This is a genomic window from Microbacterium sp. (assembly GCF_031988965.1).
GTDB lineage: Bacteria > Actinomycetota > Actinomycetes > Actinomycetales > Microbacteriaceae > Microbacterium.
Map to the genome: position 1 here is coordinate 1 of NZ_DALZXX010000009.1, position 50,180 is coordinate 50,180.

General features: G+C 67.3%; 50 protein-coding genes. 25 read left to right on the plus strand and 25 right to left on the minus strand.

Annotation, left to right across the window (positions count from 1 at the left end; genetic code table 11):
- The 9 genes from RTM68_RS04440 to rpsA (RTM68_RS04400) form a co-directional block, all read right to left on the minus strand.
- On the minus strand, window positions 1–1,060 hold a 1,060-nt coding region (locus RTM68_RS04440), incomplete at its 3' end, for an MFS transporter (RefSeq protein ID WP_312168578.1).
- Entirely contained in the window at window positions 1,036–1,635 is a 600-nt protein-coding gene (gene coaE, locus RTM68_RS04435; RefSeq protein ID WP_312168580.1) for a dephospho-CoA kinase, read from the minus strand. The genes coaE (RTM68_RS04435) and RTM68_RS04440, both read right to left, overlap by 25 nt.
- Before the next feature lie 32 nt (window positions 1,636–1,667).
- The gene (locus RTM68_RS04430) at window positions 1,668–2,252 is read right to left on the minus strand and encodes a CoA-binding protein (RefSeq protein WP_312168582.1); all 585 of its coding nucleotides are present in this window, start codon (window positions 2,250–2,252) and stop codon (window positions 1,668–1,670) included.
- Window positions 2,249–3,553, minus strand: coding sequence for an O-acetylhomoserine aminocarboxypropyltransferase/cysteine synthase family protein (locus RTM68_RS04425; protein WP_312168584.1), 1,305 nt, complete (start codon window positions 3,551–3,553; stop codon window positions 2,249–2,251). The genes RTM68_RS04430 and RTM68_RS04425 overlap by 4 nt, the downstream gene beginning before the upstream one ends.
- The gene (gene acs, locus RTM68_RS04420; RefSeq protein ID WP_396654181.1) at window positions 3,550–5,562 is read right to left on the minus strand and encodes an acetate--CoA ligase; all 2,013 of its coding nucleotides are present in this window, start codon (window positions 5,560–5,562) and stop codon (window positions 3,550–3,552) included. The genes RTM68_RS04425 and acs (RTM68_RS04420) overlap by 4 nt, the downstream gene beginning before the upstream one ends.
- Window positions 5,553–6,413, minus strand: coding sequence for an ABC transporter permease (locus RTM68_RS04415; protein WP_396654182.1), 861 nt, complete (start codon window positions 6,411–6,413; stop codon window positions 5,553–5,555). The genes acs (RTM68_RS04420) and RTM68_RS04415 overlap by 10 nt, the downstream gene beginning before the upstream one ends.
- Window positions 6,410–7,453: an aliphatic sulfonate ABC transporter substrate-binding protein gene (locus RTM68_RS04410; RefSeq protein ID WP_312168588.1), complete on the minus strand. Its 1,044-nt coding sequence runs from the start codon at window positions 7,451–7,453 to the stop codon at window positions 6,410–6,412. Before RTM68_RS04410 ends, RTM68_RS04415 begins: the two co-directional genes overlap by 4 nt.
- Entirely contained in the window at window positions 7,450–8,304 is an 855-nt protein-coding gene (locus tag RTM68_RS04405) for an ABC transporter ATP-binding protein (protein WP_312168591.1), read from the minus strand. Before RTM68_RS04405 ends, RTM68_RS04410 begins: the two co-directional genes overlap by 4 nt.
- 147 nt (window positions 8,305–8,451) lie before the next feature.
- Complete coding sequence (rpsA, locus tag RTM68_RS04400; protein WP_194763411.1) at window positions 8,452–9,906, minus strand: 30S ribosomal protein S1; 1,455 nt, start codon at window positions 9,904–9,906, stop codon at window positions 8,452–8,454.
- Between the two features lie 173 nt (window positions 9,907–10,079).
- Here rpsA (RTM68_RS04400) and RTM68_RS04395 point away from each other — a divergent pair, with 173 nt between their 5' ends.
- A complete protein-coding gene (locus tag RTM68_RS04395; protein ID WP_312168595.1) occupies window positions 10,080–11,051 on the plus strand; it encodes a 5'-3' exonuclease in 972 nt (323 codons plus the stop codon).
- 31 nt (window positions 11,052–11,082) lie between these two features.
- Here RTM68_RS04395 and RTM68_RS04390 read toward each other — a convergent pair whose 3' ends face one another.
- Together RTM68_RS04390 and trpD (RTM68_RS04385) are read right to left on the minus strand one after the other, a co-directional pair.
- Window positions 11,083–12,069 carry a PHP domain-containing protein gene (locus RTM68_RS04390; RefSeq protein WP_312168596.1) on the minus strand — a complete coding sequence of 329 codons (987 nt, stop codon included), beginning with the start codon at window positions 12,067–12,069 and terminating at the stop codon, window positions 11,083–11,085.
- A gap of 7 nt (window positions 12,070–12,076) precedes the next feature.
- Window positions 12,077–13,141: an anthranilate phosphoribosyltransferase gene (trpD, locus tag RTM68_RS04385; RefSeq protein WP_194763414.1), complete on the minus strand. Its 1,065-nt coding sequence runs from the start codon at window positions 13,139–13,141 to the stop codon at window positions 12,077–12,079.
- Between the two features lie 192 nt (window positions 13,142–13,333).
- On the opposite strand from trpD (RTM68_RS04385), the gene RTM68_RS04380 reads away from it, so the two are divergent.
- From RTM68_RS04380 to RTM68_RS04350, 7 genes are all read left to right on the plus strand, one after another.
- The gene (locus RTM68_RS04380) at window positions 13,334–13,987 is read left to right on the plus strand and encodes a heme-copper oxidase subunit III (protein WP_194763415.1); all 654 of its coding nucleotides are present in this window, start codon (window positions 13,334–13,336) and stop codon (window positions 13,985–13,987) included.
- Between the two features lie 20 nt (window positions 13,988–14,007).
- The gene (locus RTM68_RS04375) at window positions 14,008–14,811 is read left to right on the plus strand and encodes a c-type cytochrome (protein ID WP_194763416.1); all 804 of its coding nucleotides are present in this window, start codon (window positions 14,008–14,010) and stop codon (window positions 14,809–14,811) included.
- Window positions 14,812–14,847: 36 nt separating this feature from the next.
- Entirely contained in the window at window positions 14,848–15,924 is a 1,077-nt protein-coding gene (locus tag RTM68_RS04370) for a Rieske 2Fe-2S domain-containing protein (protein WP_312168601.1), read from the plus strand.
- Entirely contained in the window at window positions 15,921–17,735 is a 1,815-nt protein-coding gene (locus RTM68_RS04365) for a cytochrome bc complex cytochrome b subunit (protein ID WP_312168603.1), read from the plus strand. The genes RTM68_RS04370 and RTM68_RS04365 overlap by 4 nt, the downstream gene beginning before the upstream one ends.
- Before the next feature lie 93 nt (window positions 17,736–17,828).
- Complete coding sequence (locus tag RTM68_RS04360; RefSeq protein ID WP_312168606.1) at window positions 17,829–18,266, plus strand: Rid family hydrolase; 438 nt, start codon at window positions 17,829–17,831, stop codon at window positions 18,264–18,266.
- Complete coding sequence (locus RTM68_RS04355; RefSeq protein WP_312168609.1) at window positions 18,263–18,766, plus strand: GNAT family N-acetyltransferase; 504 nt, start codon at window positions 18,263–18,265, stop codon at window positions 18,764–18,766. Before RTM68_RS04360 ends, RTM68_RS04355 begins: the two co-directional genes overlap by 4 nt.
- A 108-nt stretch (window positions 18,767–18,874) precedes the next feature.
- The gene (locus RTM68_RS04350; RefSeq protein ID WP_312168612.1) at window positions 18,875–19,294 is read left to right on the plus strand and encodes a rhodanese-like domain-containing protein; all 420 of its coding nucleotides are present in this window, start codon (window positions 18,875–18,877) and stop codon (window positions 19,292–19,294) included.
- A gap of 58 nt (window positions 19,295–19,352) precedes the next feature.
- On the opposite strand, the gene RTM68_RS04345 is transcribed toward RTM68_RS04350, so the two are convergent.
- From RTM68_RS04345 to RTM68_RS04325, 5 genes are all read right to left on the minus strand, one after another.
- Window positions 19,353–19,787, minus strand: a complete 435-nt coding sequence (locus RTM68_RS04345) for a cytochrome c oxidase subunit 4 (protein WP_194763422.1) — start codon at window positions 19,785–19,787, stop codon at window positions 19,353–19,355.
- Between the two features lie 3 nt (window positions 19,788–19,790).
- Entirely contained in the window at window positions 19,791–21,524 is a 1,734-nt protein-coding gene (gene ctaD / locus RTM68_RS04340) for a cytochrome c oxidase subunit I (RefSeq protein ID WP_194763423.1), read from the minus strand.
- A 3-nt stretch (window positions 21,525–21,527) separates the two neighbouring features.
- A complete protein-coding gene (gene coxB / locus RTM68_RS04335) occupies window positions 21,528–22,430 on the minus strand; it encodes a cytochrome c oxidase subunit II (protein WP_194763424.1) in 903 nt (300 codons plus the stop codon).
- Between the two features lie 96 nt (window positions 22,431–22,526).
- Entirely contained in the window at window positions 22,527–22,892 is a 366-nt protein-coding gene (erpA, locus tag RTM68_RS04330; protein ID WP_194763425.1) for an iron-sulfur cluster insertion protein ErpA, read from the minus strand.
- Between the two features lie 106 nt (window positions 22,893–22,998).
- A complete protein-coding gene (locus RTM68_RS04325; protein WP_312168615.1) occupies window positions 22,999–24,420 on the minus strand; it encodes a dipeptidase in 1,422 nt (473 codons plus the stop codon).
- Window positions 24,421–24,467: 47 nt separating this feature from the next.
- Here RTM68_RS04325 and RTM68_RS04320 point away from each other — a divergent pair, with 47 nt between their 5' ends.
- Window positions 24,468–25,055 carry a DUF3043 domain-containing protein gene (locus RTM68_RS04320; protein ID WP_312168617.1) on the plus strand — a complete coding sequence of 196 codons (588 nt, stop codon included), beginning with the start codon at window positions 24,468–24,470 and terminating at the stop codon, window positions 25,053–25,055.
- Between the two features lie 70 nt (window positions 25,056–25,125).
- On the opposite strand, the gene RTM68_RS04315 is transcribed toward RTM68_RS04320, so the two are convergent.
- Window positions 25,126–25,713 (minus strand): DUF3043 domain-containing protein, encoded by a 588-nt coding sequence (locus RTM68_RS04315; RefSeq protein ID WP_312168617.1) that lies wholly within the window; start codon window positions 25,711–25,713, stop codon window positions 25,126–25,128.
- A gap of 47 nt (window positions 25,714–25,760) precedes the next feature.
- Here RTM68_RS04315 and RTM68_RS04310 point away from each other — a divergent pair, with 47 nt between their 5' ends.
- The 5 genes from RTM68_RS04310 to RTM68_RS04290 all read left to right on the plus strand — a co-directional run bounded on the left by RTM68_RS04310 (window position 25,761) and on the right by RTM68_RS04290 (window position 30,828).
- Complete coding sequence (locus RTM68_RS04310) at window positions 25,761–27,182, plus strand: dipeptidase (protein WP_312168615.1); 1,422 nt, start codon at window positions 25,761–25,763, stop codon at window positions 27,180–27,182.
- A 106-nt stretch (window positions 27,183–27,288) separates the two neighbouring features.
- A complete protein-coding gene (gene erpA, locus RTM68_RS04305; RefSeq protein ID WP_194763425.1) occupies window positions 27,289–27,654 on the plus strand; it encodes an iron-sulfur cluster insertion protein ErpA in 366 nt (121 codons plus the stop codon).
- Window positions 27,655–27,750: 96 nt separating this feature from the next.
- Window positions 27,751–28,653 (plus strand): cytochrome c oxidase subunit II, encoded by a 903-nt coding sequence (gene coxB / locus RTM68_RS04300; protein WP_194763424.1) that lies wholly within the window; start codon window positions 27,751–27,753, stop codon window positions 28,651–28,653.
- Window positions 28,654–28,656: 3 nt separating this feature from the next.
- Window positions 28,657–30,390 carry a cytochrome c oxidase subunit I gene (ctaD, locus tag RTM68_RS04295; RefSeq protein ID WP_194763423.1) on the plus strand — a complete coding sequence of 578 codons (1,734 nt, stop codon included), beginning with the start codon at window positions 28,657–28,659 and terminating at the stop codon, window positions 30,388–30,390.
- Between the two features lie 3 nt (window positions 30,391–30,393).
- The gene (locus RTM68_RS04290) at window positions 30,394–30,828 is read left to right on the plus strand and encodes a cytochrome c oxidase subunit 4 (RefSeq protein WP_194763422.1); all 435 of its coding nucleotides are present in this window, start codon (window positions 30,394–30,396) and stop codon (window positions 30,826–30,828) included.
- Window positions 30,829–30,886: 58 nt separating this feature from the next.
- Here RTM68_RS04290 and RTM68_RS04285 read toward each other — a convergent pair whose 3' ends face one another.
- The 7 genes from RTM68_RS04285 to RTM68_RS04255 all read right to left on the minus strand — a co-directional run bounded on the left by RTM68_RS04285 (window position 30,887) and on the right by RTM68_RS04255 (window position 36,847).
- Window positions 30,887–31,306, minus strand: coding sequence for a rhodanese-like domain-containing protein (locus RTM68_RS04285; protein ID WP_312168612.1), 420 nt, complete (start codon window positions 31,304–31,306; stop codon window positions 30,887–30,889).
- Between the two features lie 108 nt (window positions 31,307–31,414).
- Window positions 31,415–31,918 (minus strand): GNAT family N-acetyltransferase, encoded by a 504-nt coding sequence (locus RTM68_RS04280; RefSeq protein ID WP_312168609.1) that lies wholly within the window; start codon window positions 31,916–31,918, stop codon window positions 31,415–31,417.
- Complete coding sequence (locus RTM68_RS04275; RefSeq protein ID WP_312168606.1) at window positions 31,915–32,352, minus strand: Rid family hydrolase; 438 nt, start codon at window positions 32,350–32,352, stop codon at window positions 31,915–31,917. The genes RTM68_RS04280 and RTM68_RS04275 overlap by 4 nt, the downstream gene beginning before the upstream one ends.
- A 93-nt stretch (window positions 32,353–32,445) precedes the next feature.
- The gene (locus RTM68_RS04270) at window positions 32,446–34,260 is read right to left on the minus strand and encodes a cytochrome bc complex cytochrome b subunit (protein ID WP_312168603.1); all 1,815 of its coding nucleotides are present in this window, start codon (window positions 34,258–34,260) and stop codon (window positions 32,446–32,448) included.
- The gene (locus tag RTM68_RS04265; protein ID WP_312168601.1) at window positions 34,257–35,333 is read right to left on the minus strand and encodes a Rieske 2Fe-2S domain-containing protein; all 1,077 of its coding nucleotides are present in this window, start codon (window positions 35,331–35,333) and stop codon (window positions 34,257–34,259) included. The genes RTM68_RS04270 and RTM68_RS04265 overlap by 4 nt, the downstream gene beginning before the upstream one ends.
- A 36-nt stretch (window positions 35,334–35,369) precedes the next feature.
- Window positions 35,370–36,173 carry a c-type cytochrome gene (locus RTM68_RS04260; protein ID WP_194763416.1) on the minus strand — a complete coding sequence of 268 codons (804 nt, stop codon included), beginning with the start codon at window positions 36,171–36,173 and terminating at the stop codon, window positions 35,370–35,372.
- 20 nt (window positions 36,174–36,193) lie between these two features.
- Window positions 36,194–36,847, minus strand: a complete 654-nt coding sequence (locus RTM68_RS04255) for a heme-copper oxidase subunit III (RefSeq protein ID WP_194763415.1) — start codon at window positions 36,845–36,847, stop codon at window positions 36,194–36,196.
- A gap of 192 nt (window positions 36,848–37,039) precedes the next feature.
- Here RTM68_RS04255 and trpD (RTM68_RS04250) point away from each other — a divergent pair, with 192 nt between their 5' ends.
- Both trpD (RTM68_RS04250) and RTM68_RS04245 read left to right on the plus strand, forming a co-directional pair.
- Complete coding sequence (trpD, locus tag RTM68_RS04250; protein WP_194763414.1) at window positions 37,040–38,104, plus strand: anthranilate phosphoribosyltransferase; 1,065 nt, start codon at window positions 37,040–37,042, stop codon at window positions 38,102–38,104.
- A gap of 7 nt (window positions 38,105–38,111) precedes the next feature.
- Window positions 38,112–39,098: a PHP domain-containing protein gene (locus RTM68_RS04245; protein WP_312168596.1), complete on the plus strand. Its 987-nt coding sequence runs from the start codon at window positions 38,112–38,114 to the stop codon at window positions 39,096–39,098.
- Between the two features lie 31 nt (window positions 39,099–39,129).
- Here RTM68_RS04245 and RTM68_RS04240 read toward each other — a convergent pair whose 3' ends face one another.
- On the minus strand, window positions 39,130–40,101 hold the full coding sequence (locus RTM68_RS04240; protein ID WP_312168595.1) for a 5'-3' exonuclease: 972 nt from the start codon (window positions 40,099–40,101) through the stop codon (window positions 39,130–39,132).
- Window positions 40,102–40,274: 173 nt separating this feature from the next.
- Here RTM68_RS04240 and rpsA (RTM68_RS04235) point away from each other — a divergent pair, with 173 nt between their 5' ends.
- The 9 genes from rpsA (RTM68_RS04235) to RTM68_RS04195 form a co-directional block, all read left to right on the plus strand.
- Entirely contained in the window at window positions 40,275–41,729 is a 1,455-nt protein-coding gene (gene rpsA, locus RTM68_RS04235; RefSeq protein ID WP_194763411.1) for a 30S ribosomal protein S1, read from the plus strand.
- Window positions 41,730–41,876: 147 nt separating this feature from the next.
- Window positions 41,877–42,731, plus strand: coding sequence for an ABC transporter ATP-binding protein (locus tag RTM68_RS04230; RefSeq protein ID WP_312168591.1), 855 nt, complete (start codon window positions 41,877–41,879; stop codon window positions 42,729–42,731).
- The gene (locus RTM68_RS04225; RefSeq protein ID WP_312168588.1) at window positions 42,728–43,771 is read left to right on the plus strand and encodes an aliphatic sulfonate ABC transporter substrate-binding protein; all 1,044 of its coding nucleotides are present in this window, start codon (window positions 42,728–42,730) and stop codon (window positions 43,769–43,771) included. The genes RTM68_RS04230 and RTM68_RS04225 overlap by 4 nt, the downstream gene beginning before the upstream one ends.
- Complete coding sequence (locus RTM68_RS04220) at window positions 43,768–44,628, plus strand: ABC transporter permease (RefSeq protein ID WP_396654182.1); 861 nt, start codon at window positions 43,768–43,770, stop codon at window positions 44,626–44,628. Before RTM68_RS04225 ends, RTM68_RS04220 begins: the two co-directional genes overlap by 4 nt.
- The gene (gene acs, locus RTM68_RS04215; protein ID WP_396654181.1) at window positions 44,619–46,631 is read left to right on the plus strand and encodes an acetate--CoA ligase; all 2,013 of its coding nucleotides are present in this window, start codon (window positions 44,619–44,621) and stop codon (window positions 46,629–46,631) included. The genes RTM68_RS04220 and acs (RTM68_RS04215) overlap by 10 nt, the downstream gene beginning before the upstream one ends.
- Window positions 46,628–47,932: an O-acetylhomoserine aminocarboxypropyltransferase/cysteine synthase family protein gene (locus RTM68_RS04210; RefSeq protein WP_312168584.1), complete on the plus strand. Its 1,305-nt coding sequence runs from the start codon at window positions 46,628–46,630 to the stop codon at window positions 47,930–47,932. The genes acs (RTM68_RS04215) and RTM68_RS04210 overlap by 4 nt, the downstream gene beginning before the upstream one ends.
- Complete coding sequence (locus RTM68_RS04205; RefSeq protein WP_312168582.1) at window positions 47,929–48,513, plus strand: CoA-binding protein; 585 nt, start codon at window positions 47,929–47,931, stop codon at window positions 48,511–48,513. Before RTM68_RS04210 ends, RTM68_RS04205 begins: the two co-directional genes overlap by 4 nt.
- Before the next feature lie 32 nt (window positions 48,514–48,545).
- Window positions 48,546–49,145 carry a dephospho-CoA kinase gene (coaE, locus tag RTM68_RS04200; protein ID WP_312168580.1) on the plus strand — a complete coding sequence of 200 codons (600 nt, stop codon included), beginning with the start codon at window positions 48,546–48,548 and terminating at the stop codon, window positions 49,143–49,145.
- Window positions 49,121–50,180: MFS transporter (locus RTM68_RS04195; RefSeq protein ID WP_312168578.1), on the plus strand; the 1,060-nt coding region annotated here is incomplete at its 3' end. The genes coaE (RTM68_RS04200) and RTM68_RS04195, both read left to right, overlap by 25 nt.

Below are 50,180 nucleotides of genomic sequence, written 5' to 3' on the forward strand. Positions count from 1 at the left end.
AGGAGGCCTGGGCCCGGTGATCCGGATCGGCCGCAGCCGGCACCCAGCCGGACGCCACCGCGTGCGCCCCGAAGAAGCCCCCGGTGAAGAGCAGGAGGCCGGCGAGCACCACGAGGGTCACGGGAGCGAGCATCGCCATCGCGCCCGCCGACATCACGGCGATCGATCCCAGCAGCACCGGGAATCGCCCCAGCCGAGAGGCCAGCACTCCCGCCCAGGGCGATGACACGGTCCCGGCGAGGTAGGCCAGGAACAGCAGCGTCACGAGCCAGACGGGAAGCGCGAAGGGCGGCTCGACGAGATGGAAGCCGAGATAGTTGTACACCGCCACGAACGCGCCCATGAGAAGGAAGCCCTGAGCGTAGAGCGCGAGCTGCGTGGCCGAGCGCAGCGGCGTCAGCAATCGGGTCAGCATTCCGGTTGCGGCGTGTTCGCGGTGTCTACCCGGGACGAAGCCTCGAGCCCGGGGCGCGAGCCACACGAACAGCACGGCCGCGAGGGCGCACACGGCCGCCACCGTCCACATCCCGGCACGCCAGCCGATCTGCTCACCGACGATTCCCGACACGATACGTCCGAGGAGTCCCCCCACCGTCGTGCCCGCGATGTAGCTGCCCGCCGCGGTCGCCTCGTTGCGAGCACGTATCTCCTCGCTCAGGTAGGCGAGTGCCACTGCCGGGACCGCGCCGAGGGCCATCCCCTCGAGAAGCCGCAGCGCGAGCAGCATCTCCAGGCCCGTGCTCAGCGGCGCGATGAGACCGAGCGCCGTCGCGGTGAGGATGCCGATCGCCATGGCCTGCACGCGTCCGAGGCGATCCGCGACCATAGACCACGGGATCACGGCTGCAGCGAGTCCGAGCGTCGCCGCAGACACGGCGAGTGCCGCCGACGCCGGCGCGATGCCGAGGTCGATCGACAACGCCGGCAGGACGGCCTGCGGCGAGTAGAGCTGCGCGAAGGTCGCGATGCCTGCGAAGAAGAGTCCGGCGATCAGCCGTCGGTACTCAGGAGAGCCGGGCGCGTGACCGGAGAACGTCACCGCGACGTGATCCGCTCCCACAGAGCATCCGTCTGCTCGAGCGTCTCCTCGATCGAACCGGACGTGTCGATGACCTCGTCCGCGATGGCGAGCCGCTTCTCGTCCGACACCTGGGCGTCGATCCGTCCCGCGGCTTCCGCGTCGGTCATCCCGCGCAGGTCGACGAGTCGCCGCCTCCTGATGTCGGCCGGCGCATGCGCGACGACGATCAGGTCCCAGGGGTCGTCGACCCTGGCCTCGACGAGCAGCGGCACGTCGTACACGACCACGGACTGCGGATCACGGTGCCCCGCGTCGTCGAAGCGTCGCTGCGATTCGGCGCGGACCGCCGGATGCACGATCGCGTTCAGTTGACCGAGCTTGTCCTTATCGGCGAACACGACGGCGCCGAGGGCCGCCCGATCGAGTGAGCCGTCAGGCGCGATGACCTCGGCGCCGAACGTCGAGGCGATCGCTGCGAGCACGGGCGATCCCGGAGCCTGGACATCGCGGACGATCTGATCGGCATCCACGATGGTGGCCCCGTGCTCGGCGAGTCGTCGTGCGATGGTCGACTTCCCCGACGCGATGCCGCCGGTGAGCGCGATGAGTGGCATCCCGCCAGTCTAGGCTTCCGCGATGCGGAGGCTCAGCGGCCGAGCAGCTGCCGACGCGAGCTGATCACTCCGGTGTCGAATCCGGCGAGGTGCAGTCCACCGTGGAACCGCGCATGCTCGATCTTGATGCATCGATCCATGACGACGGAGAGCCCCGCGGCCTCGGCGACGGCAGCGGCATCCTCGTTCCACGATCCGAGCTGCAGCCACAGTGCACGAGCGCCGACGTCGACGGCCTCCTGCGCGACGCCCGGCAGGTCATCGTGCCTGCGGAAGACGTCGACGATGTCGGGGACCACGGGAAGGTCCGCGAGCGACGCGTAGACCGGCTGCCCGAGGATCTCGGTCTCGCGCGGATTGACGAAGTAGACGTCGTACGACGAACTCGACAGCAGGTAGGTGCCGACGAAGTACGACGCTCGGGCCGGGTTGTTCGATGCTCCCACGATGGCGACGGAGGTGGAGCGCCGAAGCAACGCGAACCGCGACTGCTGGCCGGGGCCGATCCACGTCCGCCCCGGAACCGCCGGAGCAGCACCGGGCAGCTCGCAGGCCGCGGCCTCGGTGGGCGCAGGAATGGCGCAGGATGCCGTGGATCCCGTATCCGTCGAGCTCATCGGTTCGCTCCCGTCGCGGTCGTCAGGGCCTGGTCGAGGTCCCAGATGATGTCATCGGCGTCTTCGAGGCCGACCGAGATGCGGATCAGGTCGGGGCGAACACCGGCCGCCGCGAGCTGAGCCTCGGTGAGCTGGCGGTGGGTCGTGGATGCCGGATGGATGACGAGCGTCCTCGCGTCCCCGATGTTCGCCAGATGCGAAGCGAGCTGCAGGTTCTCGATGAGCTTCTCCCCCGCCGCGCGCCCGTCATCGGCCTTGACGCCGAAGGCGAATACTGACCCCGGACCGAGCGGCAGATACTTCGCGGCTCGCTCATGGTGAGGATGGCCTGCGAGTCCCGCCCAGGTCACGTAGTCGACGCGAGGATCGGAGTCCAACCAGTCCGCGACGATGCGGGCGTTCGCGAGATGCGCGTCGATGCGCTGCGGCAGCGTCTCGATGCCCTGCAGCAGATTGAACGCCGACTGAGGGCTCAGCGCCGGTCCGATGTCGCGCAGCTGCTCGGTACGGAGCTTGGTGAGGAACCCGTACTCGCCGAAGTTGTCCCACCACTTGATGCCGCCGTAGGACTCGACCGGCTCGGTCATCTGCGGGAACCGTCCGCTGCCCCAGTCGAACGTGCCCTTCTCGATCACGACGCCACCGAGCGTGGTGCCGTGGCCGCCGAGGAACTTCGTCACCGAGTGGATGACGATGTCGGCACCGTGTTCGAGGGGACGCGCGAGATACGGCGTGGCCAGGGTCGCGTCGACCACGAGAGGAACCCCTGCCGCGTGCGCGACCTCGGCCAGCCCCTCGATATCGGCGATCTCGCCCGACGGGTTGCCGATCATCTCGACGTAGACGACCTTGGTCTCGGGGCGGATCGCGGCTGCGTAGTCGGCAGGGTCGGTGGAGGCGACGAACGTCGTCTCGACGCCGAAGCGGCGCAGCGTCACATCGAGCTGCGTCACCGTGCCGCCGTACAGCTGGGCGGAGGCCACCACATGGTCACCCGCTCCGACGAGCGCCGCGAACGTGATGAACTCCGCGCTCATGCCCGACGCGGTGGCGACGGCACCGATCCCGCCCTCGAGCGAGGCGAGGCGCTCCTCGAGTGCGGCGACGGTGGGGTTGCCGATGCGGGAGTAGATGTTGCCGTACTTCTGCAGAGCGAAGAGGTTGCCCGCATCCGCCGCATCCTCGAAGACGAACGAGGTCGTCTGGTAGATCGGCACCGCGCGGGCGCCCGTGGCGGCATCGGGGGTACCGCCGGCGTGCAGCGCCCTCGTCCGGAATCCGAAGCGATGTTCTTCCGTCATGGTGTCCTCAGTTCAGCGTTCTCGAGCACGGCGGCGATGTCGTCGACGGCCCACGGGTTCTGCAGCGATGTCGTGTCTCCGAGCGGCGCGGGTGCGCGTCCAGCTCGTCGGTCCTGCTCAGCTTCCCAGAGCTGTGCCAGCAGCCGCCGCATGATCTTGCCCGAACGGGTCTTCGGCAGATCGGGCACCACGACGATGTGCTTCGGCTTGGCGACAGGGCCGATGGCGGTGGCGACCTGACCTCGGAGCTCGCTGGTCGAGACCTCAGAGCGTCCGGATGCGGTGACGAATGCGACCACGGCCTGCCCGGTGACCGCATCGGCCACGCCGGCGGTGCCCGCCTCGCCGACCGTGTCATGCGCCACGAGGGCGGATTCGATCTCGATCGTCGAGAGGCGGTGTCCCGACACGTTCACGACATCGTCGAGTCGACCGAGGATCCAGATGTACCCGTCGGCGTCTCGGGTCGCCCCGTCACCGGCGACGTAGTATCCGCCGTGCTCACCGCGTCCGGCATACGCCGACCAATACGCGTCGCGGTAGCGCTGCGGGTTGCCCCACACGGTCCGCGCCATCCCCGGCCACGGACGGCGCACGACGAGCGTGCCGGATCTTCCCGGCGCCACCTCATCGCCGTTCGCGTCGACGACCGTCGCGTCGATGCCCGGCAGGGGCACGGACGCCGATCCGGGCTTGAGCGTCGTGACGCCGGGAAGCGGTGCGATCATCGCCGCCCCGGTCTCGGACTGCCACCAGGTGTCGATCACCGGGAGCTCGTCGCGCCCGAAGTTCCGGCGGAACCAGATCCACGCCTCGGGGTTGATCGCCTCACCGACCGTGCCCAGCAGGCGAAGCGACGACAGGTCGTGCCCCTCCGGCAGATCGGCGCCGAACCAGGTCATGAAGGTGCGGATGAGCGTGGGCGCGGTGTAGTAGACGGTGACTCCGTAGCGCTCGATGATCTCGAGATGTCGCTCGCGGCTCGGCGTGTCCGGCGTGCCCTCGTAGATGACCTGCGTCAGCCCGTTCGAGAGCGGACCGTAGATCTCGTACGTATGGGCGGTCACCCAGGCGAGATCCGCCGTGCACCAGTGCACGTCATCGGGCTTCGCGTCGAAGTGGGCCCAGTGCGCCCAACTCGCGTGCGTGAGGTACCCGCCGGACGTGTGGACGAGCCCCTTCGGCTTCCCCGTCGTGCCCGACGTGTAGATGATGAAGAGCGGATGCTCGGCATCGAACGCCTGAGGCTCATGCTCTGAGGAGGCGGTGTCGACGACGTCGTGCCACCACACGTCGCGTCCCTCGGTCCAGGGCACGTCCTGCCCGGTGCGGCGGAGCACGAGGACGTGCTCGAGGTCGGGGAGGTCGGCGGCCGCGACATCGGCGGTGGACTTGACCTCGGTCGCGGTGCCGCGGCGGAACTGGCCGTCACTCGTGACGAGCAGCTTGGCACCGGTGTCGGCGAGCCGGAATCGCACCGCCTCGGCGGAGAACCCGCCGAACACGAGCGAGTGCACGGCGCCGATGCGCGCACAGGCGAGCGTGATGACGACCGTCTCGACCAGCACGGGGAGATAGACCACGACGCGGTCGCCCGGCCGGATGCCGAGTGCGATCAGCGCATTCGCCGCGCGCGACACCCTGTTCTGGAGGTCGGAGTAGGTCACGGCGATGCGGTCGCCCGGCTCGCCCTCGAAGTGCAGCGCGACCTTGTCACCGCGGCCGGCCTCGACGTGGCGGTCGACGCAGTTGTACGCGACATTGAGCCGTCCGCCGACGAACCATCGCGCGGCCGGAACGGCATCCCCCACGGGCGGATCCCATTCGTGAGCCGTATGCCAGGGCTCGGCCCAGTCGAGCCGCGCGGCCGCCTTCTCCCAGAAGAGGGTCGGATCGGCGGCGGCTCGCGCATAGGCCTCGGCGGTCACGTTCGCCGTCGAGGCGAACCCTGCGGGCGCCGGGTATGTGCGGGTCTCGTGCAGTCGTGCTTCACTCACCGTCACACCCACCGTCGGAGCAGATACTTCTCGACCAGCACGAGAAGGGCGTTGGTGATCGTCCCGAGGAGCGCGAGCAGGACGATCGACAGGATGATCCTGTCCACTCGTCCGCTGTTCTGCGAGTCCGTGAGCAGGAACCCGAGTCCCATCGACGAGGCGATCAGCTCAGCGGCGACGAGGAACAGCCACGCCTGCGCGAGTGCGAGTCGAAGGCCTGCGACGACCGAGGGCACGACCGCGGGCAGCTGCACGGTGCGGAACAGTGACCAGCCTCGGAGGCTGAACGAGCGTCCGGCCTCGACGAGCTGAGGATCGACGTGTCGGAGCGCCGAGGCGACCGTCGTGTAGACCGGGAAGAACGCGCCGATGGCGATCAGGGTCACCTTGGACTCCTCGCCGATCTGCATCCACAGGATCAGCAGCGGCACCCAGGCCAGCGACGGCACAGCTCGGACCGCCGAAAGCGTGGGACTGAGCAGCACGTCGCCGATCCGCGAGAGCCCGACGACACCGGCGATCGCGAGTCCGATCACGGATCCGATCGCGAAACCGAGCAGCACGCGCTGCACCGAGATCGCGATGTGCGTCCAGAGCTGCCCGCGCTCGGCCAGCTCGACACCGGCGGCGATGACGGACTCCGGAGACGGGAGGAGGTAGGGCGCGACGATTCCGGTGGTCGTCACGATCTGCCAGGCGATGACGATGAGGACGGGCAGCAGGAACCCGCCGATGACGCGCACGACCGGGCGGTCCCACGCGTGCCGAGCGCCCACCTCAGGGTGCCGACGGACGCCGCGGGCGGCGTCGAGCGCGTCCCTCGTGTCCGCGGGCACCACCACGCGCTGGTCGGGAAGGATCACTCGCCCCCGACCGCCTTCTCGGCGAACGTCGCGTTCACGATCGAGTCGAGCGCCTTGTCGACCGAATCCTTGCCGCCCTGGACATCACCGGAGTCGACGAGCACGGGCGCGATCTTCTCGAGCACGGCGATCTGATCGTCGCCCGGGATTCCGCTCACGTCGAGGTTCGAGCGCTCGGTGATCACGGTCTCCGCGACCGCGATGTCGATGCCTGCGACCTCGGCGAGCAGCGCAGCCGTCTCATCGGGGTTCTCGAGGGCCCACTCGCGCGCCTGCTCGTAGGCGTCGACGACGGCCTGAGCGAGATCGGCGTGGTTCTCGATGAAGTCCTCGGTGGCGTTCAGGAACCCGTACGTGTTGAAGTCGACGTTGCGGTAGATCAGCTGGTCGCCCGACTCCACCTCGGCCGCGGCCATGATCGGGTCGAGTCCGGCCCAGGCATCGACCGATCCGCCGTCGAGCGCAGCGCGCCCGTCGGCGTGCTGGAGGTTCTGCACCTCGACGTCGTCGACCGAGAGGCCCGCCTCCTCGAGCGACTGCAGCAGGAAGAAGTAGGGGTCCGTGCCCTTGGTCGCGGCGACCGACTTGCCCGCGAGATCCTCGACCGACGTGATGTCGCTGTCAGGACCGACGACGATCGCCGACCATTCGGGCTGCGAGAAGATGTCGATGACCTGGATCGGCGAGCCGTTCGAGCGCGCGAGAAGCGCGGCCGAACCGGCGGTCGACCCCACGTCGATCGATCCGGAGCGCAGCAGCTCGTTCGCCTTGTTGGAGCCGGCGGACTGCACCCACTCGACGTCGACGTCGTCGCCCAGGATGTCCTCGAGGATTCCCTGGTCGCGGATCACGAGGCTGAGCGGGTTGTACGTGGCGAAGTCGATCGACAGCGTGTCCGAAGACCACTCGCCGGTCGCCGCCGTGTCGTCGTTCGAGTCGGAGGCCGTGGCGTTCTCACCGGCGACGCAGCCGGTCGCGACGAGCATCATCGTCCCGGCGATGGCGATCGCAGGGACGATTCGGCGGGTGATGGTGCTCATCGGGTCTCCTCGGTGGCGGTGCTGTGATGGGTGTCGACGCCGAGTCCTTCGAGGAGCTCGGCACGGAGGTTCGCGAGACCGCGATCGGCGCGGTCACGGGGGCGGATGCCGGGCACGGTGATCGTTCGCGCGATGGATGGCGCATCCGACTCGGCGTCGCCGACCAGCGTGCGCAGCAGCAGCACGCGATCGGCCAGGTAGAGGGCCTCTTCGACGTCGTGGGTGACGAGGAGGACGGTGGTGGGCTCTGCGGCGTGGATCTTCAGGAGGAGATCGTGCATTCGCAGTCGCGTGAGGGCGTCGAGCGCGCCGAAGGGCTCGTCGAGCAGAAGGACGCCGGGGTTGCGGGCGAGCGCGCGGGCCAGGGAGGCGCGCTGCGCCATTCCCCCCGACACCTCGCGCGGGCGCTGGTCGGCCGCCTGCTCGAGTCCGACGAGAGCGAGCAGCTCGCGCACACGTTCGCGGCCCTCACGGCGCGCGGTGCCGCGGGGAAGTCCGAGCTCGACATTCTGCGCGATGGTTCGCCACGGCAGGAGCCGCGGCTCCTGGAAGGCGATCGCGGTGCGCTCGTCGACGTCGGCGACACCGGAGTCATCGATCAGGATGCGTCCGCCCGTCGGCGCATCCAGCCCGCCGACGAGGCGCAGGAGCGTCGACTTCCCGCATCCGGACGGCCCCACGATCGCCACGATCTCGCCGGCGGCGACGTCGACGTCGACACTTCGGAGGACATCGCGGCGGCTGCGCACGATCGGGAAGCTGCGTTCCACACCCTGCAGACGCACGGGCTGCGCAGTGCCGGCGACGGCCGGACCGCGCGCCGTCGAGGGCGCGGAGAGCAGAGAGGTCATGTCCCTATGCTGTCCAACCGGGCGAAATGTGACGAATGCGAACGTAATGTTCGGTCACGTACCCTTGCGCGCTCCACCGAGACGGGCGGATACGCAGAACGGGCCGCCATCCCGAAGGATGACGGCCCGTTCCAGAAAGCGTGATGCTTACGCGTTGCCGCCCGAGAGCTTCTCGCGCAGAGCCGCGAGTGCCTCGTCGTCAGCGAGCGTGCCCGCACCGGCGGATTCGCTCGAGAACGCCTGGCCGCCGAAGTCCTCGCCGGCAGCAGCCTCGGCCTCGGCCGCCTTGGTGACCTGAGCCTTGTGAGCCTCCCAGCGAGCCTGGGCTGCAGCGTACTCCTGCTCCCATGCCTCGCGCTGAGCGTCGAAGCCGTCCTTCCACGCACCGGTCTCGGCGTCGAAGCCCTCCGGGTACTTGTACTCGCCGTTCTCGTCGTACTCAGCGAGCATGCCGTAGAGAGCCGGGTCGAACTCGGTGCCGTTGGGGTCGACCGACTCGTTGGCCTGCTTCAGCGACAGCGAGATGCGGCGACGCTCGAGGTCGATGTCGATGACCTTGACGAACACCTCTTCGCCGACGGAGACGACCTGCTCGGCCAGCTCGACGTGCTTGCTGGAGAGCTCGGAGATGTGGACGAGGCCCTCGATGCCGTCTGCGACGCGCACGAACGCACCGAACGGAACGAGCTTGGTGACCTTACCCGGCGTGACCTGACCGATCGCGTGGGTACGGGCGAAGACCTGCCACGGGTCCTCCTGCGTCGCCTTCAGCGACAGGGAGACGCGCTCGCGGTCGAGGTCGACCTCGAGGATCTCGACGGTGACCTCCTGGCCCACCTCGACGACCTCGGAGGCGTGCTCGATGTGCTTCCAGGACAGCTCGGAGACGTGCACGAGGCCGTCCACGCCACCCAGGTCGACGAACGCACCGAAGTTGACGATCGACGAGACGACACCCTTGCGGACCTGACCCTTGTGCAGGTTGTTGAGGAACGTCGTGCGCGACTCGGACTGCGTCTGCTCGAGCAGAGCGCGGCGCGACAGGACCACGTTGTTGCGGTTCTTGTCGAGCTCGAGGATCTTCGCCTCGATCTCCTGGCCGAGGTACGGCGTGAGGTCGCGGACGCGGCGCAGCTCGATGAGCGAGGCCGGGAGGAAGCCACGGAGGCCGATGTCGACGATGAGGCCACCCTTGACGACCTCGATGACGGTGCCGGTGACGACGCCGTCGTTCTCCTTGATCTTCTCGACGTCTCCCCAGGCACGCTCGTACTGAGCACGCTTCTTGGAGAGGATCAGACGGCCTTCCTTGTCCTCCTTCTGGAGAACCAGGGCCTCGACCTCGTCGCCGACCTTGACGACCTCGTTGGGGTCGACGTCGTGCTTGATCGAGAGCTCGCGCGAGGGGATGACACCCTCGGTCTTGTATCCGACATCGAGCAGGACCTCGTCGCGGTCGATCTTGACGATCGTGCCTTCGATGATGTCGCCGTCGTTGAAGAACTTCAGGGTCTTCTCGACCGCGGCCAGGAAGTCCTCAGCAGATCCGATGTCGTTGATGGCGACCTGCTTGGTGGCCGGGGCGGTCGTTGCGGTAGTCATGTAGTGGGTTGTCCTTGTTGAATGGAGTCTCGGGCTGCGGGGCAACGGACGCGCACGTCCGACAGCATGCTCCACAGCGGTTGATGGGGTGTTCGATGCCACGAGGGCATGCACAGGCACGCCACGAGTGACACTTCAGGCTATCAGATGTCGGGCGCCGACGGAGGATGACGATGACGGAATCCGGCGGGCACTGCAAGACTGTGCTCATGCCTCGCGCCGACAAGCTCCTCCTGCTCGACACCGCAAGCCTCTACTTCCGCGCCTTCTACGGCGTGCCCGACAAGGTGACGGCTCCCGACGGCTCGCCGATCAACGCGGTGCGGGGCCTGCTCGACATCGTCGCGAAGCTCGTGACACTGTACGAACCGACCCACGTCGTGGCCTGCTGGGACGACGACTGGCGTCCGCAGTGGAGGGTCGATCTGATCCCGAGCTACAAGTCGCATCGCGTGCTGGAGGCCGTCCCGGCCGGACCCGACGTCGAGGAGGTGCCGGATCCGCTCGAGGCGCAGATCCCTCTGATCCGCGAGACCCTCGGGCTGCTCGGGATTCCGATCATCGGCGTCGCCGAGCACGAGGCCGACGATGTGATCGGCACCCTGGCGACGCACGCCACCATGCCGGTCGACATCGTCACGGGGGATCGCGACCTCTTCCAACTCGTCGATGATGCGCGGGACGTACGCGTCGTCTATACGGCGCGCGGCATGAGCAACCTCGAGATCATCACGGATTCGGTCGTCGTCGCCAAGTACGGAGTGCTGCCGAGCCAGTACGCCGACTTCGCCACGATGCGCGGCGACGCATCCGACGGCCTGCCCGGCGTCGCCGGGGTCGGCGAGAAGACGGCGGCCACCCTGCTGCAGGCGCACGGAGACCTCACGGGAATCCGCGCCGCCGCCGAAGCCGGTGAAGGCATGAGCGCCGGCGTGCGGGCCAAGGTGCTCGCCGCATCGGACTACCTCGATGTCGCGCCGACGGTCGTCGCCGTCGCGACCGCTCTCGAGATCACCGCCCCCGATGCCGCGCTCCGTCCGCTGGATCCGTCGGAGGTCGATGCGGCGACCGCTGTCGCGGAGAAGTGGAACCTCGGCACCTCGATGACCCGCGCGATCGCCGCCGTGGCGACGACGGGAGACTGAGCGACCTCGCCCACGCCCTCGGGCCCCGTGGTCAACCGGCCCAGGCGAGAAGACGCTCGAGCCCCCAGGTCGTGATGATGCGCGATGCGGGCACGCCGGCACGTTCCGCTCGGACGGCCCCGTGGTCGAGCAGCGACAGCTGCCCCGGAGCGTGGGCGTCGGAGTCTATGGAGAAGAGGCATCCCGCCTCGAGCGCGATCTCGATGAGCTCGTCCGGCGGATCCTGCCGCTCCGGTCGGGAGTTGATCTCGACGGCGACGCCGTTGTCCGCGCACGCGGCGAAGACCGCTTCGGCATCGAAGGCGGAAGCCGGTCGAGTTCCGCGCTCACCCTGCACGAGGCGCCCCGTGCAGTGCCCGAGAACGTTGACTCGGGGATTCGACACCGCCGCGATCATGCGCGCGGTCATCGGCCTCGCGTCCATCCGCAGCTTCGAGTGGACGGACGCCACGACGATGTCGAGCTCGCCGAGCAGCGTGTCCTCCTGGTCGAGCCCACCGTCGTCGAGGATGTCGACCTCGATGCCGGCGAGAAGAGTGAAACCCTCCCCCGACTCGGCTCGGACGAGCGGCATCTGCTCCCGCAGCCGCTCTGCAGACAGACCACGCGCCACCCTGAGCCGCGGCGAGTGATCCGTCACTGCCTGATACTGGTGCCCCAGCGCTCGCGCTGCGGCCGCCATCACGGGGATCGACGTCGTGCCGTCGGACCAGTCCGTATGCGCGTGCAGATCGCCGCGCAGCTTTCCCCTGAGCTCCGACACGATCTCCGGTTCGACCTCGCCGCGCAGCTCCACCAGATAGTCGGGGACCTCTCCCCCCTGCGCCTGCCGGATGACCGCGAACGTCGACTCGCCGATGCCCTTGGCTGCGCGGAGCCTCGTCGGGTCTGAGCGGACGTCATCCGGCAGCTGCTGCAGAGTGGCCGCCGCCTGACGGAACGCCTTAGCCCGATACCGAGACGCCCGCTCGCGCTCGAGCAGCGATGCGATCTCGAGCAGCGCGGCGACCGGGTCCATGTCCGACCTACGCCGTGGCGAGTTCCCGGCTCACGCCGATCCACTCATCGAGCTTCGCAGCGGCGCGACCGTCGTCGACGGCCGCCGCCGCACGGGCGTACCCCTCGCGCAGCCGCTCGAGAATCGGGCGCTGCACCTGATTCGCGTCCTGGGAGAGCTCGTAGGCGACGATGCCCGCGGCCGCGTTCAGCAGCACGATGTCGCGGACCGGGCCGATCTCACCCGAGAGCGTCCGGCGGAGCACCTCGGCATTGTGCTCCGGCGATCCCCCGATGAGATCGGACAGGTCTGCGAGTGGGATGCCGAGGTCACGCGGGTCGAGATCGTGCTCGTGGATGTCGCCTCGGGTGACCTCCCAGATGCGGCTGTGACCTGTCGTCGTCAGCTCGTCGAGACCGTCGTCGCCGCGGAACACCAGCGCGGTCGCGCCGCGCGTGCGGAACACGCCCGTGATCAGCGGCACCCGCTCGAGCTGTGCGACTCCGACCGCGTTCGCCTCGGCGCGCGCCGGGTTGCAGAGCGGGCCGAGCATGTTGAAGACCGTCGGCACCCCGAGCTCGGCGCGCACGGCACCGGCGTGCTTGAAGCCGGGGTGGAAGGCACCCGCCCAGGCGAACGTGATGCCGGTCCTGTCGAGGATCGATGCGACCGACGCGGGATCGAGCGTCAACTCGAGACCGAGCGCGCTGAGCACGTCGGACGACCCCGACGACGAACTCGCCGCTCGGTTGCCGTGCTTCACCACGGGCACTCCGGTCGCGCCGATGATCACCGCCGCGGTGGTCGACACGTTCACTGTTCCGACACGGTCGCCTCCGGTGCCGACGATGTCGAGCACATCGGGCGAGACGGGAAGAGGAACGGCGGCTTCGAGGATCGCGTCGCGGAAGCCGACGATCTCGTCGATGGTCTCGCCCTTGGCGCGCAGCGCCACGAGGAAGCCCGCGAGCTGTGCCTCGGTGACATCCCCGCGCATGATCTTCCGCATCGCCCACGTCGACTCCCAGACGCTGAGGTCGCGACGCTCCAGAAGAGTGGTGAGCACGTCGGACCAGGTCAGGGAATCAGCCATGTGTGCGATCCTATCGGCGCGGGGAAAACGTGCAGACTCTTCCACACGAGTGGTCCCGCTCGCGGCATCCCCCGTTTCCCGCGGATTCACCGAGGATTCGCAGTGTTTTCTTAGGGTCGCCTAAGTCGAATCCGGTCCATTTGAGGGTCGTCGGTGCGAGAATCACGCCCGGGGATCGGCCATAATGGAAGGGTGACGACCTCAGCGACGTATGCCCCGGCGGCAAGAACGATCAAGCGCCCCAACCCGGTAGCTGTCGGCACCATTGTGTGGCTCGGCAGCGAGGTGATGTTCTTCGCGGGACTCTTCGCGATCTACTTCACGCTCCGCAGCACCTCCCCCGAGCTCTGGGCCGACCGCACAGAACTGCTGAACGTTCCGTTCGCGTTCGTCAACACGGCCATCCTGGTGCTCTCCTCGTTCACGTGCCAGATGGGCGTGTTCGCAGCCGAGGATCTGCAGCCCTACCGGATCGCCAAGGGCCAGAAGAACGGCGCGGGACGCCGTCGCCTCTTCGGCTGGGGCATGGTCGAGTGGTTCTTCCTCACCTTCGCTCTCGGCTCGATCTTCGTCGCCGGTCAGGTCTGGGAGTACGCGACGCTCGTCGCTGAAGGCATGCCGATCAGCGCCGACTCGTACGCCTCGGCGTTCTACCTGACGACCGGCTTCCACGCACTGCACGTCACCGGCGGCCTCATCGCGTTCCTGCTCGTCATCGGACGTGCGTACGCCGTCAAGAATTTCCGGCACAAGGAGGCGACCTCCTCGATCGTGGTGTCCTACTACTGGCACTTCGTCGACGTCGTCTGGATCGTGCTGTTCGTCGTTATCTACTTCCTGAAATAAGAGCGGAGCTGATCCCCGAGATGGCACGAGAGAAGAAGCGCCGTTCGAACGGTCGTCGCAGCCCCCTGGCTGCGGTGGCCCTCATCGGAGCAGGACTCATGATCACCGGCGCCGTGTACGCCGGCGCATCGGCCGCGTTCGCCGCGACCGACACCACGACCGCTGCGGAGAGCACGCTCACCGTCGAGGACGGCGAGAAGCTGTTCCAGGCGAACTGCGCGACCTGTCACGGACTCGACCTGCAGGGCACCGCCAACGGCCCCAGCCTCTACGGCGTGGGTGAGCTCGCGACGGAGTTCCAGCTCTCCACGGGTCGTATGCCCCTGCAGATGCAGGGACCGCAGGCGCCGCAGAAGCAGCCGCAGTTCACCGAGGACCAGATCCTCGCGATCTCGTCGTTCGTGCAGGAGTCCGCTCCCGGCCCGACGTTCCCCGACAAGCACATCCTCGACGGGGAGGGCGATGTCGCGAACGGGGCAGAGCTGTTCCGCGTCAACTGCGCGATGTGCCACAACGTGGCCGCCGCGGGTGGCGCACTCACCGAGGGCAAGTACGCCCCGGCACTCACCGAGACCAGCGCGCTGCACATGTACGCCGCGATGGTCACCGGCCCCCAGAACATGCCCGTCTTCGGCGACATGAACCTGTCCGACGAGGACAAGCGCGACATCATCTCGGCTCTGCTCTACCAGCAGCAGTCGGTGCAGATCGGCGGCTTCTCGCTCGGTTCGCTGGGTCCCGTGTCCGAGGGCCTGTTCGTCTGGATCTTCGGAATCGGCGCGCTCGTCGCCATCACCGTGTGGATCACGGCGAAGTCCAACTGACGCTTATTCATCGAAGAGGAACGTACGAGGAGCACCATGGCACACGACGACGACTCGCAGGCTCTTGACAGGGCCTACCAGCCCTCTCCGGGGCTGGGTGTCGCAGTCAGCGATCCCGTGCAGAACCCCGGGCTGCCGCCGCACCGCGCGCGGATGACCGACAAGGACCCGCGCGCCGAGAAGGCTGCGGAGCGCACGGTCTACACCCTGTTCTATCTCTCGCTGGCAGGAAGCATCTGGGCGGTCGCCGCCTACATGCTCTTCCCCATCGAGAGCGGCGCGCTCATCGACATCCGTCAGAACAACCTCTTCATCGGTCTCGGCATCTCGCTCGCGCTGCTCGCGATCGGAATCGGTGCGATCCACTGGTCCAAGGCTCTGATGAGCGACAAGGAGCACATCGAGCACCGCCACCCGACGCGGGGCAAGGACTCGACCCGTGAGGCCGTCGTCGAGGCATTCGCCACCGCCAACGAGGAATCCGGCTTCGGACGTCGCACGATGATCCGCAACTCGCTGTTCGCAGCGATCGTGGCCTCGATCATCCCCGGCGTGACGCTGTTCCGCGGGCTCGCCCCGCACAGCACCCCCGACGACCCGACGGCCGGCGACCCGGTCGCGCTGCTCAAGCACACCATGTGGGAGAAGGGCGCGCGCCTGGTGCGCGACCCCGACGGCACGCCGATCCGCGCAGCGGACGTCACCCTCGGCTCCGCGTTCCATGTGATCCCGGAAGACCTCGCAGACCTCAGCCACCACGATGGCTACCTCGAGGAGAAGGCCAAGGCCATCGTGCTGATGATGCGCCTGCGCCCCGAGCAGCTGACCGAGGCGGAAGACCGCAAGGACTGGTCGTACGACGGCATCGTCGCGTACTCGAAGGTCTGCACCCACGTCGGCTGCCCCGTGGCGCTGTACGAGCAGCAGACCCACCACCTCCTCTGCCCCTGCCACCAGTCGCAGTTCGACGTCACGGATCACGCCAAGGTCATCTTCGGACCTGCCGCACGTCCGCTGCCGCAGCTGCCCATCACCGTCGACGACGAGGGCTACCTCATCGCACGCAGTGACTTCACCGAGCCCGTCGGCCCGAGCTTCTGGGAGCGCCATTGAGCACCGCAACGCTGTCCAAAGAGGACAAGGACAACAAGGCGCCTCTCGGCGGCCGATTCGTCGGCGCCGCGTCGAACTACATCGATGAGCGCACCAGCATCTCCGGCTTCGTCAAGGAGCTCGGACGCAAGATCTTCCCCGACCACTGGTCGTTCATGCTCGGCGAGATCGCGCTGTGGAGCTTCGTGGTCGTGTTCCTGTCCGGAACCTTCCTGACGTTCTTCTTCCAGGCATCCATGGTCGAGACGCACTACACCGGTGCCTACGCCCCGATGCGTGGCATCGAGATGTCGGCTGCCCTCGAATCGTCACTGCACATCTCGTTCGACCTCCGCGGTGGTCTCCTGGTCCGCCAGATCCACCACTGGGCCGCTCTGGTGTTCGTCGCCGGTATCGGCGTGCACATGCTGCGCGTCTTCTTCACCGGGGCGTTCCGCAAGCCGCGCGAGCTCAACTGGGTCATCGGCTTCGTGCTGTTCATCCTGGCCATGGCCGAGGGCTTCACCGGCTACTCGCTCCCCGACGACCTGCTCTCGGGCAACGGCCTCCGCATCATCGACGGCATGATCAAGGGCTTCCCGGTCGTGGGAACCTGGATCTCGTTCCTCCTCTTCGGCGGCGAGTTCCCGGGCACCGACATCGTCGGCCGCCTCTACACGCTGCACATCCTGCTGCTGCCGTTGCTGGTCATCGGCCTGATCGTCGTGCACCTGATGCTGATGATCGTCAACAAGCACACGCAGTTCGCCGGTCCCGGCCGCACGAACGACAACGTCGTGGGCTACCCGATGATGCCGGTCTACATGTCGAAGATGGGCGGCTACCTGTTCATCGTCTTCGGCACGATCGTGCTGATCGCGACGTTCTTCCAGATCAACCCGATCTGGAACTACGGCCCCTACGACCCGTCTCCCGTGTCCGCCGGTACCCAGCCCGACTGGTACATCGGCTTCGCGGACGGTGCGCTCCGACTCGCTCCGTCGAACCTCGACGTGGTGTTCCTCGACCGCACCTGGTCGTTCGGCATCCTGCTCCCGGTCGCGGTGCTCGGTCTGTTCATCGTGCTCGTCGCGATCTACCCCTTCCTCGAGGCGTGGGTCACGGGCGACAAGCGCGAGCACCACATCGCACAGCGTCCCCGCAACGCCGCGACCCGCACCGCCATCGGCGTGGCCGGCGTCATCTTCTACGCAGTGCTCTGGGCTGCGGCATCCTCCGACCTCATCGCGACGCATTTCATGCTCACGATGGAAGGTGTGATCCACACCCTGCAGGCACTGCTGTTCGTCGGCCCGATCCTCGGATACTTCGTCACGAAGCGCATCGCGATCGCTCTGCAGAAGAAGGACCGCGAGATCGTGCTGCACGGCTACGAGTCCGGCCGCATCGTGCGTCTCCCCGGCGGCGAGTTCATCGAGGTGCACCAGCCGGTCGACAAGTACGACCGTTGGAAGCTCATCGATGTCGACGGCTACGAGCCGCTCGTCGTCCGTCCGAACGCCAAGGGCCGCATCTCGTGGACTGAGAACCTGCGCTCCTCCGTGTCGCGCTGGTTCTTCGAGGACCGTCTCGCCCCGCTCACGCAGGCCGAGATCGAGGCCGCAGATGCTCACCAGCACCACGTCACGGCTCACACCGAGGAGACCGAGGCCGCCGAGATCCAGGGCGCGCACGAACGCGCCGGGTTCCCGGACGCCCCGCTCACGGTGAGCGAGACGCACGTCGACGAGACGCCCAACACACCGAGCACGGTCATCTCCACGGAGCCGGTGAAGAAGCCTCGCAAGAAGAAGACGGAGGAGGGCGAGTAAGTCCGCCCCTCCCCCGTGAAAGGCCCTGTCCGCTTCGGACGGGGCCTTTCTTCTGTCCGGGCACCTCCCATCTCGGCATGCAAGGATCGTGGCATGAGCTCCGCAGTCCAACTCATCCGTTCGACCGACCTCGCCGCCGCTCCCTACGCGTATGCCGCCACCGCTCCCGCCACTTCTCGGCTGATCCTCGCCGGGGCCTGCCCGCTCGAGGACGACGGCACGACCACTGCTCCTGGCGACTACGCCGCGCAGGCCGCGCGCTGCATCGAGACGCTGCAGGCCGCGCTACGCGCCAGCGGTGCCGCATTGACAGACGTGATCAGCACACGAGTCCTGGTCGCATCGACGCGGCAGGCAGATCTCGTCACTGCCTGGGACGTCATCCACACGGCGTTCGGCTCACACGACGCGCCGAGCACGCTTCTCGGAGTGACTGTCCTCGGCTACGAGCACCAACTCGTCGAGATCGAAGCCGTCGCCGCCGTCGCGGACGTCGCGGACGTCGCACCCGTCGAGGAAGGCATCCGATGAGCGCCGTGATCCGTCCGGCGCTCGCGGATGACGCTCAGATCATCGGGATGATCGAAGCGCACGCCGACGCCCTGCTCACCGACAGCCTCGGCGCACCCGAGTGGCCCCCTGCCGGGGATGCCCTCGAGCGACTGGGCGGTCCCGGATTCGTGCTGCTTCTCGAGGATCCGGTCGACTCCTCCCCCGTCGGCTTCGTTCACGTTCTCGATGCAGACGGACACGCCCATCTCGAACAGCTGTCGGTGCTCCCGGCGTCGGGACGACAGGGTTTCGGGCGTCTCCTCGTCGACGCTGCGCTCGCTGAGGCGCGAGAGCGCGGGTATACCCGGATCACCCTGCGCACATATGCGGAGGTTCCCTGGAATGCCCCGTTCTACGCGTCCTGCGGCTTCCTCGAGAGCCTCCCAGAGACGGCGTTCCAGCGGGGGCTCGTCGACACGGAAGCCGAACTGGGCCTCGATCGCTATGGTCGACGCCTGCAGATGACCGCAGAGCTCTGAGGTTCACAGCTCGCGGATCTACGCGCCCCGCGCAGGTTGGCAGGAAGGCATGCGCCCGCGTCCGAAAGACGGCGGCGGGCCGGACATCGCGCCTTCTAGGCTGGCGTCATGATCGATCGTGCCGACTATTACGCCGCCAGACTCGCCTACGAGACCGACGCCAGCGACGCCTACGCCGCGCTCTCGTCCGATGACAGGCCCGTCATCATCGACGTGCGTTCGGAGGCGGCATGGGCGCAGGGGCGCGTCGCCGGGGCCGTGCACATGCACTACAGCGAGATCGCAGCCCGTGCGCCTCGCGAGATACCCGCCGACACCTCGGTCGTCGTCTACTGTTGGAGCCCCGGTTGCAACGCCGGCGTCAAGGGCGCGCTCGAGTTCGCGAAGCTGGGTTACGAGGTCCGAGAGATGATCGGCGGGTTCGAGTACTGGGTCCGTGAGGGGTATCCGGTCGAGGATGCCGACGGGGTCCACCGACGCCCCGTCGACCCTCTCACCGGCATCCCGAGAGTCCGAACCCACGCCTGAGACGCAGGGAAACAGAAAGGCCCCGGAATGAATCCCGGGGCCTTTCTGATGACGTGTCTCAGCGAGCGAAGTTGCCGCGGTAGTACTCGTACACCCAGCCGACGATCGCGATGACGAAGATCGCGAGTCCGATCGGGAGCAGGAAGTGCCCCACAGCCAGGCCGACCACGAACACCGCAGCGGAACCGGCGAGAACCAGCGGCCACCACGACCACGGGCTGAACTCACCCAGTTCGGGGTCTCCGTCATCGATGTCGCTGGTGAGGATGTCTTCCGGCAGCTCACCGTTCTGAGCCTTGTGCGTGCGGTCCAGGTAGAACGCGATCATCGCGCCCATGAACGCCGCGAAGAACAGCGCCACGGTGCCGACCCACTCGATGCGCGCGGCGAAGTTGTCCGCGGGCGTGGCGAGGATGTGCCAGCCGGTGTACACGACGCCGACCAGGGCGAAGAAGGCGGTGAGGACCCACCAGAGGATGACGTTGTCGCGCATGGCTCAGTGGCCCTCTCGCTCGCCGGGGACGGTGGTCGTGAACTCGGCCGCCTCCGGGTGGTTCAGGTCGAATGCCGGACGCTCACTGCGGATGCGCGGGATCGACGTGAAGTTGTGTCGCGGCGGCGGGCACGACGTGGCCCACTCGAGCGATGCGCCGTAACCCCACGGGTCGTTGACCGTGACCTTCGGCGCCTTGCGCGACGTGATCCACACGTTCAGGAAGAACGGCAGCATCGACGCGCCGAGGATGATCGCACCGATCGTCGACACCTGGTTGCCCCAGGTCCAGCCGTCTGCCGCGGAGTAGTCCGCGTAGCGACGGACCATGCCGTCGACACCCAGCCAGTGCTGGATGAGGAAGGTCATGTGGAAGCCGATGAACAGCATCCAGAAGTGCACGTAGCCGAGGCGCTCGTTGAGCATGCGTCCGGTCCACTTCGGCCACCAGAAGTAGAAGCCCGCGAACATCGCGAACACGACGGTGCCGAAGACGACGTAGTGGAAGTGCGCGACCACGAAGTACGAGTCGGACAGCGCGAAGTCGAGCGGCGGGGCCGCGAGGATGACACCCGTGAGACCACCGAAGACGAAGGAGACGAGGAAGCCGAGGGCGAAGACCATCGGGGTCTCGAACGTCACAGAGCCTCGCCAGAGCGTTCCGATCCAGTTGAAGATCTTCACACCGGTGGGCACCGCGATGAGCATGGTCATGAGGGCGAAGAACGGCAGCAGGACGGACCCGGTGACGTACATGTGGTGCGCCCAGACGGCGACGGACAGAGCGGCGATCGCGATCGTCGCGTAGACCAGGGTCTTGTACCCGAAGATCGGCTTGCGGCTGAAGACCGGGAAGATCTCCGAGACGATTCCGAAGAACGGCAGGGCGATGATGTAGACCTCAGGGTGCCCGAAGAACCAGAACAGGTGCTGCCAGAGAAGGACTCCACCGTTCGCCGGGTCGTAGATGTGCGCACCGAGCACGCGGTCGGCGCCGGCGGCGAAGATCGCGGCGGCGAGCACCGGGAACGCCATGAGGATCAGGAGGCTCGTGATGAGCGTGTTCCACGTGAAGATCGGCATGCGCCACATCGTCATACCCGGAGCGCGCATCGTGATGATCGTCGTGATGAAGTTCACGGCACCGAGGATGGTTCCGAAGCCCGAGATGCCGAGACCGAGCATCCAGAGGTTTCCACCGGCACCCGGTGAGAAGGATGCGCTCGCCAGCGGCTGATAGGCGAACCAGCCGAACGATGCGGCACCCTGCGGCGTGAGGAAACCGGCGACGGCGATCGTCGAGCCGAAGAGGAAGAGCCAGAACGCGAAGGCGTTCAGACGCGGGAATGCGACGTCCGGTGCACCGATCTGCAGCGGCAGGATCGCATTCGCGAAGCCTGCGAACAGCGGCGTCGCGAACATCAGCAGCATGATCGTGCCGTGCATCGTGAACAGCTGGTTGTACTGCTCCTTCGTCGGGATGATCTGCATCCCGGGAGCGAACAGCTCTGCACGGATGACGAGCGCCATGACGCCGCCGAGGAGGAAGAACAGCACCGACGCGATCAGGTACATGTACCCGATCGTCTTGTGGTCGGTGGAGGTGATCCACTTGACGACGATGTTGCCCTTCTGCTCGACGCGCGAGGAGCTCATGAGAGCGGCCTGGCGCGCGGGCAGTGCGGACGGACGGGAGCGAGGGGCCTCGTCGGTGCGGGGTGCTTCTGTGGTCGACATGGCTTACTCCTCTCCTTCTTCGGAGTCGTTCTGCGCGGTGGTGCCGGGATAGTTCGCCAGACGGTCGTACGCGTCGGTGATGTCACCCGTGTTGCCGGCCTGCTCGAGCGACTCGAGGTAGGCGTCGTATTCGTCCTGCTCGACGACCTTCACGTTGAAGAGCATCATCGAGTGGTACTCGCCGCAGAGCTCGGCGCACTTTCCGGCGTATTCGCCGACTCGTGTCGGGATGAACGACCAGGAGTTGTCCTTCCCGATGTACATGTCCTTCTTGTACAGGAAGTCGATGATCCAGAAGGAGTGGATCACGTCACGAGACTGGAGGTCGATCGTGACCTTCTTGTCGACCGGCAGCACCAGTGTCGGCAGCTGCTCCTGGTCGATGTTGCCGTCGGCGTCGGGCTGGGCCTGGATGCCCATGGTCCACACGGCGTCGGCGTTGTCGTCCTCTTCGCCGTCGTACTGGAAGTCCCAGGCCCACTGCTTGGCGATGGCCGTGATCTCGACGTCGGGGTCATCCCACTTCGTCTCGATCGCGGTCTGATCGCGAGCCGTGAAGAAGAACATCCCGAGGACCAGGATCAGCGGCACGATCGTGTAGAAGATCTCGATCGGCATGTTGTACCGCATCTGCACCGGCAGGCCGGTCTGGCCCTTGCGGCGGCGGTACGCGATCGCGGCCCAGGCCATCAGACCCCAGGTGATGACGCCCACCGCGAGGAGGACGATCCAGGAGTTCACCCAGAGCGACGCGACACGGTCGGTCTGGTTTGTGGCGGCGGTACCGTCCTCTACGAACCCCGGGAGGTAGCCATGGAGCTCGGTGGGAGTACATCCCGCCAGGGCCACGGCTGCCGCTACTCCCACAGGGAGGGCGGCCCAACGAAGGCGGCGTTTCGAGGGCACGATGCACCTTTCAGATTGCGGACAGGGCACACCCAAGTCTAGGGCAACCTCACACCTGATTCATGCCAACCACGCAGGTTGGCGAGGTCGAACGGATCAGTGGAAGCTGTCTCCACAGGCGCAGCTGCCCGCGGCGTTCGGGTTGTCGATCGTGAAGCCCTGCTCCGAGATCGTGTCCTTGAAGTCGATCGATGCGCCGTCGAGATACGGGACGCTCATGTTGTCGATGATGACCTCGACGCCGTCGAAGTCGACGGTCTCGTCGCCCTCGAGGAAACGCTCGTCGAAGTAGAGCTGGTAGATCAGGCCGGAGCACCCACCGGGCTGGACGGCGACGCGCAGACGGAGGTCGTCGCGGCCTTCCTGCTCGAGGAGGTTCTTGACCTTGACGGCCGCGGCGTCGGTCAGCTTCACGCCGTGTGCCTGAGTGGTCTCTGCAGAAGTCAGTGTGGTGTCGCTCATATCGCTCCTTGTGACGGGCCGCGCTCGCACGGCAGGTGTATCGATTTTACCCCGCGTCGTCGATCACGGGGCGGGTGTGATCGACGACGCGGCAGATCGGATCGGTTCAGATGACGATGTCGTTCATGCGAGACAGCAGCAGCGCTTCGGTCGCCACGGCGTGTCGGAAGGTGTCGAGGTGCAGCGACTCGTTCGGGCTGTGCGCCCGCGAGTGCGGGTCCTCGACACCCGTGACCAGGATCTGCGCGTCGGGGAACTCGCGCACGAGGTCGGCGATGAACGGGATGGATCCACCGACGCCCAGGTCGATCGGCGCCACTCCGTACCCGTCGTGCATCGCCTCGCGGGTGAGCGCCACCGCCCATCCGCTGGTGTCGACGAGGAAGCCGTTGCCGAGGTCGACGTCCGAGAAGGTCAGCTCGGCGCCGAACGGGGCGTTCGCGCGCAGATGCGCCTCCAGCGCCGCGTAGGCGTCCTCGCCCGACTGTCCCGGTGCGACGCGCGCGCTGATGACGACGCTCACCTCGGGAAGCAGCGTGTTCGAGGCCGCCGCGACGCTCGTGGCGTCGATGCCGATCACGGTGACCGAGGGCTTGTTCCAGATCCGGCTCAGGATCGTGCCGTCGCCGATCGGCGAGACCCCGGCGAGGAGGCCCGCCTCGTCGCGCAGTGTCTCCTCCGTGTACTCGGGAGTCTCCGCCTCCCGCTCCGCCAGTCCCTCGACCGCCACCGAGCCGTCCTCGTTCCAGAGCGTCGACAGCATCCGCACCGTGGCCATCATCGCGTCGGGCACGGCACCACCGAACATCCCCGAGTGCGAAGCGTGGTCGAGTGTGCGCACGCGCACCGTGAAGCGGGCGTTGCCGCGCAGCGAGACGGTGAGCCCGGGCGTCACGGAATCCCAGTTGCCCGAGTCGGCGACGACGATGGCATCCGCACGCAGCGCGTCCTTGTTGTCGGCGAGGAACTGCGCGAAGGAGCGGGAACCGTACTCCTCCTCCCCCTCGATGAACATCGCGATCCCGAGTTCGAGGTCGTCGCCGATCACCTCGGCGACCGCCCGGATCGAGGCGATGTGCGCCATGATCCCGGCCTTGTCGTCTGCCGCGCCGCGACCGTACAGGCGACCGTCGCGCACGGTCGGCTCGAACGGCGGGGTCTCCCAGAGGGCGTCGTCTCCGGGAGGCTGCACGTCGTGGTGCGCGTAGAGGAGGATCGTGGGCTTGCCGTTGCGCGCTGCACGCGTCGCGAGAACGGCCGGCTGCCCGACCTCATCGGTTCCGGGGATCGCGGCCCGCAGCACGCGCACCTCGTCGAAGACGCCCGTCGCCTCGGCGAGAGCCGCGACAGCCGCGGAACTGCGCTCGAGTTGCGTCTGATCGAAAGCGGGCCATGCCATCCCGGGAATGCGCACGAGCTGACCCAGATCGCTCAGGGCCGCCGGGTACCCGGTCGACACCGCCTCGAGGACTGCGGGCTCACGCTCGCTGGAGAGATTCTGGGCGCCGGGCTGAGCAGGAGAAGTCATGCGAGTAATCTTAAGGTGATCCGCCTTCACCCGAACCGAGGAATCTCGTGGCCACTTCCCCCTCCACTCCTTCGACGAACGACGACGCCCCCGAGACGCCCACCGCGGGCAAGGGACGCGCGACGCCGACCCGCGCGGAGCAGGAGGCGGCTCGCCGCCGTCCCCTCGTGGCCAACACCAAAGAGGCCAAGGCCGCCGCGCGCGCCGAGCTCAACGAGCGTCGCAATCGCGCTCAGGCAGGTCTCGCGGCGGGCGAGGAGAAGTACCTGCCGGCACGAGACAAGGGACCGCAGCGCCGCTGGGTTCGCGACTACGTGGATGCGTCGTGGCAGCCCGCGGAGTTCGTGATGGGGGTCATGGTCCTCGTCATCCTGATCTCGCTGCTGCCCCCGAGCCTGGCCATCGCCGGATTCGCGGTGGCCGGTTGGGCCTACCTCGTGATGATGGCCTACCTGATCCTCGCGATCGGTGGCATGATCCTGCTCGGCATGCGGGTCAAGCGCAAGGTCGCGGCGAAGTTCGGCACCGATCGCGTGGAGCGCGGTCTCGGCTGGTACGCGGCGATGCGTTCACTGCAGATGCGCTTCATGCGACTGCCCAAGCCTCAGGTCAAGCGCGGCCAGTACCCGGGCTGACCTCCGCAGAACGTCGAAAGGCGTCCGATGCTCCGCGGAGCATCGGACGCCTTTCGACGTTCTGCGGAGGTCAGCCCGGGTACTGGCCGCGCTTGACCTGAGGCTTGGGCAGTCGCATGAAGCGCATCTGCAGTGAACGCATCGCCGCGTACCAGCCGAGACCGCGCTCCACGCGATCGGTGCCGAACTTCGCCGCGACCTTGCGCTTGACCCGCATGCCGAGCAGGATCATGCCACCGATCGCGAGGATCAGGTAGGCCATCATCACGAGGTAGGCCCAACCGGCCACCGCGAATCCGGCGATGGCCAGGCTCGGGGGCAGCAGCGAGATCAGGATGACGAGGACCATGACCCCCATCACGAACTCCGCGGGCTGCCACGACGCATCCACGTAGTCGCGAACCCAGCGGCGCTGCGGTCCCTTGTCTCGTGCCGGCAGGTACTTCTCCTCGCCCGCCGCGAGACCTGCCTGAGCGCGATTGCGACGCTCGTTGAGCTCGGCGCGCGCGGCGGCCTTGGCCTCTTTGGTGTTGGCCACGAGGGGACGGCGGCGAGCCGCCTCCTGCTCCGCGCGGGTCGGCGTCGCGCGTCCCTTGCCCGCGGTGGGCGTCTCGGGGGCGTCGTCGTTCGTCGAAGGAGTGGAGGGGGAAGTGGCCACGAGATTCCTCGGTTCGGGTGAAGGCGGATCACCTTAAGATTACTCGCATGACTTCTCCTGCTCAGCCCGGCGCCCAGAATCTCTCCAGCGAGCGTGAGCCCGCAGTCCTCGAGGCGGTGTCGACCGGGTACCCGGCGGCCCTGAGCGATCTGGGTCAGCTCGTGCGCATTCCCGGGATGGCATGGCCCGCTTTCGATCAGACGCAACTCGAGCGCAGTTCCGCGGCTGTCGCGGCTCTCGCCGAGGCGACGGGCGTCTTCGACGAGGTGCGCGTGCTGCGGGCCGCGATCCCCGGAACCGATGAGGTCGGGCAGCCGGCCGTTCTCGCGACGCGTGCAGCGCGCAACGGCAAGCCCACGATCCTCCTCTACGCGCACCACGACGTGCAGCCTCCCGGAGACGACGCCCTCTGGGAGACCCCGCCGTTCGAGCCGACCGTGCGCGACGGTCGCCTGTACGGTCGCGGCGCGGCAGACGACAAGGCCGGGATCATGGCGCACATCGCCTCGATCCGGGCGGTCGCCGAGGTGATCGGCGACGACCTCGAACTCGGGATCGCGATGTTCATCGAGGGGGAGGAGGAGTACGGTTCCCGCTCCTTCGCGCAGTTCCTCGCCGACAACAAGGACGCGCTGCGTGCGGATGCCATCGTCGTCGCCGACTCGGGCAACTGGGATTCCGTGACGCCCGGGCTCACCGTCTCGCTGCGCGGCAACGCCCGCTTCACGGTGCGCGTGCGCACACTCGACCACGCTTCGCACTCGGGGATGTTCGGTGGTGCCGTGCCCGACGCGATGATGGCCACGGTGCGGATGCTGTCGACGCTCTGGAACGAGGACGGCTCGGTGGCGGTCGAGGGACTGGCGGAGCGGGAGGCGGAGACTCCCGAGTACACGGAGGAGACACTGCGCGACGAGGCGGGCCTCCTCGCCGGGGTCTCGCCGATCGGCGACGGCACGATCCTGAGCCGGATCTGGAACAAGCCCTCGGTCACCGTGATCGGCATCGACGCCACGAGCGTCGCGGCGGCCTCGAACACGCTGCTTCCCGAGGTGAGCGTCGTCATCAGCGCGCGCGTCGCACCGGGACAGTCGGGCGAGGACGCCTACGCGGCGCTGGAGGCGCATCTGCGCGCGAACGCCCCGTTCGGCGCCGAGCTGACCTTCTCGGACGTCGACCTCGGCAACGGCTTCCTCGTCGACACCAGCGGATGGGCGGTGGCGCTCACCCGCGAGGCGATGCACGACGGGTACGGAGTGGCGCCGATCGACCTGGGCGTCGGTGGATCCATCCCGTTCATCGCCGACCTCGTGCGCGAGTTCCCCGACGCGCAGATCCTGGTCACGGGTGTCGAGGACCCGCACTCGCGGGCGCACAGCCCGAACGAGTCGCTGCACCTCGACACCTTCCGACACGCCGTGGCGACCGAAGCGCTGCTGCTGTCTCGCATGAACGACATCGTCATCTGAACCGATCCGATCTGCCGCGTCGTCGATCACACCCGCCCCGTGATCGACGACGCGGGGTAAAATCGATACACCTGCCGTGCGAGCGCGGCCCGTCACAAGGAGCGATATGAGCGACACCACACTGACTTCTGCAGAGACCACTCAGGCACACGGCGTGAAGCTGACCGACGCCGCGGCCGTCAAGGTCAAGAACCTCCTCGAGCAGGAAGGCCGCGACGACCTCCGTCTGCGCGTCGCCGTCCAGCCCGGTGGGTGCTCCGGCCTGATCTACCAGCTCTACTTCGACGAGCGTTTCCTCGAGGGCGACGAGACCGTCGACTTCGACGGCGTCGAGGTCATCATCGACAACATGAGCGTCCCGTATCTCGACGGCGCATCGATCGACTTCAAGGACACGATCTCGGAGCAGGGCTTCACGATCGACAACCCGAACGCCGCGGGCAGCTGCGCCTGTGGAGACAGCTTCCACTGATCCGTTCGACCTCGCCAACCTGCGTGGTTGGCATGAATCAGGTGTGAGGTTGCCCTAGACTTGGGTGTGCCCTGTCCGCAATCTGAAAGGTGCATCGTGCCCTCGAAACGCCGCCTTCGTTGGGCCGCCCTCCCTGTGGGAGTAGCGGCAGCCGTGGCCCTGGCGGGATGTACTCCCACCGAGCTCCATGGCTACCTCCCGGGGTTCGTAGAGGACGGTACCGCCGCCACAAACCAGACCGACCGTGTCGCGTCGCTCTGGGTGAACTCCTGGATCGTCCTCCTCGCGGTGGGCGTCATCACCTGGGGTCTGATGGCCTGGGCCGCGATCGCGTACCGCCGCCGCAAGGGCCAGACCGGCCTGCCGGTGCAGATGCGGTACAACATGCCGATCGAGATCTTCTACACGATCGTGCCGCTGATCCTGGTCCTCGGGATGTTCTTCTTCACGGCTCGCGATCAGACCGCGATCGAGACGAAGTGGGATGACCCCGACGTCGAGATCACGGCCATCGCCAAGCAGTGGGCCTGGGACTTCCAGTACGACGGCGAAGAGGACGACAACGCCGACGCCGTGTGGACCATGGGCATCCAGGCCCAGCCCGACGCCGACGGCAACATCGACCAGGAGCAGCTGCCGACACTGGTGCTGCCGGTCGACAAGAAGGTCACGATCGACCTCCAGTCTCGTGACGTGATCCACTCCTTCTGGATCATCGACTTCCTGTACAAGAAGGACATGTACATCGGGAAGGACAACTCCTGGTCGTTCATCCCGACACGAGTCGGCGAATACGCCGGAAAGTGCGCCGAGCTCTGCGGCGAGTACCACTCGATGATGCTCTTCAACGTGAAGGTCGTCGAGCAGGACGAATACGACGCCTACCTCGAGTCGCTCGAGCAGGCCGGCAACACGGGTGACATCACCGACGCGTACGACCGTCTGGCGAACTATCCCGGCACCACCGCGCAGAACGACTCCGAAGAAGGAGAGGAGTAAGCCATGTCGACCACAGAAGCACCCCGCACCGACGAGGCCCCTCGCTCCCGTCCGTCCGCACTGCCCGCGCGCCAGGCCGCTCTCATGAGCTCCTCGCGCGTCGAGCAGAAGGGCAACATCGTCGTCAAGTGGATCACCTCCACCGACCACAAGACGATCGGGTACATGTACCTGATCGCGTCGGTGCTGTTCTTCCTCCTCGGCGGCGTCATGGCGCTCGTCATCCGTGCAGAGCTGTTCGCTCCCGGGATGCAGATCATCCCGACGAAGGAGCAGTACAACCAGCTGTTCACGATGCACGGCACGATCATGCTGCTGATGTTCGCGACGCCGCTGTTCGCAGGCTTCGCGAATGCGATCCTGCCGCTGCAGATCGGTGCACCGGACGTCGCATTCCCGCGTCTGAACGCCTTCGCGTTCTGGCTCTTCCTCTTCGGCTCGACGATCGCCGTCGCCGGTTTCCTCACGCCGCAGGGTGCCGCATCGTTCGGCTGGTTCGCCTATCAGCCGCTGGCGAGCGCATCCTTCTCACCGGGTGCCGGTGGAAACCTCTGGATGCTCGGTCTCGGCATCTCGGGCTTCGGAACCATCCTCGGTGCCGTGAACTTCATCACGACGATCATCACGATGCGCGCTCCGGGTATGACGATGTGGCGCATGCCGATCTTCACGTGGAACACGCTCATCACGAGCCTCCTGATCCTCATGGCGTTCCCGGTGCTCGCCGCCGCGATCTTCGCCGCCGGCGCCGACCGCGTGCTCGGTGCGCACATCTACGACCCGGCGAACGGTGGAGTCCTTCTCTGGCAGCACCTGTTCTGGTTCTTCGGGCACCCTGAGGTCTACATCATCGCCCTGCCGTTCTTCGGAATCGTCTCGGAGATCTTCCCGGTCTTCAGCCGCAAGCCGATCTTCGGGTACAAGACCCTGGTCTACGCGACGATCGCGATCGCCGCTCTGTCCGTCGCCGTCTGGGCGCACCACATGTACGTCACCGGGTCCGTCCTGCTGCCGTTCTTCGCCCTCATGACCATGCTCATCGCGGTGCCCACCGGTGTGAAGATCTTCAACTGGATCGGAACGCTCTGGCGAGGCTCTGTGACGTTCGAGACCCCGATGGTCTTCGCCCTCGGCTTCCTCGTCTCCTTCGTCTTCGGTGGTCTCACGGGTGTCATCCTCGCGGCCCCGCCGCTCGACTTCGCGCTGTCCGACTCGTACTTCGTGGTCGCGCACTTCCACTACGTCGTCTTCGGCACCGTCGTGTTCGCGATGTTCGCGGGCTTCTACTTCTGGTGGCCGAAGTGGACCGGACGCATGCTCAACGAGCGCCTCGGCTACGTGCACTTCTGGATGCTGTTCATCGGCTTCCACATGACCTTCCTCATCCAGCACTGGCTGGGTGTCGACGGCATGGTCCGTCGCTACGCGGACTACTCCGCGGCAGACGGCTGGACCTGGGGCAACCAGGTGTCGACGATCGGTGCGATCATCCTCGGCGCGTCGATGCTGCCGTTCTTCCTGAACGTGTGGATCACGTCGCGCAAGGCGCCGAAGGTCACGGTCAACGACCCGTGGGGTTACGGCGCATCGCTCGAGTGGGCCACGTCGTGCCCGCCGCCGCGACACAACTTCACGTCGATCCCGCGCATCCGCAGTGAGCGTCCGGCATTCGACCTGAACCACCCGGAGGCGGCCGAGTTCACGACCACCGTCCCCGGCGAGCGAGAGGGCCACTGAGCCATGCGCGACAACGTCATCCTCTGGTGGGTCCTCACCGCCTTCTTCGCCCTGGTCGGCGTCGTGTACACCGGCTGGCACATCCTCGCCACGCCCGCGGACAACTTCGCCGCGCGCATCGAGTGGGTCGGCACCGTGGCGCTGTTCTTCGCGGCGTTCATGGGCGCGATGATCGCGTTCTACCTGGACCGCACGCACAAGGCTCAGAACGGTGAGCTGCCGGAAGACATCCTCACCAGCGACATCGATGACGGAGACCCCGAACTGGGTGAGTTCAGCCCGTGGTCGTGGTGGCCGCTGGTTCTCGCCGGTTCCGCTGCGGTGTTCGTGGTCGGCCTGGCTGTGGGGCACTTCCTGCTCCCGATCGGACTCGCGATCTTCGTCATCGCGATCGTCGGCTGGGTGTACGAGTACTACCGCGGCAACTTCGCTCGCTGAGACACGTCATCAGAAAGGCCCCGGGATTCATTCCGGGGCCTTTCTGTTTCCCTGCGTCTCAGGCGTGGGTTCGGACTCTCGGGATGCCGGTGAGAGGGTCGACGGGGCGTCGGTGGACCCCGTCGGCATCCTCGACCGGATACCCCTCACGGACCCAGTACTCGAACCCGCCGATCATCTCTCGGACCTCGTAACCCAGCTTCGCGAACTCGAGCGCGCCCTTGACGCCGGCGTTGCAACCGGGGCTCCAACAGTAGACGACGACCGAGGTGTCGGCGGGTATCTCGCGAGGCGCACGGGCTGCGATCTCGCTGTAGTGCATGTGCACGGCCCCGGCGACGCGCCCCTGCGCCCATGCCGCCTCCGAACGCACGTCGATGATGACGGGCCTGTCATCGGACGAGAGCGCGGCGTAGGCGTCGCTGGCGTCGGTCTCGTAGGCGAGTCTGGCGGCGTAATAGTCGGCACGATCGATCATGACGCCAGCCTAGAAGGCGCGATGTCCGGCCCGCCGCCGTCTTTCGGACGCGGGCGCATGCCTTCCTGCCAACCTGCGCGGGGCGCGTAGATCCGCGAGCTGTGAACCTCAGAGCTCTGCGGTCATCTGCAGGCGTCGACCATAGCGATCGAGGCCCAGTTCGGCTTCCGTGTCGACGAGCCCCCGCTGGAACGCCGTCTCTGGGAGGCTCTCGAGGAAGCCGCAGGACGCGTAGAACGGGGCATTCCAGGGAACCTCCGCATATGTGCGCAGGGTGATCCGGGTATACCCGCGCTCTCGCGCCTCAGCGAGCGCAGCGTCGACGAGGAGACGCCCGAAACCCTGTCGTCCCGACGCCGGGAGCACCGACAGCTGTTCGAGATGGGCGTGTCCGTCTGCATCGAGAACGTGAACGAAGCCGACGGGGGAGGAGTCGACCGGATCCTCGAGAAGCAGCACGAATCCGGGACCGCCCAGTCGCTCGAGGGCATCCCCGGCAGGGGGCCACTCGGGTGCGCCGAGGCTGTCGGTGAGCAGGGCGTCGGCGTGCGCTTCGATCATCCCGATGATCTGAGCGTCATCCGCGAGCGCCGGACGGATCACGGCGCTCATCGGATGCCTTCCTCGACGGGTGCGACGTCCGCGACGTCCGCGACGGCGGCGACGGCTTCGATCTCGACGAGTTGGTGCTCGTAGCCGAGGACAGTCACTCCGAGAAGCGTGCTCGGCGCGTCGTGTGAGCCGAACGCCGTGTGGATGACGTCCCAGGCAGTGACGAGATCTGCCTGCCGCGTCGATGCGACCAGGACTCGTGTGCTGATCACGTCTGTCAATGCGGCACCGCTGGCGCGTAGCGCGGCCTGCAGCGTCTCGATGCAGCGCGCGGCCTGCGCGGCGTAGTCGCCAGGAGCAGTGGTCGTGCCGTCGTCCTCGAGCGGGCAGGCCCCGGCGAGGATCAGCCGAGAAGTGGCGGGAGCGGTGGCGGCATACGCGTAGGGAGCGGCGGCGAGGTCGGTCGAACGGATGAGTTGGACTGCGGAGCTCATGCCACGATCCTTGCATGCCGAGATGGGAGGTGCCCGGACAGAAGAAAGGCCCCGTCCGAAGCGGACAGGGCCTTTCACGGGGGAGGGGCGGACTTACTCGCCCTCCTCCGTCTTCTTCTTGCGAGGCTTCTTCACCGGCTCCGTGGAGATGACCGTGCTCGGTGTGTTGGGCGTCTCGTCGACGTGCGTCTCGCTCACCGTGAGCGGGGCGTCCGGGAACCCGGCGCGTTCGTGCGCGCCCTGGATCTCGGCGGCCTCGGTCTCCTCGGTGTGAGCCGTGACGTGGTGCTGGTGAGCATCTGCGGCCTCGATCTCGGCCTGCGTGAGCGGGGCGAGACGGTCCTCGAAGAACCAGCGCGACACGGAGGAGCGCAGGTTCTCAGTCCACGAGATGCGGCCCTTGGCGTTCGGACGGACGACGAGCGGCTCGTAGCCGTCGACATCGATGAGCTTCCAACGGTCGTACTTGTCGACCGGCTGGTGCACCTCGATGAACTCGCCGCCGGGGAGACGCACGATGCGGCCGGACTCGTAGCCGTGCAGCACGATCTCGCGGTCCTTCTTCTGCAGAGCGATCGCGATGCGCTTCGTGACGAAGTATCCGAGGATCGGGCCGACGAACAGCAGTGCCTGCAGGGTGTGGATCACACCTTCCATCGTGAGCATGAAATGCGTCGCGATGAGGTCGGAGGATGCCGCAGCCCAGAGCACTGCGTAGAAGATGACGCCGGCCACGCCGATGGCGGTGCGGGTCGCGGCGTTGCGGGGACGCTGTGCGATGTGGTGCTCGCGCTTGTCGCCCGTGACCCACGCCTCGAGGAAGGGGTAGATCGCGACGAGCACGATGAACAGACCGAGCACCGCGACCGGGAGCAGGATGCCGAACGACCAGGTGCGGTCGAGGAACACCACGTCGAGGTTCGACGGAGCGAGTCGGAGCGCACCGTCCGCGAAGCCGATGTACCAGTCGGGCTGGGTACCGGCGGACACGGGAGACGGGTCGTAGGGGCCGTAGTTCCAGATCGGGTTGATCTGGAAGAACGTCGCGATCAGCACGATCGTGCCGAAGACGATGAACAGGTAGCCGCCCATCTTCGACATGTAGACCGGCATCATCGGGTAGCCCACGACGTTGTCGTTCGTGCGGCCGGGACCGGCGAACTGCGTGTGCTTGTTGACGATCATCAGCATCAGGTGCACGACGATCAGGCCGATGACCAGCAACGGCAGCAGCAGGATGTGCAGCGTGTAGAGGCGGCCGACGATGTCGGTGCCCGGGAACTCGCCGCCGAAGAGGAGGAACGAGATCCAGGTTCCCACGACCGGGAAGCCCTTGATCATGCCGTCGATGATGCGGAGGCCGTTGCCCGAGAGCAGGTCGTCGGGGAGCGAGTAGCCGGTGAAGCCCTCGGCCATGGCCAGGATGAACAGCACGAAGCCGATGACCCAGTTGAGCTCGCGCGGCTTGCGGAACGCCCCGGTGAAGAAGACGCGCAGCATGTGCACGCCGATACCGGCGACGAACACCAGAGCGGCCCAGTGGTGGATCTGGCGGACCAGGAGACCACCGCGGAGGTCGAACGAGATGTGCAGTGACGATTCGAGGGCAGCCGACATCTCGATGCCACGCATCGGGGCGTAGGCACCGGTGTAGTGCGTCTCGACCATGGATGCCTGGAAGAAGAACGTCAGGAAGGTTCCGGACAGGAACACGACCACGAAGCTCCACAGCGCGATCTCGCCGAGCATGAACGACCAGTGGTCGGGGAAGATCTTGCGTCCGAGCTCCTTGACGAAGCCGGAGATGCTGGTGCGCTCATCGATGTAGTTCGACGCGGCGCCGACGAATCGGCCGCCGAGAGGCGCCTTGTTGTCCTTGTCCTCTTTGGACAGCGTTGCGGTGCTCAATGGCGCTCCCAGAAGCTCGGGCCGACGGGCTCGGTGAAGTCACTGCGTGCGATGAGGTAGCCCTCGTCGTCGACGGTGATGGGCAGCTGCGGCAGCGGACGTGCGGCAGGTCCGAAGATGACCTTGGCGTGATCCGTGACGTCGAACTGCGACTGGTGGCAGGGGCAGAGGAGGTGGTGGGTCTGCTGCTCGTACAGCGCCACGGGGCAGCCGACGTGGGTGCAGACCTTCGAGTACGCGACGATGCCGTCGTACGACCAGTCCTTGCGGTCTTCCGCCTCGGTCAGCTGCTCGGGGCGCAGGCGCATCATCAGCACGATGGCCTTGGCCTTCTCCTCGAGGTAGCCATCGTGGTGGCTGAGGTCTGCGAGGTCTTCCGGGATCACATGGAACGCGGAGCCGAGGGTGACGTCCGCTGCGCGGATCGGCGTGCCGTCGGGGTCGCGCACCAGGCGCGCGCCCTTCTCCCACATGGTGTGCTTGAGCAGCGCGACCGGGTCGCCGGCCGTCGGGTCGTCGGGGGTGCTGTGCGGGGCGAGCCCGCGGAACAGCGTCACGCCGGGGATGATCGAGGCCACGATCGCTGCGAACAGCGAGTTGCGGATCATCGTGCGACGTCCGAAGCCGGATTCCTCGTTGGCGGTGGCGAATGCCTCGACGACGGCCTCACGGGTCGAGTCCTTGCCCCGCGTCGGGTGGCGGTGCTCGATGTGCTCCTTGTCGCTCATCAGAGCCTTGGACCAGTGGATCGCACCGATTCCGATCGCGAGCAGCGCGAGCGAGATGCCGAGACCGATGAAGAGGTTGTTCTGACGGATGTCGATGAGCGCGCCGCTCTCGATGGGGAAGAGCATGTAGGCGGCGACCGCCCAGATGCTTCCTGCCAGCGAGAGATAGAACAGGGTGTAGACCGTGCGCTCCGCAGCCTTCTCGGCGCGCGGGTCCTTGTCGGTCATCCGCGCGCGGTGCGGCGGCAGCCCGGGGTTCTGCACGGGATCGCTGACTGCGACACCCAGCCCCGGAGAGGGCTGGTAGGCCCTGTCAAGAGCCTGCGAGTCGTCGTCGTGTGCCATGGTGCTCCTCGTACGTTCCTCTTCGATGAATAAGCGTCAGTTGGACTTCGCCGTGATCCACACGGTGATGGCGACGAGCGCGCCGATTCCGAAGATCCAGACGAACAGGCCCTCGGACACGGGACCCAGCGAACCGAGCGAGAAGCCGCCGATCTGCACCGACTGCTGCTGGTAGAGCAGAGCCGAGATGATGTCGCGCTTGTCCTCGTCGGACAGGTTCATGTCGCCGAAGACGGGCATGTTCTGGGGGCCGGTGACCATCGCGGCGTACATGTGCAGCGCGCTGGTCTCGGTGAGTGCCGGGGCGTACTTGCCCTCGGTGAGTGCGCCACCCGCGGCGGCCACGTTGTGGCACATCGCGCAGTTGACGCGGAACAGCTCTGCCCCGTTCGCGACATCGCCCTCCCCGTCGAGGATGTGCTTGTCGGGGAACGTCGGGCCGGGAGCGGACTCCTGCACGAACGACGAGATCGCGAGGATCTGGTCCTCGGTGAACTGCGGCTGCTTCTGCGGCGCCTGCGGTCCCTGCATCTGCAGGGGCATACGACCCGTGGAGAGCTGGAACTCCGTCGCGAGCTCACCCACGCCGTAGAGGCTGGGGCCGTTGGCGGTGCCCTGCAGGTCGAGTCCGTGACAGGTCGCGCAGTTCGCCTGGAACAGCTTCTCGCCGTCCTCGACGGTGAGCGTGCTCTCCGCAGCGGTCGTGGTGTCGGTCGCGGCGAACGCGGCCGATGCGCCGGCGTACACGGCGCCGGTGATCATGAGTCCTGCTCCGATGAGGGCCACCGCAGCCAGGGGGCTGCGACGACCGTTCGAACGGCGCTTCTTCTCTCGTGCCATCTCGGGGATCAGCTCCGCTCTTATTTCAGGAAGTAGATAACGACGAACAGCACGATCCAGACGACGTCGACGAAGTGCCAGTAGTAGGACACCACGATCGAGGAGGTCGCCTCCTTGTGCCGGAAATTCTTGACGGCGTACGCACGTCCGATGACGAGCAGGAACGCGATGAGGCCGCCGGTGACGTGCAGTGCGTGGAAGCCGGTCGTCAGGTAGAACGCCGAGGCGTACGAGTCGGCGCTGATCGGCATGCCTTCAGCGACGAGCGTCGCGTACTCCCAGACCTGACCGGCGACGAAGATCGAGCCGAGAGCGAAGGTGAGGAAGAACCACTCGACCATGCCCCAGCCGAAGAGGCGACGGCGTCCCGCGCCGTTCTTCTGGCCCTTGGCGATCCGGTAGGGCTGCAGATCCTCGGCTGCGAACACGCCCATCTGGCACGTGAACGAGGAGAGCACCAGGATGGCCGTGTTGACGAACGCGAACGGAACGTTCAGCAGTTCTGTGCGGTCGGCCCAGAGCTCGGGGGAGGTGCTGCGGAGCGTGAAGTAGATCGCGAAGAGTCCCGCGAAGAACATCACCTCGCTGCCGAGCCACACAATGGTGCCGACAGCTACCGGGTTGGGGCGCTTGATCGTTCTTGCCGCCGGGGCATACGTCGCTGAGGTCGTCACCCTTCCATTATGGCCGATCCCCGGGCGTGATTCTCGCACCGACGACCCTCAAATGGACCGGATTCGACTTAGGCGACCCTAAGAAAACACTGCGAATCCTCGGTGAATCCGCGGGAAACGGGGGATGCCGCGAGCGGGACCACTCGTGTGGAAGAGTCTGCACGTTTTCCCCGCGCCGATAGGATCGCACACATGGCTGATTCCCTGACCTGGTCCGACGTGCTCACCACTCTTCTGGAGCGTCGCGACCTCAGCGTCTGGGAGTCGACGTGGGCGATGCGGAAGATCATGCGCGGGGATGTCACCGAGGCACAGCTCGCGGGCTTCCTCGTGGCGCTGCGCGCCAAGGGCGAGACCATCGACGAGATCGTCGGCTTCCGCGACGCGATCCTCGAAGCCGCCGTTCCTCTTCCCGTCTCGCCCGATGTGCTCGACATCGTCGGCACCGGAGGCGACCGTGTCGGAACAGTGAACGTGTCGACCACCGCGGCGGTGATCATCGGCGCGACCGGAGTGCCCGTGGTGAAGCACGGCAACCGAGCGGCGAGTTCGTCGTCGGGGTCGTCCGACGTGCTCAGCGCGCTCGGTCTCGAGTTGACGCTCGATCCCGCGTCGGTCGCATCGATCCTCGACAGGACCGGCATCACGTTCGCCTGGGCGGGTGCCTTCCACCCCGGCTTCAAGCACGCCGGTGCCGTGCGCGCCGAGCTCGGGGTGCCGACGGTCTTCAACATGCTCGGCCCGCTCTGCAACCCGGCGCGCGCCGAGGCGAACGCGGTCGGAGTCGCACAGCTCGAGCGGGTGCCGCTGATCACGGGCGTGTTCCGCACGCGCGGCGCGACCGCGCTGGTGTTCCGCGGCGACGACGGTCTCGACGAGCTGACGACGACAGGTCACAGCCGCATCTGGGAGGTCACCCGAGGCGACATCCACGAGCACGATCTCGACCCGCGTGACCTCGGCATCCCACTCGCAGACCTGTCCGATCTCATCGGGGGATCGCCGGAGCACAATGCCGAGGTGCTCCGCCGGACGCTCTCGGGTGAGATCGGCCCGGTCCGCGACATCGTGCTGCTGAACGCGGCCGCGGGCATCGTCGCCTACGAGCTCTCCCAGGACGCGAATCAGGTGCAGCGCCCGATTCTCGAGCGGCTGCGCGAGGGGTACGCCCGTGCGGCGGCGGCCGTCGACGACGGTCGCGCCGCTGCGAAGCTCGATGAGTGGATCGGCGTGAGCCGGGAACTCGCCACGGCGTAGGTCGGACATGGACCCGGTCGCCGCGCTGCTCGAGATCGCATCGCTGCTCGAGCGCGAGCGGGCGTCTCGGTATCGGGCTAAGGCGTTCCGTCAGGCGGCGGCCACTCTGCAGCAGCTGCCGGATGACGTCCGCTCAGACCCGACGAGGCTCCGCGCAGCCAAGGGCATCGGCGAGTCGACGTTCGCGGTCATCCGGCAGGCGCAGGGGGGAGAGGTCCCCGACTATCTGGTGGAGCTGCGCGGCGAGGTCGAACCGGAGATCGTGTCGGAGCTCAGGGGAAAGCTGCGCGGCGATCTGCACGCGCATACGGACTGGTCCGACGGCACGACGTCGATCCCCGTGATGGCGGCCGCAGCGCGAGCGCTGGGGCACCAGTATCAGGCAGTGACGGATCACTCGCCGCGGCTCAGGGTGGCGCGTGGTCTGTCTGCAGAGCGGCTGCGGGAGCAGATGCCGCTCGTCCGAGCCGAGTCGGGGGAGGGTTTCACTCTTCTCGCCGGCATCGAGGTCGACATCCTCGACGACGGTGGGCTCGACCAGGAGGACACGCTGCTCGGCGAGCTCGACATCGTCGTGGCGTCCGTCCACTCGAAGCTGCGGATGGACGCGAGGCCGATGACCGCGCGCATGATCGCGGCGGTGTCGAATCCCCGAGTCAACGTTCTCGGGCACTGCACGGGGCGCCTCGTGCAGGGTGAGCGCGGAACTCGACCGGCTTCCGCCTTCGATGCCGAAGCGGTCTTCGCCGCGTGCGCGGACAACGGCGTCGCCGTCGAGATCAACTCCCGACCGGAGCGGCAGGATCCGCCGGACGAGCTCATCGAGATCGCGCTCGAGGCGGGATGCCTCTTCTCCATAGACTCCGACGCCCACGCTCCGGGGCAGCTGTCGCTGCTCGACCACGGGGCCGTCCGAGCGGAACGTGCCGGCGTGCCCGCATCGCGCATCATCACGACCTGGGGGCTCGAGCGTCTTCTCGCCTGGGCCGGTTGACCACGGGGCCCGAGGGCGTGGGCGAGGTCGCTCAGTCTCCCGTCGTCGCCACGGCGGCGATCGCGCGGGTCATCGAGGTGCCGAGGTTCCACTTCTCCGCGACAGCGGTCGCCGCATCGACCTCCGACGGATCCAGCGGACGGAGCGCGGCATCGGGGGCGGTGATCTCGAGAGCGGTCGCGACGGCGACGACCGTCGGCGCGACATCGAGGTAGTCCGATGCGGCGAGCACCTTGGCCCGCACGCCGGCGCTCATGCCTTCACCGGCTTCGGCGGCGGCGCGGATTCCCGTGAGGTCTCCGTGCGCCTGCAGCAGGGTGGCCGCCGTCTTCTCGCCGACCCCGGCGACGCCGGGCAGGCCGTCGGATGCGTCGCCGCGCATCGTGGCGAAGTCGGCGTACTGGCTCGGCAGCACTCCGTACTTGGCGACGACGACCGAATCCGTGATGATCTCGAGGTTGCTCATGCCGCGCGCCGTATAGACGACGCGTACGTCCCGCGCATCATCGACGAGTTGGAAGAGGTCGCGATCCCCCGTGACGATGTCGACCGGCATGGTGGCGTGCGTCGCCAGGGTGCCGATCACATCGTCGGCCTCGTGCTCGGCGACGCCGATGATCGGAATCCCGAGCAGCCCGAGGGTCTCGCGGATCAGAGGGATCTGCGCCTCGAGCGGATCCGGCACCTCCTCGACGTCGGGTCCGGCCGGGACGGCCTCCAGCACGCGATGCGACTTGTAGCTCGGGATCAGATCGACCCTCCACTGCGGACGCCAGTCGTCGTCCCAGCAGGCCACGACGTGGGTCGGTTCGTACAGTGTCACGAGCTTCGCGACGATGTCGAGCAGGCCCCGCACCGCGTTGATCGGCGAGCCGTCGGGAGCCGTCACCTTGTCGGGCACGCCGTAGAAGGCGCGGAAGTAGAGGCTTGCGGTGTCGAGCAGGAGGAGCTTGTCGGCGCGAGGCATGAGCACAGTCTTGCAGTGCCCGCCGGATTCCGTCATCGTCATCCTCCGTCGGCGCCCGACATCTGATAGCCTGAAGTGTCACTCGTGGCGTGCCTGTGCATGCCCTCGTGGCATCGAACACCCCATCAACCGCTGTGGAGCATGCTGTCGGACGTGCGCGTCCGTTGCCCCGCAGCCCGAGACTCCATTCAACAAGGACAACCCACTACATGACTACCGCAACGACCGCCCCGGCCACCAAGCAGGTCGCCATCAACGACATCGGATCTGCTGAGGACTTCCTGGCCGCGGTCGAGAAGACCCTGAAGTTCTTCAACGACGGCGACATCATCGAAGGCACGATCGTCAAGATCGACCGCGACGAGGTCCTGCTCGATGTCGGATACAAGACCGAGGGTGTCATCCCCTCGCGCGAGCTCTCGATCAAGCACGACGTCGACCCCAACGAGGTCGTCAAGGTCGGCGACGAGGTCGAGGCCCTGGTTCTCCAGAAGGAGGACAAGGAAGGCCGTCTGATCCTCTCCAAGAAGCGTGCTCAGTACGAGCGTGCCTGGGGAGACGTCGAGAAGATCAAGGAGAACGACGGCGTCGTCACCGGCACCGTCATCGAGGTCGTCAAGGGTGGCCTCATCGTCGACATCGGCCTCCGTGGCTTCCTCCCGGCCTCGCTCATCGAGCTGCGCCGCGTCCGCGACCTCACGCCGTACCTCGGCCAGGAGATCGAGGCGAAGATCCTCGAGCTCGACAAGAACCGCAACAACGTGGTCCTGTCGCGCCGCGCTCTGCTCGAGCAGACGCAGTCCGAGTCGCGCACGACGTTCCTCAACAACCTGCACAAGGGTCAGGTCCGCAAGGGTGTCGTCTCGTCGATCGTCAACTTCGGTGCGTTCGTCGACCTGGGTGGCGTGGACGGCCTCGTGCACGTCTCCGAGCTGTCCTGGAAGCACATCGAGCACGCCTCCGAGGTCGTCGAGGTGGGCCAGGAGGTCACCGTCGAGATCCTCGAGGTCGACCTCGACCGCGAGCGCGTCTCCCTGTCGCTGAAGGCGACGCAGGAGGACCCGTGGCAGGTCTTCGCCCGTACCCACGCGATCGGTCAGGTCACGCCGGGTAAGGTCACCAAGCTCGTTCCGTTCGGTGCGTTCGTGCGCGTCGCAGACGGCATCGAGGGCCTCGTCCACATCTCCGAGCTCTCCAGCAAGCACGTCGAGCTGGCCGAGCAGGTCGTCTCCGTCGGCGAAGAGGTGTTCGTCAAGGTCATCGACATCGACCTCGAGCGTCGCCGCATCTCGCTGTCGCTGAAGCAGGCCAACGAGTCGGTCGACCCCAACGGCACCGAGTTCGACCCGGCTCTCTACGGCATGCTCGCTGAGTACGACGAGAACGGCGAGTACAAGTACCCGGAGGGCTTCGACGCCGAGACCGGTGCGTGGAAGGACGGCTTCGACGCTCAGCGCGAGGCATGGGAGCAGGAGTACGCTGCAGCCCAGGCTCGCTGGGAGGCTCACAAGGCTCAGGTCACCAAGGCGGCCGAGGCCGAGGCTGCTGCCGGCGAGGACTTCGGCGGCCAGGCGTTCTCGAGCGAATCCGCCGGTGCGGGCACGCTCGCTGACGACGAGGCACTCGCGGCTCTGCGCGAGAAGCTCTCGGGCGGCAACGCGTAAGCATCACGCTTTCTGGAACGGGCCGTCATCCTTCGGGATGGCGGCCCGTTCTGCGTATCCGCCCGTCTCGGTGGAGCGCGCAAGGGTACGTGACCGAACATTACGTTCGCATTCGTCACATTTCGCCCGGTTGGACAGCATAGGGACATGACCTCTCTGCTCTCCGCGCCCTCGACGGCGCGCGGTCCGGCCGTCGCCGGCACTGCGCAGCCCGTGCGTCTGCAGGGTGTGGAACGCAGCTTCCCGATCGTGCGCAGCCGCCGCGATGTCCTCCGAAGTGTCGACGTCGACGTCGCCGCCGGCGAGATCGTGGCGATCGTGGGGCCGTCCGGATGCGGGAAGTCGACGCTCCTGCGCCTCGTCGGCGGGCTGGATGCGCCGACGGGCGGACGCATCCTGATCGATGACTCCGGTGTCGCCGACGTCGACGAGCGCACCGCGATCGCCTTCCAGGAGCCGCGGCTCCTGCCGTGGCGAACCATCGCGCAGAATGTCGAGCTCGGACTTCCCCGCGGCACCGCGCGCCGTGAGGGCCGCGAACGTGTGCGCGAGCTGCTCGCTCTCGTCGGACTCGAGCAGGCGGCCGACCAGCGCCCGCGCGAGGTGTCGGGGGGAATGGCGCAGCGCGCCTCCCTGGCCCGCGCGCTCGCCCGCAACCCCGGCGTCCTTCTGCTCGACGAGCCCTTCGGCGCGCTCGACGCCCTCACGCGACTGCGAATGCACGATCTCCTCCTGAAGATCCACGCCGCAGAGCCCACCACCGTCCTCCTCGTCACCCACGACGTCGAAGAGGCCCTCTACCTGGCCGATCGCGTGCTGCTGCTGCGCACGCTGGTCGGCGACGCCGAGTCGGATGCGCCATCCATCGCGCGAACGATCACCGTGCCCGGCATCCGCCCCCGTGACCGCGCCGATCGCGGTCTCGCGAACCTCCGTGCCGAGCTCCTCGAAGGACTCGGCGTCGACACCCATCACAGCACCGCCACCGAGGAGACCCGATGAGCACCATCACCCGCCGAATCGTCCCTGCGATCGCCATCGCCGGGACGATGATGCTCGTCGCGACCGGCTGCGTCGCCGGTGAGAACGCCACGGCCTCCGACTCGAACGACGACACGGCGGCGACCGGCGAGTGGTCTTCGGACACGCTGTCGATCGACTTCGCCACGTACAACCCGCTCAGCCTCGTGATCCGCGACCAGGGAATCCTCGAGGACATCCTGGGCGACGACGTCGACGTCGAGTGGGTGCAGTCCGCCGGCTCCAACAAGGCGAACGAGCTGCTGCGCTCCGGATCGATCGACGTGGGGTCGACCGCCGGTTCGGCCGCGCTTCTCGCGCGCTCGAACGGCTCGCCGATCCAGGTCATCGACATCTTCTCGCAGCCCGAATGGTCGGCGATCGTCGTCGGTCCTGACAGCGACATCACGTCGGTCGAGGATCTCGCGGGCAAGTCGGTCGCCGCGACCAAGGGCACGGACCCCTACTTCTTCCTGCTGCAGTCGCTCGAGGAGGCGGGCCTCTCGGTCGACGACGTCGAGGTGCAGAACCTCCAGCACGCCGACGGGCGCGCTGCGCTCGACGGCGGATCGGTCGATGCCTGGGCCGGACTCGACCCGATCATGGCCGCGGCCGAGGTGGAGTCGGGCGACCAGCTGATCTACCGCAACGTCGACTTCAACACGTACGGGTTCCTGAACGCCACCGAGGACTTCATCGAGAACCACGCCGATCTCGCTCAGGCCGTCGTCGACGCCTACGAGCAGGCGCGCGAGTGGGCCCTCGAGAACCCCGATGAGACGGCTGCGCTGCTCGCCGAGGTCGCAGGCATCGACATCGCGGTCGCGGAGACCGTGATCACCGAGCGCTCGAACCTCGACGTGAGCGGAATCCCGGGCGACGATCAGATCGCCGTGCTCGAGAAGATCGCGCCCGTGCTCGTCGACTCCGGTGATGTCCAGGGCGGCAAGGATTCGGTCGACAAGGCGCTCGACTCGATCGTGAACGCGACGTTCGCCGAGAAGGCGGTCGGGGGCGAGTGATCCTTCCCGACCAGCGCGTGGTGGTGCCCGCGGACACGAGGGACGCGCTCGACGCCGCCCGCGGCGTCCGTCGGCACCCTGAGGTGGGCGCTCGGCACGCGTGGGACCGCCCGGTCGTGCGCGTCATCGGCGGGTTCCTGCTGCCCGTCCTCATCGTCATCGCCTGGCAGATCGTGACGACCACCGGAATCGTCGCGCCCTACCTCCTCCCGTCTCCGGAGTCCGTCATCGCCGCCGGTGTCGAGCTGGCCGAGCGCGGGCAGCTCTGGACGCACATCGCGATCTCGGTGCAGCGCGTGCTGCTCGGTTTCGCGATCGGATCCGTGATCGGACTCGCGATCGCCGGTGTCGTCGGGCTCTCGCGGATCGGCGACGTGCTGCTCAGTCCCACGCTTTCGGCGGTCCGAGCTGTGCCGTCGCTGGCCTGGGTGCCGCTGCTGATCCTGTGGATGCAGATCGGCGAGGAGTCCAAGGTGACCCTGATCGCCATCGGCGCGTTCTTCCCGGTCTACACGACGGTCGCCTCGGCGCTCCGACACGTCGATCCTCAGCTCGTCGAGGCCGGACGCTCGTTCAGCCTCCGAGGCTGGTCACTGTTCCGCACCGTGCAGCTGCCCGCGGTCGTGCCCTCGGTCGTCGCAGGCCTTCGACTCGCACTCGCGCAGGCGTGGCTGTTCCTCGTCGCCGCTGAGCTGATCGCCTCGTCGATGGGACTCGGGTTCCTGCTCACGGACTCGCAGAACAGCGGACGAGTGGACAGGATCATCCTGTCGATCGTCCTGCTCGCGCTCCTCGGGACGATCACCAACGCCCTTCTCGTGCTGGTCGAGAAGTATCTGCTCCGACGGTGGGTGTGACGGTGAGTGAAGCACGACTGCACGAGACCCGCACATACCCGGCGCCCGCAGGGTTCGCCTCGACGGCGAACGTGACCGCCGAGGCCTATGCGCGAGCCGCCGCCGATCCGACCCTCTTCTGGGAGAAGGCGGCCGCGCGGCTCGACTGGGCCGAGCCCTGGCATACGGCTCACGAATGGGATCCGCCCGTGGGGGATGCCGTTCCGGCCGCGCGATGGTTCGTCGGCGGACGGCTCAATGTCGCGTACAACTGCGTCGACCGCCACGTCGAGGCCGGCCGCGGTGACAAGGTCGCGCTGCACTTCGAGGGCGAGCCGGGCGACCGCATCGCCGTGACCTACTCCGACCTCCAGAACAGGGTGTCGCGCGCGGCGAATGCGCTGATCGCACTCGGCATCCGGCCGGGCGACCGCGTCGTGGTCTATCTCCCCGTGCTGGTCGAGACGGTCGTCATCACGCTCGCCTGTGCGCGCATCGGCGCCGTGCACTCGCTCGTGTTCGGCGGGTTCTCCGCCGAGGCGGTGCGATTCCGGCTCGCCGACACCGGTGCCAAGCTGCTCGTCACGAGTGACGGCCAGTTCCGCCGCGGCACCGCGACCGAGGTCAAGTCCACCGCCGATGTCGCGGCCGCCGACCTCCCCGACCTCGAGCACGTCCTCGTGCTCCGCCGCACCGGGCAGGACGTGCCCTGGACCGAGGGACGCGACGTGTGGTGGCACGACGTCGTCGACACCGCCTCCTCAGAGCATGAGCCTCAGGCGTTCGATGCCGAGCATCCGCTCTTCATCATCTACACGTCGGGCACGACGGGGAAGCCGAAGGGGCTCGTCCACACGTCCGGCGGGTACCTCACGCACGCGAGTTGGGCGCACTGGGCCCACTTCGACGCGAAGCCCGATGACGTGCACTGGTGCACGGCGGATCTCGCCTGGGTGACCGCCCATACGTACGAGATCTACGGTCCGCTCTCGAACGGGCTGACGCAGGTCATCTACGAGGGCACGCCGGACACGCCGAGCCGCGAGCGACATCTCGAGATCATCGAGCGCTACGGAGTCACCGTCTACTACACCGCGCCCACGCTCATCCGCACCTTCATGACCTGGTTCGGCGCCGATCTGCCGGAGGGGCACGACCTGTCGTCGCTTCGCCTGCTGGGCACGGTCGGTGAGGCGATCAACCCCGAGGCGTGGATCTGGTTCCGCCGGAACTTCGGGCGCGACGAGCTCCCGGTGATCGACACCTGGTGGCAGTCCGAGACCGGGGCGGCGATGATCGCACCGCTTCCCGGCGTCACGACGCTCAAGCCCGGATCGGCGTCCGTGCCCCTGCCGGGCATCGACGCGACGGTCGTCGACGCGAACGGCGATGAGGTGGCGCCGGGAAGATCCGGCACGCTCGTCGTGCGCCGTCCGTGGCCGGGGATGGCGCGGACCGTGTGGGGCAACCCGCAGCGCTACCGCGACGCGTATTGGTCGGCGTATGCCGGACGCGGTGAGCACGGCGGATACTACGTCGCCGGTGACGGGGCGACCCGAGACGCCGACGGGTACATCTGGATCCTCGGTCGACTCGACGATGTCGTGAACGTGTCGGGACACCGCCTCTCGACGATCGAGATCGAATCCGCCCTCGTGGCGCATGACACGGTCGGCGAGGCGGGCACCGCCGGCGTGGCCGATGCGGTCACCGGGCAGGCCGTGGTCGCATTCGTCACCGCATCCGGACGCTCTGAGGTCTCGACCAGCGAGCTCCGAGGTCAGGTCGCCACCGCCATCGGCCCTGTCGCCAAGCCGAAGCACATCGTCGTGGTGCCCGATCTGCCGAAGACCCGTTCGGGCAAGATCATGCGGCGGCTGCTGGCACAGCTCTGGGAAGCTGAGCAGGACCGACGAGCTGGACGCGCACCCGCGCCGCTCGGAGACACGACATCGCTGCAGAACCCGTGGGCCGTCGACGACATCGCCGCCGTGCTCGAGAACGCTGAACTGAGGACACCATGACGGAAGAACATCGCTTCGGATTCCGGACGAGGGCGCTGCACGCCGGCGGTACCCCCGATGCCGCCACGGGCGCCCGCGCGGTGCCGATCTACCAGACGACCTCGTTCGTCTTCGAGGATGCGGCGGATGCGGGCAACCTCTTCGCTCTGCAGAAGTACGGCAACATCTACTCCCGCATCGGCAACCCCACCGTCGCCGCACTCGAGGAGCGCCTCGCCTCGCTCGAGGGCGGGATCGGTGCCGTCGCCACCGCGTCGGGCATGAGCGCGGAGTTCATCACGTTCGCGGCGCTCGTCGGAGCGGGTGACCATGTGGTGGCCTCCGCCCAGCTGTACGGCGGCACGGTGACGCAGCTCGATGTGACGCTGCGCCGCTTCGGCGTCGAGACGACGTTCGTCGCCTCCACCGACCCTGCCGACTACGCAGCCGCGATCCGCCCCGAGACCAAGGTCGTCTACGTCGAGATGATCGGCAACCCGTCGGGCGAGATCGCCGATATCGAGGGGCTGGCCGAGGTCGCGCACGCGGCAGGGGTTCCTCTCGTGGTCGACGCGACCCTGGCCACGCCGTATCTCGCGCGTCCCCTCGAACACGGTGCCGACATCGTCATCCACTCGGTGACGAAGTTCCTCGGCGGCCACGGCACCACGCTCGGTGGCGTCGTGATCGAGAAGGGCACGTTCGACTGGGGCAGCGGACGGTTCCCGCAGATGACCGAGCCGGTCGAGTCCTACGGCGGCATCAAGTGGTGGGACAACTTCGGCGAGTACGGGTTCCTCACCAAGCTCCGTACCGAGCAGCTGCGCGACATCGGACCGGCGCTGAGCCCTCAGTCGGCGTTCAATCTGCTGCAGGGCATCGAGACGCTGCCGCAGCGCATCGACGCGCATCTCGCGAACGCCCGCATCGTCGCGGACTGGTTGGACTCCGATCCTCGCGTCGACTACGTGACCTGGGCGGGACTCGCAGGCCATCCTCACCATGAGCGAGCCGCGAAGTATCTGCCGCTCGGTCCGGGGTCAGTATTCGCCTTCGGCGTCAAGGCCGATGACGGGCGCGCGGCGGGGGAGAAGCTCATCGAGAACCTGCAGCTCGCTTCGCATCTGGCGAACATCGGGGACGCGAGGACGCTCGTCATCCATCCGGCATCCACGACCCACCGCCAGCTCACCGAGGCTCAGCTCGCGGCGGCCGGTGTTCGCCCCGACCTGATCCGCATCTCGGTCGGCCTCGAAGACGCCGATGACATCATCTGGGACCTCGACCAGGCCCTGACGACCGCGACGGGAGCGAACCGATGAGCTCGACGGATACGGGATCCACGGCATCCTGCGCCATTCCTGCGCCCACCGAGGCCGCGGCCTGCGAGCTGCCCGGTGCTGCTCCGGCGGTTCCGGGGCGGACGTGGATCGGCCCCGGCCAGCAGTCGCGGTTCGCGTTGCTTCGGCGCTCCACCTCCGTCGCCATCGTGGGAGCATCGAACAACCCGGCCCGAGCGTCGTACTTCGTCGGCACCTACCTGCTGTCGAGTTCGTCGTACGACGTCTACTTCGTCAATCCGCGCGAGACCGAGATCCTCGGGCAGCCGGTCTACGCGTCGCTCGCGGACCTTCCCGTGGTCCCCGACATCGTCGACGTCTTCCGCAGGCACGATGACCTGCCGGGCGTCGCGCAGGAGGCCGTCGACGTCGGCGCTCGTGCACTGTGGCTGCAGCTCGGATCGTGGAACGAGGATGCCGCTGCCGTCGCCGAGGCCGCGGGGCTCTCCGTCGTCATGGATCGATGCATCAAGATCGAGCATGCGCGGTTCCACGGTGGACTGCACCTCGCCGGATTCGACACCGGAGTGATCAGCTCGCGTCGGCAGCTGCTCGGCCGCTGAGCCTCCGCATCGCGGAAGCCTAGACTGGCGGGATGCCACTCATCGCGCTCACCGGCGGCATCGCGTCGGGGAAGTCGACCATCGCACGACGACTCGCCGAGCACGGGGCCACCATCGTGGATGCCGATCAGATCGTCCGCGATGTCCAGGCTCCGGGATCGCCCGTGCTCGCAGCGATCGCCTCGACGTTCGGCGCCGAGGTCATCGCGCCTGACGGCTCACTCGATCGGGCGGCCCTCGGCGCCGTCGTGTTCGCCGATAAGGACAAGCTCGGTCAACTGAACGCGATCGTGCATCCGGCGGTCCGCGCCGAATCGCAGCGACGCTTCGACGACGCGGGGCACCGTGATCCGCAGTCCGTGGTCGTGTACGACGTGCCGCTGCTCGTCGAGGCCAGGGTCGACGACCCCTGGGACCTGATCGTCGTCGCGCATGCGCCGGCCGACATCAGGAGGCGGCGACTCGTCGACCTGCGCGGGATGACCGACGCGGAAGCCGCGGGACGGATCGACGCCCAGGTGTCGGACGAGAAGCGGCTCGCCATCGCGGACGAGGTCATCGACACGTCCGGTTCGATCGAGGAGACGCTCGAGCAGACGGATGCTCTGTGGGAGCGGATCACGTCGCGGTGACGTTCTCCGGTCACGCGCCCGGCTCTCCTGAGTACCGACGGCTGATCGCCGGACTCTTCTTCGCAGGCATCGCGACCTTCGCGCAGCTCTACTCGCCGCAGGCCGTCCTGCCGGCGTTGTCGATCGACCTCGGCATCGCGCCGGCGTCGGCGGCACTCGCCGTGTCTGCGGCGACGCTCGGACTCGCTGCAGCCGTGATCCCGTGGTCTATGGTCGCGGATCGCCTCGGACGCGTGCAGGCCATGGCGATCGGCATCCTCACCGCGACGGCGCTCGGTCTCATCGCGCCGCTGAGCACGGGCCTGGAGATGCTGCTCGCGCTGCGGCTTCTCGAGGGGATGGCCCTCGGCGCGGTCCCGGCAGTGGCACTCGCCTACCTGAGCGAGGAGATACGTGCTCGCAACGAGGCGACCGCGGCGGGCAGCTACATCGCGGGCACGACGGTGGGGGGACTCCTCGGACGTATCGTGTCGGGAATCGTCGGTGAGCAGATCGGCTGGCGTGCCGGGATGTGGACGGTGGCGGCCGTGTGCGCCCTCGCGGCCGTGCTGTTCGTGTGGCTCGCGCCCCGGGCTCGAGGCTTCGTCCCGGGTAGACACCGCGAACACGCCGCAACCGGAATGCTGACCCGATTGCTGACGCCGCTGCGCTCGGCCACGCAGCTCGCGCTCTACGCTCAGGGCTTCCTTCTCATGGGCGCGTTCGTGGCGGTGTACAACTATCTCGGCTTCCATCTCGTCGAGCCGCCCTTCGCGCTTCCCGTCTGGCTCGTGACGCTGCTGTTCCTGGCCTACCTCGCCGGGACCGTGTCATCGCCCTGGGCGGGAGTGCTGGCCTCTCGGCTGGGGCGATTCCCGGTGCTGCTGGGATCGATCGCCGTGATGTCGGCGGGCGCGATGGCGATGCTCGCTCCCGTGACCCTCGTGGTGCTCGCCGGCCTCCTGCTCTTCACCGGGGGCTTCTTCGGGGCGCACGCGGTGGCGTCCGGCTGGGTGCCGGCTGCGGCCGATCCGGATCACCGGGCCCAGGCCTCCT

Coding starts and splice junctions, on each gene's coding strand:
- coaE (WP_312168580.1), bottom strand. CDS start 1,635: ATGCCACTCATCGCGCTCACCGGCGGCATCGCGTCGGGGAAGTCGACC.
- RTM68_RS04430 (WP_312168582.1), bottom strand. CDS start 2,252: ATGAGCTCGACGGATACGGGATCCACGGCATCCTGCGCCATTCCTGCG.
- RTM68_RS04425 (WP_312168584.1), bottom strand. CDS start 3,553: ATGACGGAAGAACATCGCTTCGGATTCCGGACGAGGGCGCTGCACGCC.
- RTM68_RS04410 (WP_312168588.1), bottom strand. CDS start 7,453: ATGAGCACCATCACCCGCCGAATCGTCCCTGCGATCGCCATCGCCGGG.
- RTM68_RS04405 (WP_312168591.1), bottom strand. CDS start 8,304: ATGACCTCTCTGCTCTCCGCGCCCTCGACGGCGCGCGGTCCGGCCGTC.
- rpsA (WP_194763411.1), bottom strand. CDS start 9,906: ATGACTACCGCAACGACCGCCCCGGCCACCAAGCAGGTCGCCATCAAC.
- RTM68_RS04395 (WP_312168595.1), top strand. CDS start 10,080: ATGACGGAATCCGGCGGGCACTGCAAGACTGTGCTCATGCCTCGCGCC.
- RTM68_RS04390 (WP_312168596.1), bottom strand. CDS start 12,069: ATGGACCCGGTCGCCGCGCTGCTCGAGATCGCATCGCTGCTCGAGCGC.
- trpD (WP_194763414.1), bottom strand. CDS start 13,141: ATGGCTGATTCCCTGACCTGGTCCGACGTGCTCACCACTCTTCTGGAG.
- RTM68_RS04375 (WP_194763416.1), top strand. CDS start 14,008: ATGGCACGAGAGAAGAAGCGCCGTTCGAACGGTCGTCGCAGCCCCCTG.
- RTM68_RS04370 (WP_312168601.1), top strand. CDS start 14,848: ATGGCACACGACGACGACTCGCAGGCTCTTGACAGGGCCTACCAGCCC.
- RTM68_RS04360 (WP_312168606.1), top strand. CDS start 17,829: ATGAGCTCCGCAGTCCAACTCATCCGTTCGACCGACCTCGCCGCCGCT.
- RTM68_RS04355 (WP_312168609.1), top strand. CDS start 18,263: ATGAGCGCCGTGATCCGTCCGGCGCTCGCGGATGACGCTCAGATCATC.
- RTM68_RS04350 (WP_312168612.1), top strand. CDS start 18,875: ATGATCGATCGTGCCGACTATTACGCCGCCAGACTCGCCTACGAGACC.
- RTM68_RS04345 (WP_194763422.1), bottom strand. CDS start 19,787: ATGCGCGACAACGTCATCCTCTGGTGGGTCCTCACCGCCTTCTTCGCC.
- ctaD (WP_194763423.1), bottom strand. CDS start 21,524: ATGTCGACCACAGAAGCACCCCGCACCGACGAGGCCCCTCGCTCCCGT.
- erpA (WP_194763425.1), bottom strand. CDS start 22,892: ATGAGCGACACCACACTGACTTCTGCAGAGACCACTCAGGCACACGGC.
- RTM68_RS04325 (WP_312168615.1), bottom strand. CDS start 24,420: ATGACTTCTCCTGCTCAGCCCGGCGCCCAGAATCTCTCCAGCGAGCGT.
- RTM68_RS04310 (WP_312168615.1), top strand. CDS start 25,761: ATGACTTCTCCTGCTCAGCCCGGCGCCCAGAATCTCTCCAGCGAGCGT.
- erpA (WP_194763425.1), top strand. CDS start 27,289: ATGAGCGACACCACACTGACTTCTGCAGAGACCACTCAGGCACACGGC.
- ctaD (WP_194763423.1), top strand. CDS start 28,657: ATGTCGACCACAGAAGCACCCCGCACCGACGAGGCCCCTCGCTCCCGT.
- RTM68_RS04290 (WP_194763422.1), top strand. CDS start 30,394: ATGCGCGACAACGTCATCCTCTGGTGGGTCCTCACCGCCTTCTTCGCC.
- RTM68_RS04285 (WP_312168612.1), bottom strand. CDS start 31,306: ATGATCGATCGTGCCGACTATTACGCCGCCAGACTCGCCTACGAGACC.
- RTM68_RS04280 (WP_312168609.1), bottom strand. CDS start 31,918: ATGAGCGCCGTGATCCGTCCGGCGCTCGCGGATGACGCTCAGATCATC.
- RTM68_RS04275 (WP_312168606.1), bottom strand. CDS start 32,352: ATGAGCTCCGCAGTCCAACTCATCCGTTCGACCGACCTCGCCGCCGCT.
- RTM68_RS04265 (WP_312168601.1), bottom strand. CDS start 35,333: ATGGCACACGACGACGACTCGCAGGCTCTTGACAGGGCCTACCAGCCC.
- RTM68_RS04260 (WP_194763416.1), bottom strand. CDS start 36,173: ATGGCACGAGAGAAGAAGCGCCGTTCGAACGGTCGTCGCAGCCCCCTG.
- trpD (WP_194763414.1), top strand. CDS start 37,040: ATGGCTGATTCCCTGACCTGGTCCGACGTGCTCACCACTCTTCTGGAG.
- RTM68_RS04245 (WP_312168596.1), top strand. CDS start 38,112: ATGGACCCGGTCGCCGCGCTGCTCGAGATCGCATCGCTGCTCGAGCGC.
- RTM68_RS04240 (WP_312168595.1), bottom strand. CDS start 40,101: ATGACGGAATCCGGCGGGCACTGCAAGACTGTGCTCATGCCTCGCGCC.
- rpsA (WP_194763411.1), top strand. CDS start 40,275: ATGACTACCGCAACGACCGCCCCGGCCACCAAGCAGGTCGCCATCAAC.
- RTM68_RS04230 (WP_312168591.1), top strand. CDS start 41,877: ATGACCTCTCTGCTCTCCGCGCCCTCGACGGCGCGCGGTCCGGCCGTC.
- RTM68_RS04225 (WP_312168588.1), top strand. CDS start 42,728: ATGAGCACCATCACCCGCCGAATCGTCCCTGCGATCGCCATCGCCGGG.
- RTM68_RS04210 (WP_312168584.1), top strand. CDS start 46,628: ATGACGGAAGAACATCGCTTCGGATTCCGGACGAGGGCGCTGCACGCC.
- RTM68_RS04205 (WP_312168582.1), top strand. CDS start 47,929: ATGAGCTCGACGGATACGGGATCCACGGCATCCTGCGCCATTCCTGCG.
- coaE (WP_312168580.1), top strand. CDS start 48,546: ATGCCACTCATCGCGCTCACCGGCGGCATCGCGTCGGGGAAGTCGACC.